Raw genomic sequence first — 55,670 nt, forward strand, 5'->3', positions numbered from 1 at the left:
ATCACCAACCGGACGGACGTCATCGTCATTCAGAGCAGAGGCCACAGTCGCCAGCAGCTCCGGCGGCGCTTCGCCTTCCCCTTCCAACCCCAGCACCGTGACAGTGACGTAACAGGGCTTCGGGCTTTCGGCCGTGGCATCTGCCACCAACCCCGAGGCATTGCGTGCATGCAGGATGTAGCTGTTACGCGGGCCGGCCGTGGTCAAGCCCTCATAGGCCAACTGGATGCGCTCGCGAAACGGGTCGTCGTCTTCCATGACCTTGGGCACTGGTGGCACTGCCAGCAGATCCTCGGGCTGAATGACCAGGCGCTTCAGATTGACGTTGGCTCCCAAGTGATCGAGGTCACCGCGAATGGCGTGCGCCAGTAAAAGCGCCTTGCCTGCGTCATTGACTCGGGCGCGGTTACCGACCTTGTTGTAAGCCCCGACCTCAAGCACTTTGACCACTGGGTCGCTTTCCAGCGCGGCCGTCCAGTTGCCGCCCATGTACCCGCGAAACACGCTCAGCCCGTCCTGATAAACCTCTTCGAAGTCCAGAGGCTCCAGCACGGTCGGGGCTGGCAGCGATGACAGATCTACGGTACTCATGCGGCCACCTCCAACGTGACGCTGTCGCCCAGGTACTTCCCGACGATTTGCAAATTGATTTGCCCGCCAATGACGGAAATGACCCGCACCTGATCCAATTTCAAACGCGGCTCCCAGCGCCCCAAAGCGCGGGCAACCTCAGCCTGTACGGCGCTTTTCCAGCCTTCGTTGATGGGCAAATCGATAAACCGCCGCAGCTTGCTGCCGTACTCCATACGGTGCCGGCGACTGCCCAGCGGCGTGCTCAAGATGTCGGCGATGGATTGGCGAAGGTGCTCGATGCCGGATATGGGTAGGCCGGTGTGGCGATCCATTCCGATCATCGATGTCACTCCTTGAACGGCTCGTATTCGTCGCTGGCTTTCAGGAACTTGACCGCTTCGATGTCCGAGGCCGGCACCACGACCGTCGCCTTGTCGACCGGATAGGAACGGTCAGTGCCGGGGACGATCAACAATCGCGACGTGTAGAGCTTGTCGCGGAATTTCAAGAACTCGGGCGATGAGTACGGTGAGGATGCAATTGCCGATTCCGAGGACGCTTGCACCTCGGTAACGGTGGTATCGATCTTGGCCATGTGTTTCTCCAGGCATGAAAAAGCCCGCACTGGGCGGGCTGTCGTGAATGAATTAATGCGTGTGGTGATTGCTGTTGCCAGTGGCGTCAATGATCGCACCCGCGCTGGTGATGCCCTTGGTAACGTGTAGCGCACCGTCGATCATCACCGCCGCTTTCAGATTGATGTTGCCGGTGGTCACGCTCACAGCGGCATCAGTTACGACAGCTTCGGTGCTGGCCACTTTTATGGTGACCGTACCGCTCGGCAGATTGATGCTGTAGCTCTTGGCCTGCCAGTCGTAGATCAGCGAGCCGCCATCATCGAAGCGCCAGACCTCGACATGGTCGCGATTATCCGGCGGAGGTCCCGCGTTGCCATACAGGCCAGGGACAAACGTGCCTTGCGACACGTCGCCGCTGGGACTGATCAAACTGCCCTGCTCGCCCAAAGACGGCGCCCGCCAGTGCCGGGCCTTACCCGCTGCAATGCTGTGCCACCGCACCCAAGCGCTGACCCATTCACTGCCATCCGACACGCGACATAGCGGCGGCGAAGCGGACAGATCCACCGCGACCACGTAGCAAGCCTTTACCGCCCCCGCGATCATGCGGTCATGCTGGGCGCTTACGTAACTCACGGCAGATGCTCGGGCCTGAATGGGCCGTCACCAGGTTCAACATCAAACACCAACGTTCCCGGTGGTTCGTCCGGCCACGGCCATTCTTCAAGGCCGAGATAAATCTGCTGAGTCCACTCCACCAGCCACACCGTGTATCCATCCAGGTGTGGCTGGGTCCAGTCCTGCAGCGATTGCACAAACTCGGCAGGCTCAACTGCTAGCCCCCAGGCTTGCGCACGCAGCAGCACCGCCAACTGAGTCGCTAACTGCACGGCCTGTTGATGATGGTGCTGCTTGATGGGGTCGACGATGATGCGAGCCTCAAACTTGAAGATCAGCGAAGTTTCGCCGGTGCCGATATCGGTACCCGGCTCGATCTCAGCCACCTCAAGGAACACCGCTGGCAGCAATACGCGATCTGCAACGTTCGGCCAGGCCGTGACTGTTTGCACTCCAGGAAGGTGAGCGCGCAGATGCTGCTCAACCGCCCGATAAAGCTGGTCCAGGCTGAAGGGTTCGTCAGACATTACCGATCCTCTTGAGGTATTTCTGCAGCTCAAAGTTGAGTTCCTGCTTGAGGATCTCTAGCAGGCGCTCATCCGCTTTTTTACCCAGCTTTCAAAGTGCGGTCGGGCTTGCTCCAGCGATACCTTGGCCTTGGCCAGCGGGAAACGACTGCCGTTTTCGGCGACCCAACCCGAACTCGGCCCGCGACCAGGTGACACCGTGCTGTCGGGGTAGTCGTCCGCGTTGAAATGCTTGCTGGCCGTACGGATCCATATGTCGGGCTTGTTGCCGTAGACCTTCTTGAGGAAAGCCCCTTGGTAACGCCGACCCGCTACTGACACGCCGCTGCCGCTTTGCCGCGCCCGGCCGATCCGGCTGGACTCGATGGCATTCAAACCGAACCACAGTTTGCCGCTCGCAGCCCCGCCGGAAACCGGATAGCTGCGCAACCGCTGACGCACCGCCGCAACAGCGATGCGCTCTGACCGGCTGACGGCTCGGGCTATGTGCGTGCGCAACCAACCCAGCGTCTTGTTGATCGCGCGCCGATGCGCCGCAGCAGCAGCTTTCGGTACCACCTTCAAAGTCCTGAAACGCCTGAAAGTCAGCGGCCGAGGACTGAATGGAGATCATCCCGCCCCCGGCCGAGGGTTTGAAATAGCTGCCGACGCTCATGGCCGCAACCTCAGAATCAGGGCGACCAGTCCGTCGCCGCTCGGTTCGAGCTGTATCAAGTCGTAGTCGCCGCCGCCATCCAACGCAGGCAAGTCAACGCTGACCAGCATGCCCTGTTCCAGACCTTGCGAATCGCTGACGCGGATCTCGAAGCGCGGCTCGCGCAACCCGGTGTTGAGCTTGCCGAACTTGGGTTGCAGCCAAGGCGCGGCGAACATGCCGAACACTGGCTCTTCGCGCCCCTCGATCCGCGCCGTATCGCCCAGCGTTTCGAACACCACCGCGTCGACCTCGGCGACCAGGTCGCGAAAGCCCACGGTCAGAGTTCCAGCAGGATCTGGGCGCGCGGTCGAGTGCACAGGTGCAGCGGGTTGGACTGTGCTTCGCCAGCCATACCTTTGTTAAAGGGCAACGGCTCGATCATGCTGTAGTACGGGATGCCCTGAGTGTTGACCGTTTCCATGTAGTCAGCCGGGGCAAACACCGATATGTACAGATCCGGCACGCCTTCAGGGATCAGAAGCGCCTTGTCGTCATGCACGAACGACACGCCGGCGACCTTGCCACGGTAGCGTTCCCAGATGATGCCGCCGAACTCGAAGCTTTCACGAGCATCACCGCGCAGAGCCGCTGCCTGCTGACTATTGAGGTAGGTCTCTTTGACCGACTTGTGAACGATCAGCTTGTTCCAGAAGTTCTTGCCGCAGAAGGCGCGAGAACCGGTGCTGGTCACGCTGCCGAGCGCGTCTTCCTGCATATCCAGCGCTTCACCGCACTTGACCCGAAGCTCCGTGCCCGCATCCGCCAATCCCATGGACAACTTTTGGCGATCCACACCAAAGCGGTCATAGAGATCCAGCAGTACGGTTTTGCCATCGGCGTCGAGGATCTGGCCATTCAGTGCGCCCATACGCTGGAATTCGTGCGTGGCGTCCAACTGGCGCCGCGCCTTGGCCAGACGCGCATTCACCACGTCCTGTACCGCCTGCAGTTCGGTACGAGTGCCGAAGGCACGGATGCCTTGGATTTCATCCGCCTTGATGGTGAAGCGCTCGGGCAGGTGCACGGTGTTGAAAGGGATCAGGTTGCGCTTGCTCGCCGCAACCACCAGGCCAGAACCACCACGTTCACCAGCAGGCACCAGGGCCAGGGTGTCACCGTCCTTTTCAATCTGCACGGTCAGGGTGGTGATGCCTTCCTCGCGGAACAGCCCCAAGGCGCTGATGCGCCCTGGCAGGTACGGTTGATCATTGAGTGCAGCGGTCAGCGAAGTAACGGTGAACGCTTCGTCGTCAAAAATGGCGATATCGGCCATGGGTACTCTCCAGAAACGAAAAATCCCGCACGCGGCGGGATGCAAAATAAAGAGGGAAATGCTTTAGCGGACGATCAGCGAATGTGCGGCCAAGGCTTTCTCAGCGGCCAGATCGAGGCCGGTCAAGTGCGCTTCGCTGACCTCGGCCAGCCGCACCACGGCGCGACCGCGACGCACCACGTCGGATTCGCCGAGCGGGCCGTACAAAATGGCGACAGCGTTTTCAGTGCCGTCCTCAGCAGTCGGTTCGTACGGTGCGAATTCGCCGGTGGCGGTCACCAGCCCCAGAATTTGTCCCGGCCACAATGCTGGACCCGCCGCGACATTGATCGCTTCGCGCGAGATCGTGCCGGCGCCCTCGGACAGCAGGAATTCACCCGCGTGCATCGGTTCCTGTTTGATGGTCATGCTCGTGCTCCTTTCGCGCCGCGCGCGGTTCCAGTTTGAGCCGCTTGGCGAGCAGCCCAAATCGAGTTGGGGTCAGGTTGTTTGGCCAGCACCTTGGGTGCCGGGTCGTCCGCCAGCGGCAGACTGTTATCGATTTCAAAGCCCTTGCCGCTGGTGACAATCTTGTCGAACAGACGCGCACGCACCGCCGCAGCGTCCAGCCCTGCCGCGACATACTCGGCGCTGAATTCCGGCAGACGCGCGGCCACGCAGAGGTCGTTCACCGCCTTGGCGCGTGCCAGGCCGGTGAGCACGATTTCCTCGCTTTCGAGCTGGGTGGAATTGAGCAGCGGCTCGATCAGGTTGCTGATGCCCGCCGCCGTGCAGCGCTGAGTAATCATCAATGCCAACTTGGCCGAGTCCACTACAGGCGGCACCTGCGGCGGATCGACAGGTTCGAGTTCGGGATCCGATTCAGGTGGCTCATCGAGCTGGGCCAGCAATTCAGGCGGCGCGTTCTGAAATCGTTGCAGTACCGCGCCTTGACCGAGACAGGCTTTGACCTTCACCCCGTCACCCACTTCATCAGCCAGACCCAAAGCCACCGCTTCGTTGGCGGTCAGCCAGGTTTCAGCCGCCACCAAACGCCGCAGCTCCACCTCATCAATGTCGGGCGCCTTGGCCTTGTACGCGGCGATGATCGCTTCCATGGTCTGGTCGAGGACGTCGGCGACCTTGCGGAAGTCTTCCGCATCACCGGCGGCGTAGGTCCACGGGTTGTGAATCATCAACATCGCGTTGGAAGCGATCACCACCCGGTGCGCACCGCACACGGCGACACTGGCGGCACTGGCGGCGAGCGCATCGATACGTCCGGTGCAACGCTCGCCCAGACGCGACAGCGCGTTGTGCATGGCGAGACCGTCAAACAGGTCACCGCCGATACTGTTGAATGCGGCGATCACGGGCGAAACACCATCATCCATGGCGCGCAGATCCTGCACGAACTGATTGGCAGTGATGCCCCACGCGCCGATCTCGCCATAGACGAAAACCTCGATCACTCGCTCGATGGCTTCTCCGCTGGCCTGCAGGGCGTACCAGGTCTTGTCCTGAACTTCGATACGCTTGCCTGCGCGGTTGTAAATGCGCGGTCGCGCTTTCTTGCTCATGGTTGCTCCTTGTCGTCGGTGTCATCGACGGCATCAAGGGTGTTGTAGTTGAGGCCCAGTTTTGTGGCCCGTGCCAGATCGGCGGCGTTTTCAAGATCGACCGTTTCGGCGTCGTAGCCGGTGCGCAGCACCATCTCACTGCGAGAGGAAAAGCCGGCCTGTACTTCCATCCGGCGTGCCTGCACGTCCTGTACTGGCTGGATGTAGGCCCAGCCTTGAGGCACCCAGCGAGTGCGCAGGTACTGGCGGCGTTTCTGTGCGTAATCGTCCAGCACCAGGACGCCCGAAAGAACAGCCATATCCATCCACGCTGCTCGTACTGGGCGGCAGAGTTGATGGACATACACGCTGAACTGCAGTTGTTCGAGGCGGCGCCGAAACTCGTTGAGTACCACCCGAAGTGCTCGGTCGTTGATTCCGCGCATGTCCCCGGTGAGGATCTCGTAAGGCGTACCCGACCCCGCTGCAGCAGCCATCAGTTGTTGCCGCATGAAGTCCGGGTAATTGTTGCCAGCGTCTGGCGGTTTGGAGAACTCAACCTCCTCTCCCGCGCCCAGTTCCTGCATGGTGCCGGGTTCGAGCGCGACCATCGGCGTGAAGCCGTCTCGATCCAGATCGAGCGGCTGACCGGTCACCGGATCTCTGGGAAGGGGTCCCGAGTCCGGCGCTGGACGCTTGATGAAACCGGCAAACAGGTTGGCCACCTCTTGGCGGAACAACACCGCGTCGTCGTAATTGTCGAGGCTGCGCAGGCGCTTGAGCACCGGCGACAATCGCGGCACGCCGCGCAACTGGCCTGGCTCCACCGGTTCGAAGATGTGCAGCACCTGGGTCGCCGGCACGCGGACCAACTGGTTGTAACCGGCGTTCAGCGAGGCAGCATCGCGCGGATGCGACAGGTACATCCAGTACGCCACCCTCTTCCCGCCGGGGGTGAACTCGATGCCAGCGCGGATGACGTTGCCGTTTTTGGTAGTCTCGAACTTATCGTGGGGCACGAATTCCGGTGCGAGGATCTGCAGCTGCAGCGGAACGGCCAAGCCTTCATCAAGCCCGCGCGGACGCAACCGTACGAAGCACTCGCCAGAGGTTTCCACCGTGCGCGCCACCAGCGCCTGCTGGCCGTAGAAGTCGGTGCGATCATCCGCGTCCGACTCATCGACCCAATCTCCCCACAGCTCCTGCAGCAGTTTGCGCAAAGCATCATCGTCGGTTGTCGGCCGAGGGGTGATGCCGGTGCCGATCAGGTTGCTGACGCGCTTGTCGATCACGTTGAAGGCATACGGATCATTGCGAACCGCCGCCCGCGAGCGCGACCGCAGATTGCGCAGGGCGGGAGTGTTGATGCTGTTGATCCCGTTATCGGGAGCGTCCCAGCCAGTGGAGCGTCGCCCTTCTCCAGCGCCTTCGTAACTGGCCTTGATGTTGGACGGCAGGACAAATCCGTTACGGGTCAGAGTTGGGAAGTGTCGGGCCATCAGACCCCCTTCCCTGCGTGGTACAGCCGGACCACGCGCGAACGCGGCCCGGCTGCGCTGGCAAGCGACGAGCGTATTTCCTCGCGCGCCTTGAGCAGTTCATCGACCGTTCGATATTCCACGGTACGGTCGGTGTAGCGCACAGTTTTCTCACCGCGAGCAATGGCAGCCTCAACCGCGTCGAGGTGCTTTTTTGTAAAGGACATATCAGCGTCTCTTCAGATAGCCGCTGGCAGAGCTGCGGCGTTGAGGGGGTGCTGCCGGTCGCGATTGTGTAACCGGTGCAGCGGGTGGTGGTGCGGGTTGGGCTTGGCGTACAGCAGCGGGCGCCGGTGTTAGCTCAGCATCAAGTCGCTCGCCTTGAACAGGCTTGATGCCGAGGACATCGTCGAACAGACCTGACTGGGCCAGCGCCTGACGCACCCGGTCCCAATCGTGTTCCTGGTAGCGGTTGATGCCGAGGTAATGCGCCATCGCGAGGCAGTACACCATCAGGTCGAGCGCTTCGTTGCGCTCGGCCTTGCCCTTCACCCACTCGATGCGCTTGTGGCCGCGCACGTAGCGCACGACTTTGCGTTCGGCGACGCACTGGGCGAAGAATTCGTCCGGCAGATCGTTGGCAAAGTGCAGCGATCCCGGACCGTCCGGGAATGGATAACGGTTGTAGATCCAGTCTTTGGCGGTGTCGGTGCCGACGAACCACAGCTCGGCGCCGTTGCGTTCGGTCTGGCCTTTCCACGTCACGTCGACCATGGACGGGCGCTGTGCGATCACTGGCCTGCCAGGTTTGCTTGCGCCCTTGATGGCGAAGGTGTTGCGCCAGCGTCGAACGCGGCAGAACTGGTAGACCTCATCGGTGTGATGACCGCCGGAGTCGACGCCCACGGCGAGAATCGCCAGACCCACACCGCAGGGATGCCGGTAACGTGCCTTGAGTTTCTCGTCCAGCACCGCCCAAGTGCGTTCGTCTGCCGGGTCGCCCCAGATGATTTGGTGGTCAACAACCCAGCGCTCCATGCCGACGCCGAAGCCCATCACCATCAACTCCAGACGGTTGGCTTGGACGTCGACGGCACCGGTCAGCATCAGCACACCGACCGGCATCGAACCGAGGGTGTAGTTTTCCAGCCGCGCCCGAGCGATCAGCACTTCCGCCTTGGTCTGTTCGAGTGCGCTGTCCCAGACCTTAGCCAGACGGGTGTTGTAGAACACCTGCATCAGACTCGTGTCGCCTTGGGCCTGAGCTTTCTTGGCGTCTTCAAACTCCTCGGCAAGGCCGGCCCAATCCATCCAGCCGGTCGGCGAATACAGCGCGTTGAGATGAAAGCCAACGGTTTTTCCGTCGCCACCCGCATGGGCGCGCCACTCGCCTCGGGCGAGCATGTCGCTCTTGTGGTGTTCCTCGATCAGCACGTCGCATTCAGGTGCTGCGCACTCGTAATGCACAGTGCTGAGGTCCTTGCTGTAGTGCAGCCGCTCCCATTCCAGCACCTGCATATGGCCGCAGGTGGGGCACGGCACGTAGTAGTGTCGCTGGTCGCTGGACTCGAACAGATCCGCAATTCGCGATGCGCCCTTGATCGTTGGCGAGCTGGAAAAATAGATCTTGGCGTTACGGCCGAAGTTGGTCGCCCGCGTCTCGGCCAGCCGGATGGGATCACCCTCCTGGCCGACGTCATTCTCCCAACGGTCGACTTCGTCGCCGTAGATATAACGCGCCGACAGCTCCGAAAGGTTGGCCGCAGAACCAGCCGTGGTGACGTACAGCGAGCCGCCCTCGAATTCCTTGGTGTCCATCGTGTTGCGTGCGTCCCGCGAGCGGGTGGCCGCGACCCGTTCGCGCAGAACGGGCGTGGCCTTGATGGTCTTGCTGATCCGCCCAGACACTCGCTTGGACAGCCCAAGGCTGGGGAGCAGCGCCAGGATGTTCGACGGTGCCATGTGGATCAGGCCGCCCATCCAGTTCAGGGCGATCTGCGTTTTCATCAGCTGCGAGGCCACCATGGTGATCACGCGTCTGCAAGGGTGAGCGGGCGACAGGCAGCGCATTGGCTCGCGGGCATAAGGTGTTCGAGAGGTGCGGTACTGGCCGGGTTCAGGGGCGCCGGTGTCACGCGGAATTCGCATGTACTCGTCGGCCCATTCGTCGATCCAGAGATCTGGGTCGGGGCGCAGTCCACGGAAATATGCCTCACGGTACACCTCTGCACCGTCAGGAAATTCCGTGTGCATGGGTTCAGTCCGTTGTCATGGCGTGGTCAAGGTCTGCTGAAGAGAGGCGCTCGGCTTCCTCCAGCGTTCGACGGAAGGTGGCGGTCAGGTGCTTTTCGATCAGCCAGGGATCGGTCATGGCTGCAAGGTCGTGGGACAGTTGCGGCAAAGGGCCGAACAGTTGATCGCGCAGCAAGCGGCCTGCGTTGTAGGCGCCGGTTTCTACCGCTTCTTTGGAGACCAGCGAACCTTGAGCTTTGCCCAGTTCGATCTCCGCCAGCTTGGCCATGTTGTGCTCACGCAGGGCGCGGGACTTCTGGTAGTCAGGGTGTTTGCCGTCGACTGGCATCAGGTGCGGCGGCGCAGCCGTGGAAGTCGGCTCGGTCAGAGGAGACAGTTGGCTGTAAACGTCGCGCTGAATCCGGTCCTGCTGGTGTCGCTCGGCTACGGCAGCCTTGCTGGGATCGCTGGTTTTATCGAGCAGCGCCTCGGTGGCCTCAAGGTCGATTTTGCCGTTCTCGGTAAGCACCAGCCGATCCTGACTGGCCAATTTTGAAACATAGGATTTGGCCCAACCGCGGCGGGCCGCAAACTCCGTTTTGCTGATGATTGTCATGCTTAATTCTCCAGTTCACCCCGCGAGTTCACCTGTTCACCTCAGTTCACTTAGCTGGTGAACCTTCCGCTAACACAGTCCCGCGGGTTTCCGACCCCGTACCCTCCGAATAACCCTAGGGTCCCCGGCGGTTTCAGGCTGGTCCGCCGCCATTCGGCGGGACATCGCACACGCCAAGCCGCTTGGCAGCCCAGCGTTCGTACAAGCCGATGGCAACATCTGCACCGGCCATTGCCGTGAGACAACCCAAGGCGCCCGCCGTCCAGAGCGACATGCCCGCCGCGATCATCAGCATCATTGCCGAGACTCCGCAGACAATGCAGGCACCGGATCGAAGCGCAAGCCGACGCATCAGCGCCCAGCCACGGGCACCATCCTTGTCTGCTCGCCACATCTCACCGGATACGCCGCCGACCAGAGCCAGGACGATCACCAACCAGATCGGCATTTCTGCCAGCGCTTGCTGCTCATTTGTCATGTTGTGCCTCAAGTGAAGGAGCATGCCGAACACAAAAAGAAAACCCCGCCGGAGGGCAGGGTTTTCAATGTCGCGGCATACGCCAGGACGAAGTGCACAGCACGTGCTCGGGGAAGCGCCAAGGCGCAGAATCCATATCGTGGGGACTTTTTACCCCCTGAGTACGGAACCGAAAAGGGGGCATTTTCGGTTATCCAACTTGACGCAACTTTGACGCAACTTTGAGGAGACTTTGAGGTAAAGCGCCCCGACCAACGGTAAGCCACTTACGTGCGTCCTTGCGCTCGGCCAGCACCTCAAACAGTCGGACATGAAGACGATGCACAAGATCGTAGTAGGTTTGCTTCGCCTTTGAGACGTAGCCCAGTTCGTGCATCTGCGCTGCCCATGTCGGTGCAGGATCAAAGCCGTAACGCATAACTGCCAACTGTTGCAGCCTTTCACCCCGACCATCTTGCCGGGCAATCTCGGAAAGGGCGGCACCAATTTCCTGCGCAATTGCATCTGGACCCGCACCACCGCCGAGAAGGATCCGAGAACCGGGTGTGCCCCGCGGCGCACAACCGCCCCACTCCATGATCGTCGCCATCGGGCTACCCATGCCTCCGGCTTCACCGGCGTGTCGGCATTGCTCGCCCCAATGTTTCAGCAACAACTCCATCGCCTCAATCATTGCCCTGCCCCCGTAAAACCCAACCCAACACAGAAAAACCGCAACCCGACACAAACCCAACACAGATAAATCCCTTTAAATTCAATGCTTCAATCAAACTTGAGTTGAGTGTGTTGGGTTTGTTGGGTTTATCAGTCTTCGCATAAGAAAAAATTCGTTCCGTTGAATTCGTTGCAAATAACGTCGTGCATGCGCGTGCGCGACACAAAACCCAACACACCCCACACAATACCCGCGAAGGCATGTAATTCGGGCACTCAAATTGTGTGGGGTATTCAAAATCAACCCGACACACACTCGACACACCCAACACACTTTTGAAAATAGTCATGCTGCAAGCGCCTTGATGTGATCCCAGCTGTCCACGTGCCAGCCCGCCAGCTTGGCCTTCGCCCGCCAGTTCTCTACCTGCTTGCCCAGCTCTGCCGCCTTGAGTGATGGGGGCGGGGAAGCATCCAGATCCACAGGAAAGAAAAACGCGCCGAAGCGACGGTTATTGCCGTCAGTCCAGGGTATCGCCCGCGTTTTATCCACCTCGGAACTGATAAATAGAGAGAACTTGGTCTGACTCATAACGTGCTCTTTGTTGCGCTGGCACCATTCGAGAAACAACGAATAGAGGTCGGTCGATAGACACGGTCCCCAAAGCCCATGCCCCAGCTCGCTGTACTTCCACAGATGCAAGAATGTTTGCCAGCCGGCCCGACTCAAGGCGACCAAACGCTCACGCGCCTCTGTCGATGGCGGCCGCGTGCGCTGGTTGAAGTCCCCTAGATCGACCGACAGTAACCAACCGTAGAGCGCCGCCACCCCACCCTGCTCTAGTTCACGACCAATCGCCTTTTGCCGTGCGACTGGCAGAGTCTCCATAGGCCACATGACTAGCATTCGACGATCACTGTCGCTGATTGGCCAGGGAAGAATCTCGTTGCTGAGAAACACCGCATTCATATGGTTGGCTTCTTCCCAGCCATTAATGAATTTCGACTCCATCCGCACCGTTTTACCAGTGATCAAGTGCTTGATCTTGCCCACCTGGTTGTAACGTTGATCGCGACTGACGACCTCTTCAAAGACCGACCACAATTTGCGGCTTTGCCACGCGTTGAAACTGCTTTCCAACTGCGTCTGACCAACAGTCGCCGCGTATTGGCCATAAAGCATGCCGAGCGCGTCAGCGAACAACAGGCTCTTGCCCGAACCTTCCATGATCGAATGCATCAACACAGCGGTGTCCATCTTGGCGCCCAAGTGCTGCAGCGGATACGCCAGCCAGCGAGTTAGCCAATCGGTTGCAGCTTCATCATGGTTACAAAGAAATGAGATCAACCAACGCAGGTTGGCACACGCTGCATCATCTCTGACTGGCTCAAGCGGCAACCCGTCAAAGGTATTGATGTACACCGCAGGATCCTTCGTCATTGTCGGATCAAACACGATGTGTTCAACATCGACGGTGCGGCGCTCGCTGCTGTTCAGCCACAGCGGGTAAGTGTCACCCAGCGCCATCTTCACCGCGCCCTCGGCTATGCGCCGCTTCTTTTCGCGATCCCAAACGTCTTTGGTGCCATCGATGTAAACGTAGCGATCGGTTGGAGACATCCCGAATGCACCGCCTTTCTTCCCAGCCATGCGGCGCGCCTGCTCGATCTCGCGAACATGATCGTCAGAAATCAGCCTCTTTCCGGTGTCGTCCAACCAGGCTTTGGCCAGTGGCTTGCCCACACGAGCTTCGAAGGCGGACTTCTTCATTACCTTCGATTGGTCGCAATCCCACACATGAGTGGTGCCCTCAACCAGCGCAAAACGACGAAGTATGTGATCCAGCGTTATGACCTCCCCCGCCCCCCATCAGGAGCAGGAGCGGCCTCGCTGGGCGAGCATGTGTCGTCGGAGATCGGCCCGCTCAATTCACCGGATGGGGTCGGGGGAAGATCATTCGCATCTGAACGGGCGGCGTATTGCATGCCCAACATTCGCGCAGCATCCTTCACAGCCTTCGACTGGTCGCCACCGTGCTCGAGTAAGCAGAACACTTCAAAGGCGTCATTCTGATGCCCGTTCGCGAGAGGGTCAGCACCGTGGTGCGAATAAACCTTGTCCTCGCTGATCGTCACTCCTGGCAGACCGGTGCTGCTTTGAGGGTACAGCCACTTATTGCCTCGCTTGATGTATCCATGGACACGAAGAAGCTCCGCGACATCGTGACAGCGGTTGAATTCATCAATTACCGAGGGCCGTTTGCCGCCACCGAGTGCAGGACGCTTTTGGGCTTTGACCGGTGGCTTCGGTGGCGCAACCGCCCATGGACACGCAGCTTCAGCATCTCGCTTAAAGAACTCCCAATTCTGCCAAATGGTAAGCAGTTCGTTGGTCAGCGTCGGCAACCCGTCAGTAGCACTTGGAGCAGTTTTCCAGATGTAAGGTTTGCCGGTACCGGGATGAATTGATGGTGGAAATACGTCTTGCACCAATCCCGCACGTAGTTCAAAGACCGTGAAGCGTTTGAACGGTTCTGCTTCGGTTCGTGCAGCAGCTGCTGCGGCAAGATCACCCTGCTCTTTCGCGCACTTGGCCTTGTCCATCAACCCTTTGAAAATCGAACCGTCCGGGTCTTTTTCATTCGGCCATGAAAGTGAATGACGCGTGAGTTCAATGCCTTCCGGCAACTTGAAAACCACCCGGAATCGCAGCGGATTCCCGACGATAGTCGGGAACACCACTGCCATTGCATCAAGGTCAAGGCCCAACAGTTCATACAGAACATGACGGGTCCATTGAACGTCATCAACATCCAATGAACAAACGCGGCTCGGCCCCAGCACGACGCCAAGGTTGTGATTTGGGTTTCGTTGCCAGAACGCCTCGGCCGTGTCGGCGTCGGTGATATAGCCTCCGGGCTTATTCCACCCTAGGCCTTTCGGAGCCTTTTCACCTGGATCAATCGATACGAGTGCCAAGTCAAAAGTACTGATGTAACGCTTTGCCCATGTAGCGATGGCTGTTCCTTTGCCCGACTCACTCATCGCCGGGCCTCCCGCAACTCCTGACAAGAGACGCAGGTCTCGCAACCTTCAACCTTCTGCTGTCGAAGCAACGGGATTGGTTCGTCGCAGTCGTCACAGAACTGCGCGCTAACGCGGCTCGATGGCACGCGGCGACTACGATGAATAGCAACATCAAGCAGGTATTGCGCCTGCTCGTTTGCGCGGTCGATATCATCAGCCATTGATGCGATCCTCCATCGCCTGACGAGCGCCCGCCATGATTCCAAGGACTTCGCGGATCACATCCATTCCGTGCTTTTCGAGATCCACGACTTCATGAAGCTCCCAGACGTTGTCCGCCGCGCCGTCGTGCATCTTGGCCACGAATTCACCGGTTTCCCCGAGTAGCTTACCAACCGCTTTCAAGGCATCACGGGTTGCCGGTACGGCCACGGGCCGGTACCAAACCGCACCTGCTGGACGCATCAATGCGTCCAGCAAGCGTGGATCAGCGGTTAGCCTGATCACTTCCTCAAGCTCATCTGGATTCAGCCAGCGGCGTTCTTCATCGAGCTTGAGTTTTTTCTGGAGGGTGTCGTTGTCCAACACCATTTCAAAGGCAAGGGCGGTAATTCCGCCCTTGTAGTCACGACCGGCGCGATAGATCGCTTGGCGTAGTGGCAGGACCGGACCAGCGTCCGGCAAAAGATCTGTTCGACTCATAACCGTAAATCCCCTATTTACGGTGTAGCCATAGTCCAGGGTAAACCCTATCCTACGACCACGACCGATGTGCATGTGCTGTGTATCGTCGTAGTCGGGCTGGGGGATTCTTTGGTGAGAGGCCCCAGCTCGACACCTTTTAAGCGGCCCTGACCTTGCGGCGCGATCCGATTGGACGAATCTCTACCGCTGTACAGGCCCCCTTCTCATCAACCCGAACTCGAATATCCCGAGCTGAGTTGAGCATTTGAGAGACAGCGCTTTGCGATACCCCGATCAGTAAAGCCAGCTCTGGTTGAGTCTTACCCTCGGCGAAATCTCCCAAGGGAATTCCTATTTCGTTTGCCATCCACGTTTCCTCGAATGGGCGTTGCGGCACGGATATTAGTGTTACTTCTTTTAAACATCAAGAAAAAAGACGTATTGCTGTTTTGAAAAAATAAGTCTTCCTTATAAATTGGGATGCATGATTACCTCGATACCCTTTTCTGCCGACGACGAGACCCGAAAAGCCGAAGCCATGCGCTTGAAGGCTATTTATCAGGATCGCAAACGGCATGATCCCTCCCTTACCCAGGACAAAATCGCCGATCTGTGCGAATGGGCTGGGCAAAGCGTTGTCAGCCAATACTTAAATGGCCGAATCCCTCTCAACATCGGAGCGCTGATCAAATTTTCGAATGTCTTGGGCTTTTCGCTTGAAGAGGTAAGTCCACGTCTCGCTGCTCTCGCCGAAATGCCCCGCCTGCGGCATTCGCAGGGCGGCAATGAACGCTCAAGCCCCCCGACTGGGAAATGCATCAGATTGAAGTGTGGGATGACGAGACCCCGCTCGGGCCTGATGAAGTAGAGCTGCCATTCTTTAAGGAAGTGGAATTGTCTGCGGGTAATGGATCTCAGGTTAGGCTTGAAACAAATGGACGTAAGCTTCGCTTCGGGAAACGTACTCTCAAAAGAAAAAGCATCGATCCTGCTTCTGCTGGTTGCGCTCCAGTAACTGGGAACAGCATGGAGCCAGTGCTTCCGGATGGCAGTACCGTGGGTGTAGACACCGCGAATACAGTCGTTCAGGACGGCAAGATGTACGCCATTGATCATGACGGACAGTTGCGCGTGAAGCTTCTCTATCGATTACCAGGCTCAGGTTTGCGCTTACGGAGCTACAACACCGAGGAACACCCGGACGAACGCTACGATGGCGACTACGTCCAACAGCACATTCGTATCATCGGGAAGGTTTTCTGGTATTCGGTGATGCTTTAAGAGATCCCTCCCCCAAAGGCCCGTAAGGGTCTTTTTTTCGTCTACTAATTTTATTTACCATGTTTTATAAGTGATACTGTTGACATATTAAATCAGTAACACTAATTTTGCATCGGAATCTACCTCTCATCAAAGAGATCAAACCATGCAAATCACACAGCAAAGCAACACCCGCTGCCCTGTTTACCTGCACCCCTCCGCATGCAGCAGTCGCGCCGCAGTTGAAGACCTACAGCTTCGCACGGGACTTCTCGTCGTCAGCAACCCCAAGGGCCGTCCCGCCGCTATCAGGCCAGTCATTATCGCTAACACATCCGAAGCCACTGCAGGGCCACTCGGAGACGACGCGGCATGAATAACTACCTCATCCCCCTCACTAAACAAGACCTGCTGCATCACATGCTCCAGGTTGGTGGAGGTGCCGTTTGCCGTCTTCAACGACCAGAGCAAACCATCTATGCAAGGTTTGATGTGGAGCTCACTCAAAACAGCGCAGTCGTCAGCGTTGAATTGGGAGGTCGCACCGGCGAACTGACCCTCAAGCGGTCGGACCGAGCCAATCACCTTCACCTGCGGGATTTCATCCAGGACATTGCGAACGGCCGAATTGAATCAGCTCAACCCGCGCCACCCGAGCAGTCCGGCCGACTGGCGCAAATTGATCGAGCACTTGCGGACTCGGAAGCATTGCTTGCCCGCGTTCGCAAACTGATCGCTGCCTGAGGACTGCGCCATGAATCGCACCCTGGACGAAACAGCCGCATTGCTCGGACTCAAGCCCCGCGCCTTCCGCACCAGGTTGCGCGAGCTGAGCATTCTCAACAGCAGTGGCGATCTAGCCAGCCAGCACCGTGATCGCGGCTATCTGTATTCGGATCCGCGCAGCACCGTGATTCCGTCCCTCAACAAATGCCGTCATTACTCCGTGGTGATGGTGAAGGAAGAAGGGATCGAATGGTTGGCCAAGAAGCTAGGAATCATCATTAACAAAAAGGACGCCGCTGCATGAAAACCAACAACCTTAATGCCTACACGCAAGCCCTCGGCGCCCTGAAGCTGATCCCGATCTACTTGAACTGCCCGGGGGTAGTCAGCCGCGCAACGCTTGTTGGAGCCTCGACGGAAGCCATCCAATTAATGGAAAGCATGCCAGTACTAAGCACCGAGCTGGCCGAAGTATTCCGCTGCGTCAACAACGTGATCCTTGACGGGCAAGTCGCCTACGTTACGCCGACCAACTCGCCTGAGTACCCATTCGGCGCCGTAGTGGCTGACGCCAAGGGCAACATTTGTGCGGCTGCAATGGGCAAAAGTAAGGAAGGCCTGGCCGAGCTGATTCGCCTCAAGTTGCTGCCCCCATCGGAGGGGTACGGGGAGAACGCAGCATGAACAACACACTAGAACAATTGCGACGTCAATTCGCTACTCCATGCCCGACCCTGGCGGCAGTTCGGGAACAGTACTTCGCTCACATTCGCACCGACCGCTACCTACTTGCCGAGATAAAGGCAGGTCGTATCGCGCTGGTCGTGAAGCGTCTGCACGGGTCGGCTCGCGCCCAAAGAGTGGTGTACCTGCACGACCTGGCCGAGTTCCTCGACGCCCAAGCGGCTAAGCAAGCAGCTTGATTTGAACTTGGGTTACCACTTACACCCCCGCCGGCCTCTCACCAAGCATCCCGGCGGAGGATTTCACAGAGGCTCACAGCACATGACCACGATCCAAATTTGCGCGCTAATCATGCTAATCGCTTTTACCGGCCTCCTCGTATGGGCCGGCTACAAAATGGGACGTAGCGATGGAAAGCTAGAAGCGGACGATAGTCAGCACGCTGAGTTCGCCAAAACTATCCGTCAGTTGGAGGCTTCCGCCCAGTTCATTCGCACTGATCACCGCAATCTGGCGAGGCAGTGCAGAAAACTCAGAGAAAGCCAAACATTCGGATCAAAAGAGCAGCGAGTTCTGCTCGATATTGCAGAGCACCTCCGGGTTGCTGCTGAAACATTCAGTGCATTTCGCACAGGCAAAAAACTTGAGCGAGACACCCGGTTCCTTCGCGAGCAGGCACTGATCATGGCCGGGCTGCTGCAGGTGGTTGTGCAAGGAGAAGGCGTATGAACACCTCATTCTCCTACTTCGGACCAACTCACTATCGCATGTCAGATGAAAGCAGCGTGCGCTTACATGTTAGTGACCAAGTTCCGACTGGCAACAACCATTTACCCGCGCTACATGCTGAGAAAAACAAGCGTTGCGATGACACTGCGGAACCACCGCTGCCCTCCTACCACCTGGACAAAATTCCAGAAGACAAGATGGCCGAGTTGGTCGGCACCACACGCCGAGCGCTGCAAGGCAAGCGAGCGAGGGGCGTCATTCCCAAAGGTGTCTGGAACACCATCGATAGCCGCATTTACTACAGCCTGAGGAGATACGAAGCATGGCTCGAGAGCCAATGGGATTGCCCACCGGAGTTGAATTTGCTGGACAGTCCGTCCGCATTCGCTTCACCTGGAACGGGCAACGCCGCTGCGAAACCCTCCCCTATCCCCAAACGCCGAAGGGGATTAAGGCTGCCGCCGACTTACGCGCTAACGTAACCAGTCTGATTAAGCATGGCGTGCTCGATGATCAGCGCTACGCCGAGCTGTTCCCCAATTCCACTTATACCACCTACTCAGCGACTCCTCGTTTCGGGGAGTACGCCCAGGAATGGCTCAACAGTCGCGAGATCGTGGCCGGGACTCGAAAGAACTACCTTGGCTCGCTCAATCTGTACTGGATGCCCTATCTGGCGATGCTACCCATGGACAGCATCACGTCGGTGATGCTGCGCAAGGTAGTAGCCAATACAGAATGGCCGACGCCGGGTGTAAAGCGCGCGGCGATTCAGCGCCTGACCACGGTGTTCGGTACCGCAGTAAAAGACGGACTGATCAACCGTAACCCGGTGGAGTCCATCGAGCTGCCGGTAAAGGCCAAAAAGCCCATCGATCCGTTCACGGTTGGCGAGGCCAACCAGATCATTGATCACCTATATAAAACGCTGACCCATTCGATGCGGATCTACGCGGCCTACTTCGAGTTCGCCTTCTACACCGGCATGCGCCCCAGCGAGATCGCGGCGCTGCGCTGGGAAGAGGTCGACAAGGAAAAGCGGCTGGTGAACGTGTGTCGGATCGTCGCGGATTACAAGATCGAGGAGCGAACCAAAACCCGCAATGAACGGCAAGTGATGCTCAATAGCCGGGCGATGCACGCCATCGAGGTCGCCGAGCAAATTGCCGAACAACGTGCGAAACAGAGCCGTAGGAAGCAGCCGAAATCGCCCTATGTGTTCCCACCCACGAAGAATTGCGAGTTCATCCAGCAGTCCAGCGTCACCGACAAACACTTCCAGGCGGCACTGACCGAATTGGAGATTCGCGCCCGTCGGCAATACAACTGCCGACACACATACGCCACGATGTGCCTCATGGCGGGTATGAACCCTGCATTTATTGCGAGTCAGCTAGGTCACAACGTCCAGATGTTGCTTTCGACATATGCCAGGTGGGTTAACTCCGACACCGACTGGAGCGAAATCGGGAAACTTGAAAGGAGCATAATTCACTCGCTATGAGCCCAGGCCAGGCCAGGTCAGCTCCTAAGGAAACCCATAAACAACCGATATAAATTAGTCTTAAATACCAATAAGTTGATATTATTTATCGTTATTTTACTAGCGTTTCGCTGAGTTGATCCGACACATTCTCATCCATGGTCCACCCCTGGGCACCTCCCAATACGCATGCATTACAGATACACTGTCATCACCTTGCCACCACGCGCCATGCCAAAAAATCGGGGTGAATTTCGTCGAGCAGTCGGACCCGATACAAAATATCAATCAATGCAGTGTCTCTTTTAAGGTACATTTGTGATGTACGAAGTGGAACACGTACTGTCTGCCAATGGAGTGGATATTTACCAAGCTTGGCTCGACACCGTGCGAGACATGCGATGCAAAGCAAGAATCACCACCAGAGTCGACCGAGCCTCCCTTGGTCACTTTGGCGACACCGAGCCGGTAGGTGATGGGGTCTACGAAATGAAGTTGAATTTTGGTCCTGGATTCCGCGTCTATTACGCAATCCAAGATCGAAAGGTTGTTTTCCTTTTGGGCGGAGGCTCAAAGGATAGACAGCAAAACGACATCGAACAGGCCAAGGCTCTTTGGAACTCTTTTAAGGTGAAAAGAAAATGACAACTCGCACTCGTTCTCATGAAGATAGCGTTCTAGAAATGCTTAGAGACGACGAAGCATTTGCCATCGAATATCTTTCCGTAGCGCTTGAAGAAATCGACGAAATCGGTGGAGAGGATGCATTCCTTGTAGCCATTCGCCGACTCGTAGAGGCCAGGGGTGGCATGGGAACCCTCTCGCAGAGTACTGGCCTAGCCCGAGGCAATCTGTACAGATCCATAGCAGTAGGTGGAGACCCAAGACTTTCTACCCTTCTCAAAGTGCTTCAGGCACTAGGTATAGGAATGTCTAAAGTAGTCTCGCATCGAGCGGAAGAAGCTTGCGCCTGAGATAGTCGATACAGCAAAAAAATGCCTCAGCTATCCTGGGGCATTTTTTTTGCGGCAACGGAAGTAGCGAAATCTGAGGAATCTGAGGAATCACAACGGCTGAAAATCAATCAGCCGACACATGCAAGGGCTAAAGACCGAAGCAAAGCCGTAACCAGAAAAAAACGCTGTCATCACCATCAAACGAAACAGACCACAAAAACGAGAAGGCCGCGGATCAGATCCGCGGCCTTCTTTTTAACGCTTGCTATCAGGAGTCGTATGGGTTGGAACCCACGTGCTCCCCGGCTTGCTGGTTGGAGGTAACGGCTTACCATCAGGCACAGCCGCGAAATTATCTTTCAAGCCACCACGTGGGCCTTGCTCTTGAAAGATGCCGCCTTCTTTTCCGGTGCTTTGACCGGGTTTTTTACCTTCTGCCATGGAGATTCTCCCAATTGGCAATGATGCCTCGAAGGAGCTACAAACGCTGATACACATCACTACGTTGCGTAAAAACGCACGCGCATATAGAATCAATAAGCTTGTAGCTACTTGTTGGCTATGGTTTCTGATTTGGGAAGGTCTGCAAAATCGTCCCCAATTCAGCCTGGAAGTCCCGCGTGCGAAAGCACTCGGGACTTTTTTCATGGCGCCAAAAAAACGCCGTCAATTGCCGACCCCTACATCTAGAACCGACGAAGAGATAATAACCATCTCTTTTAAGAGAAATCAACTTATTTTTTATGCACATTGCCCTGTTGATAAGTCTGTGGATAAGTCAAAAGAGCTTGATGCTTGGATCAACCCGTTAGGCAATGAACAAAGGGGCTAGCTAGTATGCACGGCATGCAAAAAGCGATATCAAAATGCCACCATACTTATACACATGTATCTTGTGTATTTTAACTGGATCCAAATGAAACAACACTACATGTAGTGTTTCACCCTTCTAAAACAGAAAGCTAAATGATAGGAGTCAAATTTTCGGCTCCAGCGCATACCACTTAAGGAACTGTCAATCGAGGTGGTAATGCTGCGGCGATTATCAACCGCCCCCTTGAATAAATGACGGCACTGAGAATAGTGATTCGCGCCCGCCGGCAATACAACTGCCGACACACATACGCTACCATGTGCCTCATGGCGGGAATGAACCCTGCATTTATTGCCACTCAGCTGGGTCACAGCGTTCGGATGTTGCTCTCGACCTACGCCCGATGGATCAACCAGCACCGACTGGGCGAACTCGGGAAACTCGAAAACAGCTCGATTGGTACAAAATTGGTACAGACAGAACAAGTACCCTCCTGAAACCCTTATGGAATCAGCCTCTGTGACACTGGAACAGAATTACACCGCGATTCTCGGCCAACTGGGCGAGGACGTGTCCCGCGAGGGCCTGCTCGACACGCCAAAGCGTGCCGCCAAAGCCATGCAGTACCTCTGCCGCGGTTATGCACAGACGCTCGAAGAGGTCACCAATGGTGCCCTGTTCAGCTCCGACAACAGCGAAATGGTGCTGGTCAAGGACATCGAGCTGTATTCGTTGTGCGAACACCACTTGCTGCCGTTCATCGGCAAGGCGCATGTCGCCTATATCCCGAGCGGCAAAGTGCTGGGCCTGTCCAAGGTTGCGCGGATCGTCGATATGTACGCGCGCCGCCTGCAGATTCAGGAAAACCTCAGCCGCCAGATCGCCGATGCGGTGCAGCAAGTCACCGGCGCGCTGGGCGTGGCCGTGGTGATCGAAGCCAAGCACATGTGCATGATGATGCGCGGCGTCGAAAAGCAGAATTCGTCGATGATCACTTCGGTGATGCTCGGTGAATTCCGTGAAAACGCGGCAACCCGTAGCGAATTCCTCAGCCTCATCAAGTAATTCGCAACAGAAAAGAGCCGGCGTTGATCGCCGGTTTTTTTCGCCCGTGAAAAATCGGGTAAGCTGCGCGCCTTTCTTCATTTGCACCGTGAGGCTTTCAACGTGTTCGTCAAAGCGCTTCGTGTCGGCCTCGGCCAACTGGTTATCTTCGTCGATTTCATCACCCGCCCGGGGAAGAAAAAACGCCCCGCTGCTGCTCAGGCACAAGTCGACGCTGCCGCGAAAGATCTGACCCTGTACCAATTTCACGCCTGCCCGTTCTGCGTGAAAACCCGCCGCGCCCTGCATCGCCTGAATGTGCCGGTGGCGCTGAAAGACGCGAAGAACAACGAGCAGGATCGCCAGACCCTGCTGGAACAGGGTGGCCGAATCAAAGTGCCTTGCCTGCGAATTGATGAGAATGGGCAGACAACCTGGATGTATGAATCCAAGGTGATTATTGATTATCTGGATAAGCGGTTTGCTGCAGTCTGACATTGATGTGCTGTGGCTGATGGCGCCATCGCTGGCAAGCCAGCTCCCACATTGATCTCAGGTTGTAGACAAGAATTGTGGGAGCTGGCTTGCCAGCGATGAGGCCCGTCAAATCATCACAAAACTCAGACAATGATAAACCGGCCCTCCAGCCGGTTTATTGCTTATCAGGCCGCCCTCTCCATCTGCGCCCGCCGCACCACCGCCGCCAACCGCTTCAACCCCTCATCCAGCCGCGACGGATCAATGTGGCTGAAGTTCAAGCGCAAATGCCCATGATGCTTGTCCGGCTCGGGAAAGAACGGCTCACCGGGCATGAATGCCACATCATTGGCCAACGCCTCATTGAGCAAAGTGCGCGTATCCAGCGGTTGCTTCAGCGTCAGCCAGAAGAACAGTCCGCCTTGGGGCATGTCCCAGTCAGCCAGATCTGCAAAATGGCTTTTCAGCCCTAATTGAAACGCATCTCGCCGTAGCCGGTAGAAATCCCGCAACTCACTTAAATGCTGTTGATACTTTTCCGAGCCGATCCATTGCAGCGCCTGCCACTGACCGATGCGATTGGTGTGTAGATCCGCCGATTGCTTGAGCTTGAGCAGGTGCGGGAACAGATCCGCACTGGCAATCAGGTAACCGACACGTAAACCCGGAAGCAGGGTTTTCGAGACGGTGCCGGTGTAGATCCAGCTGGCTTTGTTCAGGCGCGCCGCAATCGGTTTTGCGCTGCCACCATCGAAAGTCAGTTCGCGGTATGGCTCGTCTTCGATGAGAGTGACGCCGAATTCATCGAGCAATGCCGCGACCGCTGCGCGCTTGGCCTCGCTGTAGCGCACGGCGGAGGGATTCTGAAACGTCGGGATCAGGTAGATAAACGCCGGGCGATGCTGTTCTAAACGATTACGCAATTGCGCGAGGTTGGGGCCGTCGGCTTCCTGCGGCACGGTCAGGCAATCGGCGCCGAACAGCTGGAAAATTTGCAGCGCGGCCAGATAAGTCGGCGCCTCCAGCAAAATTTCCGTGCCCTTGTCGATATACAGTTTTGCCGCCAGATCCAGAGTTTGCTGGGAACCACTGACCACCAGCACCTGACTCGCATCGCACTCGAGGCCCAGCGCCCTCGCCTCTGCCGCCAAAGCTTCGCGCAAGGCCGGCTCGCCTTCGCTCATGCCGTACTGACCCAGCGATAACGGCATCTCGTCCCACTCCACCTCCGGCAACATCGCCTCAGCGGGCAAACCGCCGGCGAACGACATGACCTCCGGACGCTGGGCCGCCGCGAGGATTTCTCGGATCAAAGAACTTTTAAGGCGCGAGACACGTTCGGAAAAAGCCATGGAGGTCACCGTAGCAAGGCATGCAGGAAATGAGTCAAACTGGTTGACTGAAATTACGACAGCTTGAGCGAGTACGTCAACATGCTTGACCTTAAAAACCCCTCCACTCAGCAACAGGCCATGGAAGCGTTTTTCTTCGGCTATCAGGCATTCACTGCCAAGGCTGATGAAATGCTCGAGCGTCGCGGCCTCTCGCGGGTGCATCAGCGCATCGTGTTTTTCATCGCGCGCTATCCGAACCTCAGCGTAAAAGAGTTGCTGGCCCTGCTGGGCGTGAGCAAACAAGCGTTGAACATGCCCCTGCGCCAGTTGCAGGAAATGCACCTGGTCGACAGCGTCGCTTCGCAGACGGACAAGCGTAAGCGCCTGCTTGAGCTGACGGCGGAAGGCGCGAAGTTCGAGCAAGCGCTGCGCCGTGAGCAGGTGAAATTGCTCGAGCGGGTATTTGCCGAGGCTGGGGAAGCGGCGGTGAATGGGTGGTTGGCGGTGAATCTGGCGCTTGGGGGGAATCAGCTGCAACTCGATTGACAGGACCGCCCTCTTCGCGAGCAGGCTCGCTCCCACATTGGAACGCATTCTCCTGTGTGAGCGAGCCTGCTCGCGTAGCCATCCTGATAGCCATATATCCCTATCGGCAAAAAAATCGCCGACAAAACAAAAAACAATATTTGCTTTATTTGTACACAAAAGCATAATCCACTGCGTGCGAGTTCCTGACTATACGGTCAACAAATTCGCGTATGCCTCAAAGGGCCGCTGCCACCCTCATGGGTCCGGCCCTGGAAATAACAATAAAACTCTTGAGGAGTACTCGCTGTGGAAAGCCGCAAATCCGAAGCACCGCCGCTCGAGCTCACGCCGCCATTACGCAATGGCCTGCTGGAGCGTCTGTTCAAACTCAGCTTGCATGGCACCACGGTGAAGACCGAGCTGATTGCCGGTCTGACAACCTTCATCACCATGGCTTACATCATTTTCGTCAACCCGAACATCATGGCCGACGCAGGCATCGATCACGGTGCGGCCTTCGTCGCCACCTGCATCGCCGCTGCGCTCGGTTGCCTGTTGATGGGGCTCTATGCCAATTGGCCGGTCGGCCTGGCGCCGGGCATGGGCCTCAATGCTTTCTTCACCTACACCGTGGTCGGCACCATGGGCTACAACTGGGAAACCGCCCTCGGCGCGGTGTTCGTCTCGGGCGTGCTGTTCATGTTCCTGACCTTTTCGCGGATCCGCGAGTGGCTGCTCAACAGTATCCCGGTCAGCCTGCGGTTCGCGATGGGCGCCGGTGTCGGTCTGTTTCTGGGCCTGATCGGTCTGAAGACGGCCGGTATCGTCGTCGACAGCCCGGCGACGCTGATCAAGCTGGGTTCGCTGCGTGAACCTGGCCCGCTGCTCGCTGCGATCTGCTTCCTGATGATCGCGATCCTCAGTTACCACCGCGTGTTCGGTGCGATCCTGATCAGCATCATCACCGTCACCCTCGCCGGCTGGGGCCTGGGTCTGGTGCACTACGAGGGCATCATGTCCGCGCCGCCGAGCCTGGCACCGACCTGGATGGCAATGAACGTCGCCGGCGTGTTCAACGTCAGCATGATCAGCGTGGTGCTCGCGTTCCTCTTCGTGCACATGTTCGACACCGCCGGTACGCTGATGGGCGTGGCCCAGCGCGCCAACCTTGTCGCCGCTGACGGTCGCATCGAGAATCTTTCCCGAGCCATGAAGGCTGACAGCGCATCCAGCGTATTTGGCGCCGTGGTGGGGGTTCCACCCGTGACAAGTTACGTGGAAAGTGCCGCTGGCGTGGCCGCTGGTGGTCGGACTGGTCTTACCGCCGTCACCGTGGGTGTGCTATTTATAGCGGCCATGTTTTTCGCACCGCTGGCTGGCATGATTCCCGCTTATGCCACGGCAGGTGCACTGATCTACGTGGCGATGTTGATGATGGGCGGTATGGCCCACATCGAATGGGACGAAGCGACCGACGCCATTCCGGCGATCGTCACCGCGATCATGATGCCGCTGACCTTTTCGGTCGCCGACGGCATCGCGCTGGGCTTCATCACTTACGTCGCGTTGAAGGCTGGCACCGGCAAGTACAAGGAAATTTCCGTCAGCCTGTGGGTGCTCTGCGCGATCTTCATCGCCAAGTTCATCTTCCTGTAAACGCTGCGCGGTTCAGGCTTCAAACCAGCCTCACCCTCACCGGTGGGGCTTTTGCACATCCCGATAACAACAAAGGAGCAATACGATGAGTCTGGAAACCTGGCTGCTGTTCAGTGGCGCTGCGCTGGTGGTGATCCTGATCCCGGGACCGCTGTCATTGCTGATGATCAGCAACAGTCTGAATTACGGTTTGCGCCGGTCGTACCCCGCGTTCCTGGGTGGCGTGATCGCCTCGATCTGCCTGCTCAGCGCGTCGGCACTTGGCCTCGGCGCATTGCTAATGGCTTCGGAGCAGTTGTTCAGCGCACTGAAAATAGTCGGTGCGCTGTACCTGTTCTACCTCGCCTGGCAGAGCTGGCAGCAGTCGCGGCAGCCATCGACGGGCGCCGAAGTACCTGAGGCTGCACCGGTGCCGCGCTTTCGCACATTGTTCGGACGCGCCTTTGTACTGGGTGCGAGCAATCCGAAGGACATCCTGTTTTTCGCCGCGTTTCTGCCGCAGTTCCTCCGCGCTGAGCAACCTTTTCTGCCGCAATTGCTGATCATGATCGCGACCTGGGTAGTGCTCGATCTGTGCTGCAAGCTGGCCTATGGCCTGGGCGCCCATGGCGCCGCACGTTATCTGCGCAGCGGCAAGGGCCAGAGTTGGTTCAATCGGGTCAGTGCCGGACTATTTGGTGGTGCTGGCGCCGCGTCGTTGCTTGGCAGCCACTGAAAAGCGCCACTATTGATCATCCTGCCGGAACGGACCTCGGGCGGGATGATGTGTTGTTTTGAATCAATTCAACTCGAACAACATTCAATCTTTGATATGCAATAGATAGCAACAACCCCCGATATACAGCTCTGGAAAAGCCAACGTAATATTCTTCGCCTTAACGACAATTGCCGGAACAAGGAAGTTCTAATGGCCACACTGATAAGCGAAGCAACAGCACAAACCGACCCTTCAATACATGCGGACCTGCAACCTGTTTCCGATACCGTAATAATCATGGATCTGGGCTATGAAGCCAACGAATACAAGCCCTCAACCATCGATCAGAGCCGAACTAACGAAAAATCGAGTCAGTTGCAAATGGTGGACGAAGTTTTCGGCCCTTTCGAAATTGGCGACATTTCGATTACCCGTACTGCACTCGACGGATTAGGCGCGACCATTGATGGTCATCCGTTGAATGGCGAGAACAGTTTCTTTCGCCGCCCCAAACGCTCTTTTATCAATAGCCTGCAGTTCGACGCCAATAAAGTTGAACACTACCTGAAAACTTCAACGGGCAGCGATAGCTACTTGTTGCCCACGCTCCTGTTTGAAATGGCCAGCCAGCGCCCGCTCACCGCTCCCCGGCTCTTGAGGGAGAGTGCTGCAGATACTGTATCCGGCAATTACCGCGACAAACTTGTCAAACTTCTGAGTGCCGCACAGTCGCTTGATCTGCAACACGTGCACGTCCCCAAACATCATCCCCGCTGGGCCGCATTGACCAAAAGTTACGCGACGCTGGGCTCCAGCGTGGGCATCCAGGGCTTCGGCATCTTTATGGGAATTCGCGGCGTTGTCGATGCGATCAAAGCCGAAAACACTGCTGAAATAGCGATAAACAGCGCAGGCATTGTATCGGAGCTGGGCTCCATCGCGGCCGATGTCGCGGTGAGCAAGATAGCCACGCAGATGCTCACAGCCGGGCAAAGTGCTTATCGGGACTTCGCCAAAACCCGCTTTGCACTCAGATTGGGTCGATCGGGAGGGTTGGTCGGCGGCATGCTGACGCTGCCCTTCGACATCTTTACCGCCGTGAGGTCGATGAACGCCGCTCAGAATGCCACCGGCAAAGAAGCGATGGATCATTACGTCAGCGCTGGCCTGAGCATTACCAGTGCAGCCATGACTGTCATCCTCGGGTCCGCCGCGATGGCCGGGTTCTCGTTTGCCGGCCCTGTCGGACTTGCAGCCGGCGCGATCCTCGCCATCGGCTCACAGGTCTACGGTGCGGTGCGTATCGTTGACGATATAGATGACTACATTGAATTGACTGTCGATGAACGGTGGCGTAGCGGTTGGTTTTCGTTCTGCATGATGGAGGTCGATCAAAGCGTTCAAAACCGCTATATCAAGGCAAAGACGCTGTTGCAGCACTCTCTGCAACTGAAAAAGTCCGCCAGAACGCTGCTCGATGGCCCCTTGAAAGAGACCACCGAAGCCATCGTCAACGGCAAGTTCGATGTGCGCCTGAAACCAACTCGGGCCTGGAAACGAAACTGGTGGACCAAACAGGATGCGTGGGAATCGGTCAATGTCCCTGAAGTGGTAGGCACTGATGACATCATTGATGCACGCGCAGGGGTTACAAAAGATACACCCGGCGCGGAGTTGGGGGTCGCCGCAGAGGGCAAGAACGTTCTCTGGTTCATCAGCGAGGGCAACGACTCGATCAAAGGGGTAGAAAAAAACCCAACACCTTCCATTACAAGTCAGGAAAAAAACAACTTTCGGGCGGCGAAGAAAATGACCAGTTCCTGTTTGAGAACGCAGCGGACTTCCTTGAAAGGGGTCGCCATGTCGCAGATCATTCGACGCTGAGCGGCGGCGCAGGAAATGACACACTGGTACTCGGCGGCAGCTACTCCTCCCGTAATACCAACAGAACTGGCTATGACGTAGATCTGCTGGCTGGAACATTGCAGATCATCACGAGCGATGTCGATGCCGACAATAACCGGATATTTATCCTGCACAGTTTGCTGGACAGCATCGAAAACGTTGAGACAGTCCATCGCGCGGCAAGCGTGGTAACGGGCTCCGCGCAAAACAACATCATCAAATCCCGGGGCAGCGACAGCATTGAAGCTGGCGCTGGGGACGACCAGATATTTCTCTCTCACGAAAGAGCAAAAGCGTCGGGAGGCGCCGGCACCGATCAATATTACATTGCGCATGTGGCTGGCCGTTTTTCCATTGTCGATGATGGTGAACAGACCAGCTACATCGTCATGAACTGGCGCAAGGAGTTGATTGAATCCTTTGATATCGAGGGTAACGACCTGGTCATCCGCTCAGGTTTCGAAACGTCTGACCACCTCAAAAACGTGTTGACCATTCATGACGTTTATACGAACACCGAACACACTAGAAAGCTGAGCAACAAAAACCTGGTTTTCGTAACCAGCGATGATTTCCATTTCAGACTTGATCTGCCAGACACAATCCCGGACGGCCACACCGTAGAAATAACCGAAATTTTCCTCAAACGAGGAAAACCGGTAAACCCGATCATTATTTATGCAGCGGAATGCTGGATCCGCCACCGCAAACCCGCTGCCTATTACGTCCCGAGAACCGGCAAGACAACCACTTTTTACGCAGTTTTACGTTCTGATGTAATCACCCGGATATATCTGGATTTCCGCAGCGACGAGCTGACAAAAGCGGAGGCGCATTTTTTCTCGGACAAACCCAAGTCATATCACCTGACTGTTGGTTGCCATCTCGTCTATCACTTCGGCGCGAAAAGCATCAAGCTCAATTATTACTCCGCTGCGCGTAACGAAGACGATCACGACAATATTACGAAGATCCTGCGCACCATGGCTGTTCGTCCGTTCAGCCGTTACGTATTGATTTTCAAGGACGGTGTCGTTGCAGATGCCGAGCTTACAGCGCAAACCGAAATCGCACCTGCCTTTACGGATTTCACGGTATCGCGGGATTGGGTGACCCAGATGAAACTGCCGCTCGAGGTTCGCTCTCAGCGTTACTTTCACAATCTGGCTGAAAAAGCAGCTGAACCGATGGGCCGTACAAGAGTTTGCGCAACGCCGATTCGACTGGCCGTGCAAACCGACATGGACAACTACGAAGGAGAAGGTTCGAGTTATCTCATCCACGTACTCCCGGACATGACCATCAAACTCTCGACTCCCGGCGCACTTGCCGATGCCAAAGTTCGCCTGCCCTATTCATCCACTTGGGAACTTGATGCAACGCAGCTCGGCAAGGTCGAAATAAGGCTGGAAGAAAACCGACTCTCCATCGGCACAACCACTTTTTATCTGCCGGTCTATGGAAGCGAAGATCTGATAGATCAAATCCGCGTTATTACCACCGGTGGAGTTGTGCACACGGTCGATCTGGTCTTTGATCGCATTTATCTGGATGGGCTTGATGCACGTTTTTTCGAAGAGCCCGACGCCTCAAAAGCGCTCCCGCCATATCTTGCCGCATTGGCCAACGACGAAGTCAAAGTCTGGAACGTTATCTGCGTCAACGACGAAACCGCGCGCGTGGGCTACAACCTGGCCGCCCATGGCTGGGTATTGCGTGCCGACAAATCCCGCATCGAAAAGTCTGCTTTAAGAGTAGTGAATCGCTGCAGTCACCAGACCAACATTTTCCGCCCTGTTTCGCTGATGAAAGTGCCTCCCGCGTAATTCGCGGTAACCCGTCAACAAACACCCTTTTTTATTAGCGTACTGTCTACGCGGCACCCGCACGCGTCTGCGCGCTCTTTTTCCGAGTATTTCCCATGGCCAAATCACCCAAAAAATCCCGACCATAAAATCGCCCGATTCGCCCGATGCCACACATCCCGGATCACCGCCCCTCGTCAAAAATGTGGGCCTGGACATGCCTGACGCCCTGCTCCTGGGCATCGATTCGCCGGCGATCAGCCAAGCGCCAGCCACCTCTGCCGCAGCCAACGCAGTGCCCACGGTCAGCCTTCATGCCTTGCCAGATGCAGCGCATGATTTCAGCGCCACTCGGACCGCAATCGCCTGGCCGCAAGAGCGCTTCCACGAATTGGTGCCGGTGACGCAGAACGATGGCTTGTTCACTGGACCGGATCAGCGCACCTACGCTCAAATCGCCAATGAAGGCCAGTTTGTCGTCGAGCAGGACGGGCAAGGCAACTACCATGTGCCACTGACCTTCGCGCCCGGCGTGCCCGGCCTGCCTCTGACGCGAACCGAGGGTCAGGCGATCTGGCAAATCCAGCGGCCCGCGAGGCCCTCCAACCGGCCTGCGTCCTCTACGCCACACTTGCCCTCATACATCTCGCCGGCCGACGCCATGACGTTGACCAAGCCGGAAATGGCGACAGAAGGCCTTCGTTACAACAGACTCAGGCAGACCTTCGTAACCACGGTAGACGGCACCGTCATGGTGCGCAAAAACCAGGACGGTGAATATCAACAAGCGTTTGCCTCAACGACCAATGCACCCGACGTTTTCTTCGAGCAAATCCCCGGCACCGTTTTCTGGCGGCGAAAAACACCCGCGGCGAAGGCATCTGGTACCAAACCCGAAGCCAGCCAATCCGACAACGCAGTACCCGGCCCGAGCAAGCGTCCACGACTTGTCGAGGACACAGAAACGCTAACCGCGTCGAAAGCCACGACTCCGCCTGAGGAGCTGACCCCGTATTTCTGGCTGCCCTGGGGGCACCTGAACAAACCTGTGCACATCGAATCGGTACAGCTTGGCTGGCTGCATTATCCAATCGTCCCTGTCGGCTCGAACACGACACCCAAAGTGTATTTCGTATGTCATCCCGAGTTTGTCCCGACAGATTTCAATACTTTCGAAAGCATGCTGATAAACATGCCCGAGCGACAGCCGGTAGCGACTTTTCGCATCGGCAGTGATCCGGGTGAGGTCCATCCGGGCAAACGCTTTTTTGAAGAGCCGATATCAACGTCCGTCGCTCGCGCGTTCCCCGATTTCTCTGAAGCAACAGCAAGGGCCGTCGCCCGCAGGTTGTTCGAACTCGCCGATCACTCCGAGACGATTACCGGCACCGGATTGATCAGTGTCCAGGCCGTTCTGCATCAGTGGAAACAACTGCCGTTTTCCACAGCTCCAGATTTTGCCGACCCGCTGAACATGCTGGCCGTTGCACCGGACATCGACCTGGGAAGCAAACGGCTTATTCCGATGCCTTCCCAGACCGACAGCGAATTGCAACGCCTGAGCTTCGATCCGCAGCATTTCCCCTCTGCCTGGAATCATTACAAGACCTATCCCTCGGATCTGAATCTGCGGCGATTGCTCGGCGCGTTGCTGGTCGGCTGTGGTTACGAGCTGTTTCCACTGACTTATGAGCACAGAATGCCGACGCTGGTCTTCAAACGAGCCGGTCACGATCAGATCTTCTTTTTGAAACTGGGAGCGATCAGTCAGGCCGGCCTGACTCATGTGCCTGGCAACGAACTGGCGGAACCGGGCTTGCCCGCCAGAATCGGTCAGGACGCCTTCAAGGCACTGACCGATGCAGCCGCGCAGAACAAAGTGGTATGGCTGATCGGGGGCGTATTGAAGGTCGCGTCCACGCCAGATTCGGTATTCATTATCCGCGAGCGCTGAGCCGCTACCCGCCTGCACCGGCAGATGAGCTGTAAACAGGCATAAAAAAAGCCCGCAGTGTGAGCGGGCGAAAGACCAAAGAAGCTATATGCGCAGTCGCTTCCCGGTGGGGGCAGCTGCTTGGGGGTCAGCTGCCCCGATACGTGGAATAGCTGTAAGGCGAAATCAGCAGGGGCACGTGATAGTGCTCCTGCTCGGCGGAGATGCCGAAACGCAGCACCACCACGTCCAGGAAGGCCGGCTCGGGCAGTTGCACACCCCGGGCGCGGTAGTAATCGCCGGCATTGAACTGCACCTGATAAACCCCGGTGCGGTAATCATCGCCTTGCAGCAACGGCGCATCGACCCGGCCATCGCTGTTGGTTGTCGCACTGGCGACCAATTCCAGGTGCGACCCTTCAACGCGGTACAGCTCGACCTTGATCGAGCTGCCCGGGCAACCGTGTGCAGCGTCCAAAACGTGTGTTGTCAAACGTCCCATTGATTCTGCGCGCCCGGCCGCAACAAGCGGTCAGACTTCGCGCCTCCCGAAGTCAGTTGAAAAGGAGACCGCACCGTTTCGGAGCACGAAACGCTGCGGCGAGCGACTGATTAAGACACTTTTCAAAAAAATTGTACACAATAAAAACGACATTTTTCGCTTCACCCCCGCCATGCGGGTCTTTATCACCAATTCGCAGGCAAAGCGCCTGATCATTGAACCTTCTATTCATTAGCTGACTGGTCAGGCAGGTTTCTTGCAGGCTGGAACCATTAACAGCAAAAGATGACAGCCGGTGAAAAATGCGAAAATTCAGGCTTACAAAATGTAAATAAAGTTGTATACAATCAGCCCATCGCTGTGACGCCAGCCTGCCAGGCCGCCACACCAATCTGTCAACGTACAAGAAGGAAGACTGCAGTGAGCGCTGACTACCCACGCGACCTGATCGGTTACGGCAGTAACCCTCCTCACCCACACTGGCCGGGCAATGCCCGGATCGCCCTGTCCTTCGTACTCAATTACGAAGAGGGTGGCGAGCGCAATGTTCTGCACGGCGACAAGGAATCCGAAGCCTTCCTGTCGGAAATGGTCGCTGCCCAGCCGCTGCAGGGCGCGCGCAACATGAGCATGGAATCGCTTTACGAGTATGGCAGCCGTGCCGGCGTCTGGCGCATTTTGAAGCTGTTCAAGGAATTCGATATTCCGCTGACCATCTTCGCCGTGGCCATGGCCGCCCAGCGTCACCCGGACGTGATCCGTGCGATGGTCGAGGCCGGCCACGAAATCTGCAGCCACGGCTACCGCTGGATCGACTACCAGTACATGGACGAAGCGCAGGAACGCGAGCACATGCTCGAAGCGATCCGCATCCTCACCGAACTGACTGGCGAGCGTCCGCTGGGCTGGTACACCGGCCGTACCGGGCCGAATACCCGTCGCCTGGTCATGGAAGAAGGCGGTTTCCTCTACGACTGCGATACCTACGACGATGACCTGCCCTACTGGGAACCGAACAACCCGACCGGCAAGCCGCATCTGGTGATCCCCTACACCCTCGACACCAACGACATGCGCTTCACGCAAGTGCAGGGTTTCAACAAGGGTGACGATTTCTTCGAATACCTCAAAGACGCGTTCGACGTGCTCTACGCCGAAGGTGCCGAGGCGCCGAAAATGCTTTCGATCGGTCTGCACTGCCGCCTGATCGGCCGTCCTGGTCGCCTCGCTTCGCTCAAGCGCTTTATCGAATACGCCAAAAGTCATGAACAGGTGTGGTTCAGCCGTCGCGTCGACATCGCGCGTCACTGGCAAGAAACCCACCCGTACCAAGGGACTGCAAAATGAGCCGCTTTCAAACCCTGCAACCGTCGACCCTGAGCCGCGACGCTTTCGTCAAAGCCTTCGCCGACATCTACGAACATTCGCCATGGGTGGCCGAAAAGGCCTACGACCTCGGTGCGGACGCTTCGATCGACGAGATCGAAACCCTCCACCAGCGCATGAGCGATATCCTGTTGAGCGCCGATCATGCCAGCCAGCTGGCCCTGATCAACGCTCACCCGGACCTGGCCGGCAAAGCTGCCGTCCAGGGCCAACTGACCGAAGCCAGCACCAATGAACAGGCTGGCGCCGGTATTCACCAATGCACGGCCGAAGAGTTCCAGCGCTTCACCGAGCTGAACGACGCCTACAAAGCCAAGTTCAAGTTTCCCTTCATCATGGCGGTAAAAGGCAGCAACCGGCATCAGATCCTCGCGGCGTTCGAAACGCGCATCAACAATTCGGTGGAAGCCGAGTTCAAATGCGCGCTGGCGGAGATCAACAAGATTGCCCTGTTCCGTTTACTGACTCTTTAGCAAGCCTGGCCCGAGCGTGAATGAACGCGCAAACGCCCAGGGCCCTGCGAGCATCCCCAGCCAACTTATCAAAGGCAGACAAGAAGAATGAAAGCTTACGCCGTACCTTTCGAAAAATACGTCAACCTGGCCGACGCCCGTCTGGGCACCAAAATCATCTCGGTCACCGATGACTGGTTCGCAGACGCCAATCGTCTGTTCCAACCGACCCCGGCCGTATGGAAGGAGGGCGTGTTCGATGACAACGGCAAGTGGATGGACGGCTGGGAGTCGCGCCGCAAGCGCTTCGAAGGTTTTGACAGCGCGGTGATCCGTCTGGGCGTACCGGGCTCGATCAAAGGCGTGGACATCGACACTTCATTCTTCACCGGCAACTACCCGCCATCGGCCTCGCTGGAAGCGTGCTTCCTGGCCTCGGGCGAGCCGGATGAAAACACCCAGTGGACCGAAGTGCTGTCGGCCGTCGAGTTGCAGGGCAACAGCCACCACTACCACGAAATCAGCAACGACAAAGCGTTCAGCCATCTGCGCTTCAACATCTACCCGGACGGCGGTGTTGCCCGTCTGCGCGTATACGGCATTCCGTTCCGCGACTGGTCTGCTGTCGGCGACAACGAACAAGTGGACTTGGCAGCAGCCCTCAACGGTGGCCGCGCCCTCGCCTGCTCCGACGAACACTTCGGCCGCATGAGCAACATCCTCAACCCGGGCCGTGGCATCAACATGGGCGACGGCTGGGAAACCGCGCGTCGTCGTACGCCGGGCAATGACTGGGTGATCGTCGCCCTGGGTCATCCGGGCGAGATCGAAAAAATCGTCGTCGACACCCTGCACTTCAAAGGCAACTACCCGGACAGTTGCTCGATCCAGGGCGCGTTCGTGAAAGGCGGGACTGACAGCCAGATCGAAACCCAGTCGCTGTTCTGGCGCGAACTGCTGCCAAGCCAGAAGCTGGAAATGCACGCCGAACACACCTTCGTCGAGCAGATCAAGGCACTCGGCCCGATCACCCACATCCGCCTGAACGTGTTCCCGGATGGTGGCGTGAGTCGCCTGCGTGTATTGGGCAAGGTCGCTAAACAAGGTTGAACCCAATCGCTGGCAAGCCAGCTCCCACAGGTTTTGTGAACGCCACAGTCCACTGTGGGAGCGGGCTTGCCCGCGATGGCGATAGATCTAACAACACAGAATCCGGATAAGAAGAACAGCATGCGCACACTGACGATTGAACCGCTGACCAAAGAAGCCTTCGCCCCTTTCGGTGACGTGATCGAAACCGACGGCAGCGATCACTTCATGATCAACAACGGTTCGACCATGCGCTTCCACAAACTGGCGACGGTCGAAACCGCTACGCCTGAGGACAACGCGATCATCAGCATTTTCCGCGCCGACGCGCAGGACATGCCGCTGACCGTTTGCATGCTGGAACGCCATCCGCTGGGCAGCCAGGCTTTCATACCGCTGCTCGGCAACCCCTTTCTGATCGTGGTCGCGCCAGTTGGCGATGAACCTGTATCAGGCTTGGTCCGCGCCTTCGTCACCAACGGCAGGCAGGGCATCAATTACCATCGCGGCGTTTGGCACCACCCGGTGCTGACGATCGAAAAGCGGGATGACTTCCTGGTGGTTGATCGCAGTGGCACAGGCAATAACTGCGATGAGCATTTTTTCAAAGAGGATGAGCGGTTGATCCTCGCCCCCCACCAATAAGAGAAGGTCTGATCACTCGACAACAAGAGTGACAGGCGAGAGGTAAAGACTGTGGAAGCACATCTGTTGGAATGGCTGAACCTGAGCGTGCGCTGGGTTCACATGATCACTGGCGTGGCCTGGATCGGCGCGTCGTTCTACTTCGTCTGGCTGGAGAACAACCTCAACCGCGTCAACCCGAAAACCGGTCTGGCCGGTGATCTGTGGGCGATCCACGGCGGCGGCATCTACCACCTGGAAAAATACAAACTGGCCCCACCGTCCATGCCGGACAACCTGCACTGGTTCAAGTGGGAAGCCTACTTCACCTGGATGTCGGGGATCGCGCTGCTGTGCGTGGTGTTCTACTCCAATCCGGTGCTCTACCTCGTGGCACCGGGCAGTGGCCTCAGCGGTCCTGAAGGCGTGGCCATCGGTATCGGCTCGCTGATCGTCGGCTGGTTTGTCTACGACTTCCTCTGCGATTCGGCCCTGGGCAAGAAACCCGCCCTGCTCGGCTTCATCCTGTTCGTGCTGATCATTGCCGCCGCCTATGGCTTCAGCAAAGTGTTCAGTGGTCGGGGTGCGTACCTGCACGTCGGCGCGATCATCGGCACCATCATGGTCGGTAACGTGTTCCGCATCATCATGCCGGCGCAACGGGCACTGGTCGCGGCGATTGCCGAGAACCGCACGCCGGATCCGGCCCTGCCGGCCAAGGGTCTGCTGCGTTCGCGACACAACAACTACTTCACCCTGCCAGTGCTGTTCATCATGATCAGCAACCACTTCCCGAGCACTTACGGCAGCCAGTACAACTGGTTGATCCTCGCCGGGATCGCGGTGTTGGCGGTGTTGGTGCGTCACTACTTCAACACCCGTCACGACAGCCACAAGTTTGCCTGGACCCTGCCGGTGGCAGCGGTGGGCATGATCTGCCTGGCCTACGTCACTGGCCCGGCGCCGATGTCGAGCGCACCTGAAGTGGCCAAGGCACCGGCGAAAATCGAGTACCAACCGCTGCCGGAAACGGCACTGGGCGGTGGCGCGAAACCGGCCGAAGCGGCGCAACCTGCGGCACCCGCAGCCCCTGCGGCGGCACCCGCGCAAGCCTCGAATACCGGCCCCGGTTTCGACAAAGTGCACAACGTGATTCAAGAGCGTTGCACGGTGTGCCATTCATCCAAGCCGACCAGCCCGTTGTTCAGCGCAGCCCCGGCCGGTGTGATGTTCGACACCCCCGAGCAGATCCGCCAGAACGCCGCGCGCATTCAGGCGCAAGCCATCACCACGCAGATCATGCCACTGGGCAACATCACCCAGATGACCCAGCAGGAACGTGACCTGATCGGTGCCTGGATTGCCCAGGGAGCGCAAACCAATTAATCGTTAAAAGCATCGCTGGCAAGCCAGCTCCCACAGGGTTTTGCATAGCCTGTGTGGGAGCGGGCTTGCCCGCGAATGGCCGCTCCGCGGTCTGCCTGATGCAAAGAAACAGCTGCAAGCAACCCGGCAGCTGTTAATCACAAGAATAAAAAAGATCCGAGGTGTTGCATGTCCGAGCTGTCCAAAGCGCGCATCCCCGACGCACCCGCCATTCAGCGTTTGCCCCTTTTGCAACTGATCCTGGTCGGTCTGCAACATGTTCTGCTGATGTACGGCGGTGCCATCGCGGTGCCGCTGATCATTGGACAGGCCGCTGGCCTGAGTCGTGAAGAAATCGCCTTCCTGATCAACGCCGACCTGCTGGTCGCCGGCATCGCCACCATCGTGCAGTCGCTCGGCATCGGCCCGATGGGCATTCGCATGCCGGTGATGATGGGCGCCAGTTTCGCTGCGGTCGGCAGCATGGTGGCCATGGCCGGCATGCCCGGCATCGGTCTGCAAGGGATCTTCGGTGCGACGATAGCTGCCGGTTTCTTCGGCATGCTGATCGCGCCGTTCATGTCCAAGGTCGTGCGTTTCTTCCCGCCGCTGGTGACCGGCACGGTCATCACCTCGATCGGTTTATCGCTGTTCCCCGTGGCCGTGAACTGGGCCGGTGGCGGTGTCGACGCCGCGCAATTCGGTTCGCCGATTTATCTGGCCATCGCTGCGCTGGTGCTGGCGACCATTCTGTTGGTTCATCGCTTCATGCGCGGATTCTGGGTCAATATTTCGGTGCTGATCGGCATGTGCCTGGGCTACGTACTGTGCGGCGTGATCGGCATGGTCGACCTCAGCGGCATGGCCAGCGCACCGTGGATTCAGTTCGTCACCCCGCTGCATTTCGGCATGCCGAAATTCGAGCTGGCACCGATTCTGTCGATGTGCCTGGTGGTGGTGATCATCTTCGTCGAGTCCACCGGGATGTTCCTCGCGCTGGGCAAAATCACCGGCCAGGAAGTCTGCCCGCGCATGCTCCGTCGTGGTTTGTTGTGTGATGCCGGCGCGTCGTTTTTCGCCGGTTTCTTCAACACCTTCACTCACTCCTCGTTCGCGCAGAATATCGGCCTGGTGCAGATGACCGGCGTGCGCTGCCGTTCGGTGACCATCGTTGCCGGCGGCCTGCTGATCGTCCTCAGCCTGTTGCCGAAAGCGGCGTTTCTGGTGGCATCGATTCCACCGGCAGTGCTGGGCGGCGCGGCGATTGCGATGTTCGGCATGGTCGCGGCCACTGGCATCAAGATCCTCCAAGAGGCCGACATCGGTGACCGCCGCAATCAGTTGCTGGTCGCGGTAAGCATCGGCATGGGCCTGATCCCGGTGGTACGTCCGGAATTCTTCGCCCACTTGCCCATGTGGATGAGCCCGATCACCCACAGCGGCATCGCCATGGCCACCCTCAGCGCGCTGACGCTGAACCTGCTGTTCAACATCCTCGGCGGCGAGGAGCGTGCGGCGATCAACGATTGCCATGCGCACTGATTGAAACCACCACGCCACCTGTGGGAGCGAGCCTGCTCGCGAAAGCGCTGTGTCATTCAACATTGATGGCGACTGACACAACCGCTTCGCGAGCAGGCTCGCTCCCACAGGGACTACGCAACTGCTTGTGCCTCAAACAATAAAAACAACAGGGAGCAACAGATGATCCGCACGCAAAGCAACGTTCTGTTGAGTGGCGGCCTGCTGGCCGCGAGTCAGGCCATGGCCGGCGATCTGCTGCTGTGGCAGAGCAACAGCCTCAGCTATCTGTACGGCAAGAATTTCGCGATCAACCCCTCGTATCAGCAGACGGTCACCTTCGAGCACGCCGACAAGTGGAAGTACGGCGACAACTTTCTGTTCGTCGACAAGATCTTCTACAACGGCAAGGAAGACCCGAACAAAGGGCCGCATACTTTCTACGGCGAGTTCACCCCGCGTCTGTCCTTCGGCAAGATCCTCGACCGCAAGATCGAGTTCGGCCCGATCAAGGATGTGCTGTTGGCGATGACCTACGAGTACGGCGAAGGCGAAACGGAGGCCTATCTGATCGGCCCCGGCTTCGACCTGAAAGTGCCCGGCTTCAACTACGTCACCCTGAACATTTTCCGTCGCCAGACCGAAGGCCCGCGGCCCGGCGATGGTGTCTGGCAGATCACCCCCGCGTGGTCCTACAGCTTTGCGCTGGGCAATTCCGATGTGCTGATCGACGGCTACCTCGACTGGGTCGTCGACAATGACGAAAACTCGCGCGGTACCTACCACGCCAACCTGCACATCAATCCGCAGATCAAATACGACCTCGGCAAAGCCATGGGCTGGAGCCAGAAACAGCTGTACGTCGGCACCGAGTACAGCTACTGGAAGAACAAATACGGCATCGAAAACAGCCACGCGTTCGATACCAACCAGAACACCGCCAGCCTGCTGCTGAAGGTGCACTTCTGAGATGGCCCGCAACCGTGCGCCATGCCTGCCGTCGGTGCTCTGTTGCGGGGCACTTGAGCGTTGGCCGAGGAGCCAGTATTCTCCGCGGCCTTCCGAATTCGCTCTAAAAAAAGCCTGAATTCAATTTCTGACCGAAAAGCCAACTTATCCCGGCTGCGGTCAGTCCTGAGGCATCCCGAAAACACGCTCGTCGACTGTTTTTCAGCAGCCGAACGGGCGTTTTTTGGTTTTTCAAAAGCCTTGGCGCAGCTTTTGCTACCAGCATTCAAAGCTGACCGATCGGATGAAATTTGCGGTACGAAAAAAGGCGCCATATCAGAGCGCCGATCTTAAAAAATAACGTGGAACACCTACTTTGGGAGCAACCGAATGAAACGTATGTGCACCAGCCTGATGCTGGCCGGATCGATGTTCGCCGGCGGCCAGGCGATGGCCGAAGGCCTGCTGCATTGGCAGAACAACAGCCTGACCTACCTGTATGGCAAGGACTTCCAGGTCAACCCGCGCATTCAGCAGACCGTGACCTTCGAGCACGCCGATGCCTGGAAGTATGGGGACAACTTCCTGTTCATCGACAAGATCTTCTACAACGGCAAGGATGATGGCGGCGTCGGCTCCAACACCTACTACGGCGAGCTCAGCCCGCGCCTGTCATTCGGCAAGATCTTCGATCAGAAACTGGCCTTTGGTCCGGTGACTGACGTGCTGCTGGCCATGACCTACGAGTTCGGTGAAGGCGATACCGAGTCGTACCTGATCGGTCCGGGCTTCGACCTGGCGATTCCGGGCTTCGACTACTTCCAGCTGAACTTCTACCAGCGTCACACCCAGGGCGCACGCGCCGGTGACAATGTCTGGCAGATCACCCCGGTGTGGTCCTACACCATCCCGGTGGGTAAATCGAACATCCTCATCGACGGTTTCATGGACTGGGTGGTCGACAACGACTCCAATTCCAAGGGCGACTACCACGCCAACCTGCACTTCAACCCGCAGGTCAAATACGACCTGGGCAAGGCGCTGAATTTCGGCGAGAAGCAGTTGTATGTCGGTGTCGAGTACGACTACTGGTCGGACAAGTACGGGATCAAGGACAGCCAGTACTTCAAGACCGATCAGAGCACCACGAGCTTCCTGGTCAAGTTCCACTTCTGACCCTAAAGCTTCGCGAGCAGGCTCGCTCCCACATTCAGACCGAGTTCCAATGTGGGAGCGAGCCTGCTCGCGAAGGCCTCACCGCAGATTTCAGGCGGGAACTACGGCTTCGGAAATCCGCAAAAACCGGCACAGCTCCTCGCGCTTGGCCAACGCATCCCGCCGTCCCAACTCGATCAACTCGCTGCAATACCCCGCCTCGAACAGCAGATAACTGAGCACCCCCGCCCCGCTCGTCTTCGTCGCCCCCGGCCCGCGCAGAAACAGGCGCAACGCCGCTGGCAGCTCCTGGCGATGCCGCGCGGCGATTTCGTCGATCGGCTGACTTGGCGCAATCACCAGCACCTCCACCGGCGCCACACCCAGCGCACGAGTAGGTGTGCCGGCCGGGAGCAAATGACTGAACTGATTCAGACGCTGCAGCAACTCGATATCGCTCTCCAGACTGTCGATGAACGTGCTGTTGAGCATGTGCCCGCCAATCTGCGCCAGCGTCGGTTGCTGGCCGCTGTAGGCGCGCTCCAGCGGCTGCTGCGGATCGACGCCGCGCGGGTTGCCGCTGACGCCCACCACCAGCACGCGACTGGCCCCCAAATGCAGCGCCGGGCTGATCGGCGCCGACTGGCGCACGGCGCCGTCACCGAAATACTCCTCGCCGATTTTCACCGGCGCGAACAACAGCGGAATCGCCGAACTGGCCAACAGATGATCAACCGACAATTGCGTCGGCACGCCAATGCGGCGGTGCCGCAGCCAGGCGTCGATGGTGCCGCCGCCCTGATAGAACGTCACCGCTTGCCCCGATTCGTAGCCAAACGCGGTCACCGCTACCGCGTGCAATTGCTTGCGCGCGATGGATTCGGCGATGCCGGGCAGGTGCAGTTTTTCCTCGAGCAGCTCGCGCAGCGGCGAACTGTTGAGCAACGCCACCGGCATCTGCCGACCGAGGCCGAGCAGGCTGTGGCTGACAAAACGGCTGGCCTGATGGATCACGCCCGGCCAGTCGCTGCGCAACACGCGGTGGCTGCGAAAGCCCTGCCAGAACTGGGTCAGGCGTTCGATGGCTGCGCGAAAATCCATGGCACCACTGGCCAGGCTGACCGCATTGATAGCCCCGGCCGAGGTGCCGACGATCACCGGAAACGGATTGTCCGCGCCGACCGGCAGCAACTCGGCAATCGCCGCCAGCACCCCGACCTGGTAAGCCGCCCGGGCCCCGCCGCCGGAAAGAATCAAACCTGTGACCGGTTCAGCAGGACTCATCGCAACACTCCACAGTGCTTGTCAGTACGGGTGAATCAACGACGCTTGGGATAAAGCTTCGGCTCGCCCGGTGGGCGACTCTTGAAGCGCCGATGCGCCCACAGATACTGCTCGGGGCAGGCACGCAAAGCACTCTCGACCCACTGATTGATGCGGATGCAATCGGCCTCTTCGCTCTCGCCGGGGAAATCTTCCAGCGGCGGATGAATCACCAGACGATAACCACTGCCGTCGGCCAGACGTTCCTGAGTGAACGGCACCACCAGCGCTTTGCCCAGCCGTGCAAACTTGGTCGTCGCAGTGACGGTGGCGGCCTGAATGCCGAACAGCGGCACGAAGATGCTCTGCTTGGCGCCGTAATCCTGATCCGGCGCATACCAGATCGCCCGTCCCGAGCGCAGCAGTTTGAGCATGCCGCGCACGTCATCGCGCTCCACCGCCAGCGAATCGAGATTGTGCCGCTCGCGGCCACGGCGCTGGACGAAGTCGAACAAGGGGTTTTTGTGTTCGCGGTACATTCCGTCGATGGTGTGCTGCTGGCCGAGCAGCGCCGCACCGATTTCCAGGGTGGTGAAATGCGCGGCCATGAGAATCACGCCTTTGCCTTCGCGCTGGGCCTTCTGCAGATGTTCAAGGCCTTCGACGTGGGCCAGTTTCGCCAGACGCTCGCGCGACCACCACCAGCTCATCGCCATCTCGAAGAAGGCGATGCCGGTGGAGGCGAAGTTTTCCTTGAGCAGGCGTTTGCGCTCAGCGGCGGATTTTTCCGGGAAGCACAATTCAAGATTGCGCCGGGCGATGGTTCGCCGGTCGCTGGCGACGCGATACATCAACGCGCCCAAAACTCGACCGATGGTCAGCAACGCCGGATACGGCAACTGCACGATCAGCCACAAAAGCCCCAGGCCGCACCAGAGCGGCCAGAAGCGCGGAGCAAGATATGCTTTTCGAAAACGCGGGCGATCCATTAAAGCTTCCGTAAATACAGTGGCCGCGCATTCTACATCGTTCGACCCGGCTTGCGGCTCGCGGGCGTTCTCGTTATAAGTCTCGGCACTTTTAGTGACAAGCCGTTGTATGCCGACATGAGCCAAACCGACCCGTTAGACCAAGATCCCGTATTCCAGCTCAAGGGCAGCATGCTGGCCATCACTGTGCTGGAACTGGCCCGTAACGACCTCGAAAGCCTCGATCGGCAATTGGCCGCCAAAGTCGCCCAGGCGCCGAATTTTTTCAGCAATGCACCGCTGGTTCTGGCGCTGGACAAACTGCCGCCGAATCAGGGCGCGGTTGACCTGCCGGGGCTGATGCGCGTCTGCCGTCAGCACGGTCTGCGTACCCTGGCCATTCGCGCCAGCCGCATCGAAGACATCGCCGCCGCCATCGCCATCGACATCCCCGTGCTACCGCCCTCCGGCGCCCGCGAGCGTCCGCTGGAGACGCCGGAAGCCGAAGTCAAAAAGAAGCCGGAAAAGCCGCCTGAGCCGACCGTCAAACCGACCCGCGTAATCACCACGCCAGTACGTGGTGGCCAGCAGATATATGCCCAGGGTGGCGATCTGGTCGTGGTCTCATCGGTCAGTCCGGGGGCGGAACTTCTCGCCGATGGCAACATCCATGTATACGGCCCGATGCGCGGCCGTGCGCTGGCCGGCGTCAAAGGTGACACCAAGGCACGGATTTTCTGTCAGCAATTGAGCGCTGAACTGATCTCCATCGCCGGTCATTACAAGGTCTCCGAGGATTTGCGTCGTGATCCGATGTGGGGCTCGGGCGTCCAGGTCAGCCTGTCAGGCGACGTGTTGAACATCATTCGGCTTTAACGGATACTGCCGCATTTTCCAAGCATCTCTAAAACGTAGCGAAAACGGCTCAAACGAAGTAGGAAAAAGGCTCAAAGCCAAATTCCAGCCAAGGCTGTCCGACTGCAGTAGTTTTCAAGAGATGTTTTTCAGGGGCTGAACAGTCCTTCTTCCTTAGGGGTGAAACACCTTGGCCAAGATTCTCGTGGTTACATCCGGCAAGGGTGGTGTGGGTAAGACCACCACCAGCGCCGCTATCGGTACCGGTCTCGCTCTGCGCGGCCACAAAACAGTGATCGTCGACTTCGACGTGGGCTTGCGTAACCTCGACCTGATCATGGGTTGCGAGCGCCGCGTGGTGTATGACTTCGTCAACGTGGTAAACGGCGAAGCCAACCTGCAACAGGCACTGATCAAAGACAAGCGCCTGGAAAACCTCTACGTACTGGCGGCCAGCCAGACCCGCGACAAAGACGCGCTGACCGTCGAAGGCGTGGAAAAAGTCCTGATGGAGCTCAAGGAACAATTCGAGTTCGTCGTCTGCGACTCCCCGGCGGGCATCGAGAAAGGTGCGCACCTGGCCATGTATTTCGCCGATGAAGCGATCGTCGTGACCAACCCGGAAGTCTCCTCGGTACGTGACTCGGACCGCATGCTCGGCCTGCTGGCGAGCAAATCGCGCCGCGCCGAACGTGGCGAAGAGCCGATCAAGGAACACCTGCTGATCACCCGCTACCACCCGGAGCGTGTCGAGAAGGGCGAGATGCTTGGCGTTGAAGACGTCAAGGAGATCCTCTCGGTGACCCTGCTCGGCGTCATCCCGGAATCCCAGGCGGTACTCAAGGCTTCCAACCAGGGCGTGCCAGTGATTCTCGACGACCAGAGCGATGCCGGTCAGGCTTACAGCGATACCGTCGACCGCCTGCTGGGCAAAGAAAAAGCCCACCGATTCCTCGATGTCGAGAAGAAGGGATTCTTCGAGCGCCTGTTTGGAGGTAGGTAATGAACCTTTTTGACTTCTTTCGTGCCAACAAAAAGCCAAGTACCGCCTCGGTAGCGAAAGAGCGTCTACAGATCATCGTGGCGCATGAGCGCGGCCAGCGCAGCACGCCGGATTACCTGCCAGCCTTGCAGAAGGAACTGGTCGACGTGATCCGCAAGTACGTCAACATCGGCAACGACGACGTACATGTTGCACTGGAAAGCCAGGGCAGTTGCTCGATTCTGGAACTCAACATCACCCTGCCCGATCGCTGAGTCGATTTGGCAGTCGCTACGGCGGCTCGGGCTGTTGATGCTCGTGTAGGAGCTGCCGAAGGCTGCGATCTTTTGATCTTCAAAGTCAAAAGATCGCAGCCTTCGGCAGCTCCTACAGAGTTATCAGCAGTCCCGAGCCGCCGTTGGCATTTGTTACGAGGCTGTTTTAATGCCGCTGTCCAACATCCGCATCATCCACGAGGACGCCGCCGTACTGGTGGTCGACAAACCGACCCTGCTGCTCTCGGTGCCCGGTCGCGCTGACGACAACAAGGATTGTCTGATCACCCGCCTGCAGGATAACGGCTACCCGGAAGCGCGCATCGTTCATCGCCTGGACTGGGAAACCTCCGGGATCATCCTGCTGGCCCGTGACGCCGACACTCATCGCGAACTGTCGCGGCAGTTTCACGATCGCGAAACCGAAAAGGCCTACACCGCTTTGGCCTGGGGTCAGCCGGAGCTGGACAGCGGCAGCATCGATCTGCCCCTGCGCTACGACCCACCGACCAAGCCACGGCATGTCGTCGATCACGAATTCGGCAAACACGCGCTGACCTTCTGGAAGGTGCTGGAACGTTGCGGCGACTGGTGCCGTGTCGAACTGACACCGATTACCGGCCGCTCCCATCAACTGCGCGTGCACATGTTGTCGATCGGCCATCCGCTGCTCGGTGACGGACTCTACGCCCACGAGCAAGCGCTGGCGGCCTGGCCGCGTCTGTGCCTGCACGCGAGCATGCTCAGCTTCACTCATCCGCAGACCGGCGAGCGCCTGCGCTTCGAGTGCCCGGCTCCGTTCTGAACTGCGTGAATACTTTAAAAGCCCTTCGCAATGAAGGGCTTTTTTCTCCTGCCAGAATTCCACCGGCAATAGATTGACGTAAAGAATTGTCATAAAATTGTAATCAAATATAAAATCATGGCACTTCGATATCAGGCAGGAGGCCTTTCCCGTGTTCTGCAGCAAAACACTTCAATCCGAATACCCGATCATCTACGCATTCGGTAACACGACCCTGCACTTGAGCGAAGCACCCAGCATCCAGGCACGCCAGGCCCTGGAGCAGCTCATTAAAAAACGCCGCGCGCACAAACTGACCCGGGCCAGCGCACCGTTATCGTCCTGTGAAACACCACTATTTGCCAAGGTCCAGCCATTGGACACGTTCAAGGCAAAGGTGCGGGTGAGCCTGAACAAACCGCAACGCAACGGGCGCTTCGACTGGCCTCTCGAAGAGCTGATGAATTCCCTCGAAGCTCAGCGCCGGGGCGTGGAGATGCCTCCACTGAAGGGCTATGGCTATACCCGCAGCAGACTCGGCCTGACCGAGGAGTTCTTCCTGCTGACTCACCTGCTCGAAGGCCATATGGATGGGGCCGAGTGCATCAGACGCAATCCCGAAAACATCGAAGCCTTTATCCTCGACGCGTTTCAACTGCTCAGCTCGCTCGCCAGCAAGAACATCACCCACATGGATTTCTGGGTGGGCAACATCATGGTGCCCGAGCAAACGCAAAGGCCACTCAAAGCCATCGACTTTGAAAACTGCTTCGCAGGCCCGACCGCGCACGCAAGTGAAACACTCGGTTTTCAACTCGGCTTCTTCTATCGTCGGGATATCTACAAATTCATCACCGAAGCCGCCTACGATCGCCTGGTAGATCAATACCTCAGTGCACTGCCTGGCTTATCGAGAGACAGGTTCGAGGCTGTCTATCAGTTGAGCAAGCATGAATACGTCGGTCGCAAGCAACGCCGTGAAGTGTTCCTCTCTGGCAGATTGATCACCGGTTGACGCCCTCCCTGGCAACACTTTGAAGCAAGTGCCCGGCCTGCAAATCAGCGGAGCAATACGGTAAACTCGCGCCCCCCGCCGTATGGAGCCGCTTATGCGCGAAGCCTTCCCCCTGGAAAAAGTACCGCATCAGCTGCTCTACCTGATCTATGGCGACAAAGACGTTTATCGGCGCGAGGCGAAATTCAGCATCCTCACCGCCCTGGCACAGCTGCAGCCAGGTGAATCGTTGTGCATCCGAGTGCTGACCGATCGTCCGCAGGACTATGCCGGCTGGCCGGTCGATACCGTCCCTTTGAGCGAGCAGACCCTGATCCAGTGGCAGGGCGAGAACGGCTACCACCACCGCCGCAAAGCGTGCGCCATTGCGCTGGGCCTGACGCTTGCCGAAAAAACCCTGTTTGTCGACACCGACACGCTGTTTCTCGGTTCGCCGCACCGGCTGTTCAGCATGATCAAGCCCGGCCGTTACGTGATGGACCGCTTCGAATATGACTGGAGTTACGTCTGTAACCGGGCGGACTACGAAAAACTCGCGCGCTGCCTGCAAGTCCACGGCATCTCGTCGACGAACAGCTTCAAGCTCTACAACAGCGGCTTGTGCGGCGTCACCGATGGCGATGCAGCGCTGCTGGAGAAATCGGTCCGGCTGATCGATGAGTGGACGCAGGACCCGTTCGACATCCATACGATCGAACAGATTGCACTGTCGTTTGCTATGCGCGACCAGCCGATCCAGGAAGCGAAGAAATTCGTCTATCACTACTTCGCCGACAAAAACTTCTTCCACGCCATGCAGAAACATTTTTTCGCCCGTTACGGCGAGGCCTTCCACCCCGAACTGCCAGAGCTGTGCTCCGAGGTTCCGCGCAGCAAACCCGTTCCCTCAACCTGGGAGCGCCTGCGCATCAAGTGGAAGCTGCGCAAAAAGCGCGGCGGCATGAAGAAAGTCGGCCGGGCGTTGCTGTTCGGCAGTGCTGCACCTGCCCACCCGTATTACGAGATCTGCCGTCACGAATGGTGGGAATCGGCGTCGCGGGAAATCCTGCGTTGGGACAGCGTCACGCAAAAGGCCTTCTTCGGCAGCGGCAAGGGCTGGCCGAAGCACCTGCCGAAACCCGCCAGAAAGGATGATCAACAAGCCATCATTGCCTACCTGCGCAAGCGCATCGATCAGCACTCCTGAGCGTGCTTGCGCAAACCACTTGCCCAATGGCGCTGAGTGATGCGTTAAACTGCCGCCCATTGCTGTCTGGAGTTTCTTATGCGCGCAGAGTTGAACCAGGGCCTGATCGACTTTCTCAAGGCCTCCCCTACCCCGTTCCACGCCACCGCCAGCCTCGTTCAGCGTCTGGAGGCCGCCGGTTATGTGCGCCTCGACGAGCGCGAGCCATGGTCCACCGAGGCCAACGGCCGCTATTACGTTACCCGTAACGACTCCTCGATCGTCGCGATCAAAATGGGCCGCAACTCGCCACTGCACGACGGTATCCGTCTGGTCGGCGCTCACACCGACAGCCCGTGTCTGCGGGTCAAGCCGCAACCGGAACTGCAACGTCAGGGCTTCTGGCAACTGGGCGTCGAAGTCTACGGCGGCGCGCTGCTGGCGCCGTGGTTCGACCGCGATCTGTCGCTGGCCGGCCGCGTGACCTTCCGCCGTGACGGCAAGGTCGAGAGTCAGTTGATCGACTTCAAGGCACCCATCGCGATCATTCCCAACCTGGCCATTCACCTCAACCGTGAAGCCAACCAGGGCTGGGCGATCAACGCGCAGACCGAACTACCGCCGATCCTGGCGCAATTCGCCGGTGACGAGCGCGTCGATTTCCGCGCCGTGCTCACCGACCAACTGGCCCGCGAACACGGTTTGAACGCCGACGTGGTCCTGGATTACGAGCTGAGTTTCTACGACACGCAAAGCGCTGCGGTGATCGGCCTGAACGGCGATTTCATTGCCGGTGCGCGTCTGGACAACCTGCTGTCGTGCTACGCCGGCCTGCAAGCGTTGCTCACCGCCGAAACCGACGAGACCTGCGTGCTGGTCTGTAACGACCACGAAGAAGTCGGCTCGTGCTCGGCGTGCGGTGCCGACGGCCCGATGCTCGAACAGACTCTGCGCCGCCTGCTGCCAGAAGGCGACGAGTTCGTCCGCACCATTCAGAAATCCCTGCTGGTCTCCGCCGACAACGCCCACGGCGTGCATCCCAACTATGCAGACAAGCACGACGCCAATCACGGCCCGAAACTCAACGCCGGCCCGGTGATCAAGGTCAACAGCAACCAGCGCTACGCCACCAATAGCGAAACCGCCGGTTTCTTCCGCCATCTGTGCATGGCCGAAGAAGTCCCGGTGCAAAGCTTCGTGGTGCGCAGCGACATGGGCTGCGGCTCGACGATTGGCCCGATCACCGCCAGCCATCTGGGCGTGCGCACCGTCGACATCGGCCTGCCGACCTTCGCCATGCATTCGATTCGCGAACTGTGCGGCAGCCATGACCTGGCGCATCTGGTCAAAGTGCTCAGTGCGTTCTATGCCAGCCGTGAATTGCCGTAACGGCTGACAAGCTTCGCGAGCAGGCTCGCTCCCACAATGGAATGCCATTCACCTGTGGGAGCGAGCCTGCTCGCGAAATCGCCTGTGCAGACAGCAGAATCCTCCCGGCCTGATGCATTCCTGAGCCACATCACACCCCGCCTCGAAAACCCGCCTAGACTGCAAACATCCCCCACAGACAAGGCAGTCTTCATGATCTCGATGTCCTCCTTCCACGCCATGCTCATTCCCATCCTCAGCGGAATGATCCTGCTGGCCATCGGCTTCAACTTCCGCGACAAGAACGCCGGGGTGTTCGCCATGTGGATCGGCATGCTGATGATCCTCGCCACGGTGGTCTACAAGATCCTCGCCAAACTCAACGAATGACCGCGCCCGGCTCGCATTGAGCCAAAGGGCCTCGTACACTCCAGCGCATCCGCCTATCGCGAGGTTGTCTTCTGGTGTTCGCTCGTCTTTTTGCTTTGCCCGGTCTGCTGCTTGTCTGCCTGATGACGCTGCTGCCGCTGGCGCCCGCCCAAGCGGTCGGTCTGCCCGGCCTGCTCAACACTTCCAAACCGCAGCCTGAAGCCGTAGAACCTCTTGGCCAGTCACTGGACGAAGTGATCAAGTCGCTGGAAAACGACAAGCAACGCGCGCAGTTGCTCAGCGATCTGAAGAAGCTGCGCGACGCTACGAAGAAAGCTCAAGCCACCCCGGAAGAAGGCGTGCTGGGCCTGATCGGCGGCACCCTCGCCAGCTTCGAAAAACAGTTTTCCGGCGCCGACAGCCCGCTCACCCGCTGGTCCAACGAATTCGATCTGGCCAAGGACGAACTGACCAGCAAGCTGCTGCCGGCCAATGAATGGCTGCCGATCATCTTCGGTTTCGCAGTGATCCTGATGGTCTGGAGCCTGCTCGCCGCCGCGCTGATCTGGCTCAGCCACCGCGTGCGTCTGCGCTTCGGCCTCACCGAAGAACTGCCGCAACACCCCAAGGCCCTCGACATGCTGCGCTTTGCCCTGCGCAAGCTCGGGCCGTGGCTGATCGCGTTGGTAATGACGGTGTACATGAGCTACGTGCTGCCGTCTTCCCTGGGCAAAAGCCTGGCGATGGTGCTGGCCTATGCCTTGGTGGTCGGCACCTGTTTCTCGGCGATCTGCGTGATCGCCTTCTCCCTGCTCGACGGCCCGCACCGCCATCGCGCGCTGTACATCCTGCGTCATCAGGCGTTTCGGCCGCTGTGGCTGATCGGCAGCTTCGCCGCGTTTGGTGAAGCGCTGAGCGATCCGCGTCTGGTCGAGAGCCTGGGCGTACATCTGGCGCACACCGCCGCGACCACCGCCAATGTCCTCGCTGCGCTGTCGACCGGCCTGTTCATCCTGCGATTCCGCCGACCGATCGCGCACCTGATCCGCAACCAACCGCTGTCACGCCGCCTGACCCGCCGCGCCCTCAGCGACACCATCGAGATCCTCGGCACCTTCTGGTACGTGCCGGCACTGGTGCTGGTCGGCATCTCGCTGTTCGCCACGTTTGTCTCCGCCGGCGACACCAGCACCGCGCTGCGCCAGTCGCTGATCTGCACGGTGCTGCTGGTGTTGTGCATGGTGATCAACGGCCTCGTGCGCCGCCATTCGCTGAAACCGCAACGCGGGCCGAAACGCCATGCGCTGTATTCGGAGCGACTGAAAAACTTCTTCTACACCCTGACGCATTTGCTGGTGTGGCTGATCTTCATCGAACTGGGCCTGCGCGTCTGGGGCCATTCGCTGATCGCGTTCGCCGAAGGCGATGGCCATGACATCAGCGTCAAACTGTTCAGCCTGATCGGCACGCTGATTTTCTCCTGGCTGATCTGGATCCTCGCCGACACCGCCGTGCACCACGCCCTCACCCGCTCGCGCAAAGGCCTGGCGAATGCACGGGCGCAGACGATGATGCCGCTGATCCGCAACGTGCTGTTCGTGGCGATTTTCATCATCGCGCTGATCGTCGCGTTGGCGAACATGGGCATGAACGTCACACCGCTGCTGGCCGGTGCCGGCGTGATCGGTCTGGCCATCGGCTTCGGTGCGCAGTCGCTCGTCGCTGACCTGATCACCGGCCTGTTCATCATCATCGAAGACTCGCTGGCCATCGACGACTACGTCGACGTTGGCGGCCACCTCGGCACCGTCGAAGGCCTGACCATCCGCACCGTACGCCTGCGCGATATCGACGGCATCGTCCACACCATCCCGTTCAGCGAAATCAAAAGCATCAAGAACTACTCGCGGGAATTCGGCTACGCGATCTTCCGCGTCGCCGTGCCATACAACATGGAAATCGACGACGCGATCAAACTGATGCGCGACGTCGGCCAGAAGATGCGCAGCGATCCGTTGCAGCGCCGCAATATTTGGTCGCCGCTGGAGATTCAGGGTGTGGAAAGTTTCGAGTCCGGCAGCGCGATTTTGCGCGCACGGTTCAAGACTGCGCCGATCAAGCAGTGGGAAGTTTCCCGGGCGTTCAATTTGTCGCTGAAAAGGCAACTGGATGAGGCGGGGCTGGATCTGGCGACGCCAAGGATGAGTGTGCAGGTGATTACGCCTGGGGTGGAAATCAAAAAGGAAAGCTGAACAGAGATGGCCCCCTATTGGCAGGTAATACCAATAGGGGGTTGCTTTTATTTATCTTTGAAACCGGGTTTACCATTAGCGGAACGCCAGTTTTTTACCTCCAAGACAACATTTTCAGGCCCATCCTTACCTTCCTCCGGGTAGTAAATCAAATCGTAACCAGATGGATGTTCAACTAGCCGAGAGAACTCAAGAATGGCAGCAATTTGTTGCTTCTCTGTTGTAAACCCGGAATCATATATTTTCCTGACAAACTCAAGAAAATCTTCCTCTCTCATATTCTGTATCGACCTCATATCAAAGCCCTTTATGAATTTCAACATACGCTTTCGGGGTAACGATATTTATGTTGTCAGCATTATATAAATCCCCTCCCTCGGCCAAGCCGACCTTATGATGCAGTTCGTATTTCACTCTTGCTCCCGCTGAGTCGTTCATTCTAACTATCGGGGCTTTGCCCTTTTTCATTTCGTTCAAACTTGTTTCATTAAATAAGCCAGCCAGTTTTTCGTCATTGAAAACAACTTTCCAGAATGTTTCTCTGAATGCTCTGAAACTGTTGAACTGACGACCCCGTAACTGATCAGCAATGTGCGATGGGATTGGCGCCCCATCACCCTGCGCAGCAGCCCCTAGCCATCCACCCGCAACCGGCGCTCCATGACCACTCGCCACCCCTGGATCATTGCGTCGATCCCGGAACATGACGTACTGCGGTGGCAGGCCCGATTCCGACGGGAAGACCAGAATGAAGTCGTCGAAACGAATGCTGCCCCGCCCTGGGTGAGCGTCGATCCGTCCTTCAATCGGCACGAGGTTGCCGCCGATATATCGAGGTGGGGACGGATTCTCGATGGGGAATAGCGTTGAACTGTCTGCCGGCGTTACTGCGGGAGTCCAGACCGCGGTTGTCGGCGGGATGTCAGTGAGGGTCGCGCTGTAAGTGTTGTTCCCTGCGTTGAAATCAGCTGCAACCACGCGAACGCCGGAAGGCCGTTTTGTCCCCGCTACCGGAACGACAAGCAGTTCGGCGAGAGAGCCCGTCAGCGGCCGGGCGCTCAAACGTACCGGCAGATTCAGTCGTGCTCTTTCGCTTGCCAGCCTGTCCAGATCAGGCAGTTGACCGGGCAGCAGATCTGCCAGTGGGAGGCTGAGCAGAAAGCGTTCAGGCAATTCCCCATTGCCCAACACCGGGGAGTAGACAAACGCACTTACCCCCACCATCAGCCCGGACGCCGCGCCGGCAGCCACCTCCGATAAACCGGCCATCGCCGCGCGGATCGAAGCGGCAAAACCCGCCATCAGGTTGTCGGCAATCGCGACCGCACCAGCGGACGTCGCAAATACCAGTTGGGCGTGGCTGGTATTGCCCTGAAAGCGCAACAGGCTACTGTGCCCACCGGAGGTGTCCTGCCGGCGCTTTTCCTCAGCAACCCTGCGTGCTTCGGCCTCAACCTCAAGCGCTGCCTGTTCCTCGGCACGCGTGCGCTCTAGTGCCTCAGCCGCCAAACGGGCCTGTTCCTCTTCGAGCCGCCTGATTTCATCGGCCGCGGCCTGCCGCGCCAGCTCCTCCGCCTGCCGCCGCGCCTGCTCCTGAGCGACGCGGGCCTGTTCCTGTGCAACCTGCCTGGCGTATTCCGCCGCCAACCGCGCCTGCTCCTGAGCGATCCGCTCGGCTTCCTGCGCTTGCACCACGGCAATCATGCCCTTGACCGTGGCCGACTGGCTGTTCAACACGCCAATGCCTTCAACCAGTAACTTGGCGTTGAACAGAGCGCTATAAGCCTGCCGTACGCTGACGCTGGCGCTTCGCCGATTGACTTGCGGTAAGCGGCCTCCGTTGAAAAAGGTTTCAACCTGGGCGTGGCCGAAACGTTCGATGGCCACGTCCTTGGCCACCAAAAGCGCACCAAACTTCCTGGCGATCAGGGAATCCCTGAATTGCATCTCCCGCGCCAGCGCATCCAAAGGCGGCAAGACACTTTGATCACCTGCTGCCCGCGCTTCTGCCAGTTCATTTTCAATGACCTGAGCAATATTCCTGGAAGTATCTTTATAGATACTTTCCATATCGAGTATTTCACCCAACGGCGCAAAGTTAATGCCTGGTCCCGAGCCGTCCCCTGCACCTAAATAATGTAAATATTCATCTTGTTTATCCGGACGCACAACAATCGGCGGAAGCGTTATTCCATTACGCTGCATTTATAAATCCTCCATGGACAATAGTTTTGCCGCACTGACCCGTTACCCTCAAACAGCCAATAACGTGACCGGCACCTGGAGAAATTTATGGAAATAGATGTTGTGCGGTGCGGTACATGGTTA

59 protein-coding genes and 4 pseudogenes (1 of these 63 running past the window's edge) are annotated in these 55,670 nt (G+C 58.0%); 35 read left to right on the forward strand and 28 right to left on the reverse strand.

Translation table 11 applies throughout. The features are described from left to right. The 21 genes and pseudogenes from ACZZ0K_RS15230 to ACZZ0K_RS15330 form a co-directional block, all read right to left on the reverse strand. Window positions 1-591 carry the 5' portion of a baseplate assembly protein gene (locus ACZZ0K_RS15230; RefSeq protein WP_463559177.1) on the reverse strand. It extends 291 nt beyond the left edge of the window, so 591 of the gene's 882 nt are visible here — the first part of the coding sequence; its start codon is at window positions 589-591; the stop codon falls past the left edge of the window. Continuing rightward, window positions 588-914: a GPW/gp25 family protein gene (locus ACZZ0K_RS15235; protein ID WP_186633565.1), complete on the reverse strand. Its 327-nt coding sequence runs from the start codon at window positions 912-914 to the stop codon at window positions 588-590. The genes ACZZ0K_RS15230 and ACZZ0K_RS15235 overlap by 4 nt, the downstream gene beginning before the upstream one ends. A 5-nt stretch (window positions 915-919) precedes the next feature. Beyond that, a complete protein-coding gene (locus ACZZ0K_RS15240) occupies window positions 920-1,168 on the reverse strand; it encodes a hypothetical protein (RefSeq protein ID WP_240996692.1) in 249 nt (82 codons plus the stop codon). Between the two features lie 52 nt (window positions 1,169-1,220). Continuing rightward, on the reverse strand, window positions 1,221-1,787 hold the full coding sequence (locus tag ACZZ0K_RS15245) for a phage baseplate assembly protein V (RefSeq protein ID WP_463559178.1): 567 nt from the start codon (window positions 1,785-1,787) through the stop codon (window positions 1,221-1,223). Further along, window positions 1,784-2,296 (reverse strand): hypothetical protein, encoded by a 513-nt coding sequence (locus tag ACZZ0K_RS15250; protein WP_463559179.1) that lies wholly within the window; start codon window positions 2,294-2,296, stop codon window positions 1,784-1,786. Before ACZZ0K_RS15250 ends, ACZZ0K_RS15245 begins: the two co-directional genes overlap by 4 nt. Beyond that, window positions 2,289-2,951 (reverse strand): annotated as a pseudogene (locus tag ACZZ0K_RS15255) (hypothetical protein). Before ACZZ0K_RS15255 ends, ACZZ0K_RS15250 begins: the two are co-directional and overlap by 8 nt. After that, window positions 2,948-3,268, reverse strand: coding sequence for a head-tail joining protein (locus ACZZ0K_RS15260; protein WP_323161826.1), 321 nt, complete (start codon window positions 3,266-3,268; stop codon window positions 2,948-2,950). The pseudogene ACZZ0K_RS15255 and the gene ACZZ0K_RS15260 overlap by 4 nt, the downstream one beginning before the upstream one ends. 2 nt (window positions 3,269-3,270) lie before the next feature. Continuing rightward, window positions 3,271-4,266, reverse strand: coding sequence for a major capsid protein (locus ACZZ0K_RS15265; RefSeq protein ID WP_463559180.1), 996 nt, complete (start codon window positions 4,264-4,266; stop codon window positions 3,271-3,273). Window positions 4,267-4,329: 63 nt separating this feature from the next. Continuing rightward, window positions 4,330-4,674 (reverse strand): head decoration protein, encoded by a 345-nt coding sequence (locus ACZZ0K_RS15270; RefSeq protein WP_137215300.1) that lies wholly within the window; start codon window positions 4,672-4,674, stop codon window positions 4,330-4,332. Continuing rightward, window positions 4,671-5,825, reverse strand: a complete 1,155-nt coding sequence (locus ACZZ0K_RS15275) for a head maturation protease, ClpP-related (RefSeq protein WP_463559181.1) — start codon at window positions 5,823-5,825, stop codon at window positions 4,671-4,673. Before ACZZ0K_RS15275 ends, ACZZ0K_RS15270 begins: the two co-directional genes overlap by 4 nt. Beyond that, window positions 5,822-7,303: a phage portal protein gene (locus tag ACZZ0K_RS15280; RefSeq protein ID WP_463559182.1), complete on the reverse strand. Its 1,482-nt coding sequence runs from the start codon at window positions 7,301-7,303 to the stop codon at window positions 5,822-5,824. Before ACZZ0K_RS15280 ends, ACZZ0K_RS15275 begins: the two co-directional genes overlap by 4 nt. Continuing rightward, complete coding sequence (locus ACZZ0K_RS15285) at window positions 7,303-7,509, reverse strand: phage head-tail joining protein (RefSeq protein ID WP_008087653.1); 207 nt, start codon at window positions 7,507-7,509, stop codon at window positions 7,303-7,305. The genes ACZZ0K_RS15280 and ACZZ0K_RS15285 overlap by 1 nt, the downstream gene beginning before the upstream one ends. A 1-nt stretch (window position 7,510) precedes the next feature. Next, a complete protein-coding gene (locus ACZZ0K_RS15290; RefSeq protein ID WP_463559183.1) occupies window positions 7,511-9,535 on the reverse strand; it encodes a phage terminase large subunit family protein in 2,025 nt (674 codons plus the stop codon). A gap of 4 nt (window positions 9,536-9,539) precedes the next feature. Beyond that, entirely contained in the window at window positions 9,540-10,130 is a 591-nt protein-coding gene (locus ACZZ0K_RS15295; protein ID WP_463559184.1) for a terminase small subunit, read from the reverse strand. A gap of 133 nt (window positions 10,131-10,263) precedes the next feature. Next, window positions 10,264-10,608, reverse strand: coding sequence for a phage holin family protein (locus tag ACZZ0K_RS15300; RefSeq protein WP_034156347.1), 345 nt, complete (start codon window positions 10,606-10,608; stop codon window positions 10,264-10,266). Window positions 10,609-10,798: 190 nt separating this feature from the next. After that, entirely contained in the window at window positions 10,799-11,281 is a 483-nt protein-coding gene (locus ACZZ0K_RS15305; protein WP_227234940.1) for a hypothetical protein, read from the reverse strand. After that, a complete protein-coding gene (locus tag ACZZ0K_RS15310; protein WP_463559185.1) occupies window positions 11,274-11,612 on the reverse strand; it encodes a hypothetical protein in 339 nt (112 codons plus the stop codon). The genes ACZZ0K_RS15305 and ACZZ0K_RS15310 overlap by 8 nt, the downstream gene beginning before the upstream one ends. After that, window positions 11,609-14,307, reverse strand: a pseudogene (locus ACZZ0K_RS15315) (DUF5906 domain-containing protein). The gene ACZZ0K_RS15310 and the pseudogene ACZZ0K_RS15315 overlap by 4 nt, the downstream one beginning before the upstream one ends. Next, complete coding sequence (locus ACZZ0K_RS15320) at window positions 14,304-14,510, reverse strand: TraR/DksA C4-type zinc finger protein (RefSeq protein ID WP_101158491.1); 207 nt, start codon at window positions 14,508-14,510, stop codon at window positions 14,304-14,306. The pseudogene ACZZ0K_RS15315 and the gene ACZZ0K_RS15320 overlap by 4 nt, the downstream one beginning before the upstream one ends. Next, entirely contained in the window at window positions 14,503-14,991 is a 489-nt protein-coding gene (locus tag ACZZ0K_RS15325) for a phage regulatory CII family protein (protein WP_034156300.1), read from the reverse strand. The genes ACZZ0K_RS15320 and ACZZ0K_RS15325 overlap by 8 nt, the downstream gene beginning before the upstream one ends. 139 nt (window positions 14,992-15,130) lie before the next feature. Beyond that, window positions 15,131-15,340 carry a Cro/CI family transcriptional regulator gene (locus ACZZ0K_RS15330; RefSeq protein WP_073473042.1) on the reverse strand — a complete coding sequence of 70 codons (210 nt, stop codon included), beginning with the start codon at window positions 15,338-15,340 and terminating at the stop codon, window positions 15,131-15,133. A gap of 113 nt (window positions 15,341-15,453) precedes the next feature. Between ACZZ0K_RS15330 and ACZZ0K_RS15335 the strand changes: the two are divergent. The 9 genes and pseudogenes from ACZZ0K_RS15335 to ACZZ0K_RS15375 all read left to right on the forward strand — a co-directional run. Then, window positions 15,454-16,254, forward strand: a pseudogene (locus ACZZ0K_RS15335) (LexA family transcriptional regulator); the annotation flags it as partial. A gap of 351 nt (window positions 16,255-16,605) precedes the next feature. Continuing rightward, window positions 16,606-16,977: a hypothetical protein gene (locus ACZZ0K_RS15340; RefSeq protein ID WP_415763242.1), complete on the forward strand. Its 372-nt coding sequence runs from the start codon at window positions 16,606-16,608 to the stop codon at window positions 16,975-16,977. A 10-nt stretch (window positions 16,978-16,987) separates the two neighbouring features. Then, a complete protein-coding gene (locus tag ACZZ0K_RS15345; protein WP_201192734.1) occupies window positions 16,988-17,263 on the forward strand; it encodes a hypothetical protein in 276 nt (91 codons plus the stop codon). Further along, complete coding sequence (locus tag ACZZ0K_RS15350) at window positions 17,260-17,643, forward strand: hypothetical protein (RefSeq protein WP_415763243.1); 384 nt, start codon at window positions 17,260-17,262, stop codon at window positions 17,641-17,643. Before ACZZ0K_RS15345 ends, ACZZ0K_RS15350 begins: the two co-directional genes overlap by 4 nt. Further along, the gene (locus tag ACZZ0K_RS15355; protein ID WP_415763244.1) at window positions 17,640-17,882 is read left to right on the forward strand and encodes a pyocin activator PrtN family protein; all 243 of its coding nucleotides are present in this window, start codon (window positions 17,640-17,642) and stop codon (window positions 17,880-17,882) included. Before ACZZ0K_RS15350 ends, ACZZ0K_RS15355 begins: the two co-directional genes overlap by 4 nt. An 82-nt stretch (window positions 17,883-17,964) precedes the next feature. After that, complete coding sequence (locus ACZZ0K_RS15360) at window positions 17,965-18,372, forward strand: hypothetical protein (protein ID WP_463559186.1); 408 nt, start codon at window positions 17,965-17,967, stop codon at window positions 18,370-18,372. Window positions 18,373-18,694: 322 nt separating this feature from the next. Next, window positions 18,695-19,876, forward strand: a complete 1,182-nt coding sequence (locus ACZZ0K_RS15365; RefSeq protein WP_463559187.1) for a tyrosine-type recombinase/integrase — start codon at window positions 18,695-18,697, stop codon at window positions 19,874-19,876. Between the two features lie 300 nt (window positions 19,877-20,176). Continuing rightward, window positions 20,177-20,500 (forward strand): type II toxin-antitoxin system RelE/ParE family toxin, encoded by a 324-nt coding sequence (locus ACZZ0K_RS15370; protein ID WP_415763247.1) that lies wholly within the window; start codon window positions 20,177-20,179, stop codon window positions 20,498-20,500. Beyond that, window positions 20,497-20,829 carry a helix-turn-helix domain-containing transcriptional regulator gene (locus ACZZ0K_RS15375; RefSeq protein WP_415763248.1) on the forward strand — a complete coding sequence of 111 codons (333 nt, stop codon included), beginning with the start codon at window positions 20,497-20,499 and terminating at the stop codon, window positions 20,827-20,829. The genes ACZZ0K_RS15370 and ACZZ0K_RS15375 overlap by 4 nt, the downstream gene beginning before the upstream one ends. A gap of 237 nt (window positions 20,830-21,066) precedes the next feature. Here ACZZ0K_RS15375 and ACZZ0K_RS15380 read toward each other — a convergent pair whose 3' ends face one another. Then, the gene (locus tag ACZZ0K_RS15380; RefSeq protein WP_415763249.1) at window positions 21,067-21,252 is read right to left on the reverse strand and encodes a YjzC family protein; all 186 of its coding nucleotides are present in this window, start codon (window positions 21,250-21,252) and stop codon (window positions 21,067-21,069) included. Window positions 21,253-21,876: 624 nt separating this feature from the next. Here ACZZ0K_RS15380 and ACZZ0K_RS15385 point away from each other — a divergent pair. The 3 genes and pseudogenes from ACZZ0K_RS15385 to ACZZ0K_RS15395 all read left to right on the forward strand — a co-directional run. After that, window positions 21,877-22,122 (forward strand): annotated as a pseudogene (locus ACZZ0K_RS15385) (site-specific integrase); the annotation flags it as partial. A 22-nt stretch (window positions 22,123-22,144) separates the two neighbouring features. Further along, window positions 22,145-22,690: a GTP cyclohydrolase I FolE gene (folE, locus tag ACZZ0K_RS15390; RefSeq protein ID WP_205970537.1), complete on the forward strand. Its 546-nt coding sequence runs from the start codon at window positions 22,145-22,147 to the stop codon at window positions 22,688-22,690. 102 nt (window positions 22,691-22,792) lie between these two features. Then, window positions 22,793-23,164, forward strand: coding sequence for a glutathione S-transferase N-terminal domain-containing protein (locus ACZZ0K_RS15395; protein ID WP_463559189.1), 372 nt, complete (start codon window positions 22,793-22,795; stop codon window positions 23,162-23,164). A 167-nt stretch (window positions 23,165-23,331) separates the two neighbouring features. Here ACZZ0K_RS15395 and ACZZ0K_RS15400 read toward each other — a convergent pair whose 3' ends face one another. After that, window positions 23,332-24,498, reverse strand: a complete 1,167-nt coding sequence (locus ACZZ0K_RS15400; protein ID WP_463559190.1) for an aminotransferase-like domain-containing protein — start codon at window positions 24,496-24,498, stop codon at window positions 23,332-23,334. A gap of 81 nt (window positions 24,499-24,579) precedes the next feature. Between ACZZ0K_RS15400 and ACZZ0K_RS15405 the strand changes: the two genes are divergently transcribed. From ACZZ0K_RS15405 to ACZZ0K_RS15430, 6 genes are all read left to right on the forward strand, one after another. Next, window positions 24,580-25,026, forward strand: coding sequence for a MarR family winged helix-turn-helix transcriptional regulator (locus ACZZ0K_RS15405; RefSeq protein WP_056786765.1), 447 nt, complete (start codon window positions 24,580-24,582; stop codon window positions 25,024-25,026). A 288-nt stretch (window positions 25,027-25,314) separates the two neighbouring features. Continuing rightward, window positions 25,315-26,664, forward strand: coding sequence for an NCS2 family permease (locus ACZZ0K_RS15410; protein ID WP_024012217.1), 1,350 nt, complete (start codon window positions 25,315-25,317; stop codon window positions 26,662-26,664). A gap of 85 nt (window positions 26,665-26,749) precedes the next feature. Continuing rightward, complete coding sequence (locus tag ACZZ0K_RS15415; RefSeq protein WP_041479336.1) at window positions 26,750-27,379, forward strand: LysE family translocator; 630 nt, start codon at window positions 26,750-26,752, stop codon at window positions 27,377-27,379. 192 nt (window positions 27,380-27,571) lie between these two features. After that, entirely contained in the window at window positions 27,572-29,245 is a 1,674-nt protein-coding gene (locus ACZZ0K_RS15420; protein WP_463559191.1) for a hypothetical protein, read from the forward strand. A gap of 98 nt (window positions 29,246-29,343) precedes the next feature. After that, complete coding sequence (locus ACZZ0K_RS15425; RefSeq protein WP_463559192.1) at window positions 29,344-31,092, forward strand: hypothetical protein; 1,749 nt, start codon at window positions 29,344-29,346, stop codon at window positions 31,090-31,092. Window positions 31,093-31,288: 196 nt separating this feature from the next. After that, window positions 31,289-33,025, forward strand: a complete 1,737-nt coding sequence (locus ACZZ0K_RS15430) for a hypothetical protein (RefSeq protein ID WP_463559193.1) — start codon at window positions 31,289-31,291, stop codon at window positions 33,023-33,025. Window positions 33,026-33,152: 127 nt separating this feature from the next. Here ACZZ0K_RS15430 and uraH read toward each other — a convergent pair whose 3' ends face one another. Beyond that, window positions 33,153-33,506, reverse strand: coding sequence for a hydroxyisourate hydrolase (gene uraH, locus ACZZ0K_RS15435; RefSeq protein WP_252879701.1), 354 nt, complete (start codon window positions 33,504-33,506; stop codon window positions 33,153-33,155). A gap of 420 nt (window positions 33,507-33,926) precedes the next feature. Here uraH and puuE point away from each other — a divergent pair, with 420 nt between their 5' ends. The 8 genes from puuE to ACZZ0K_RS15475 all read left to right on the forward strand — a co-directional run bounded on the left by puuE (window position 33,927) and on the right by ACZZ0K_RS15475 (window position 42,067). Continuing rightward, window positions 33,927-34,853 carry an allantoinase PuuE gene (puuE, locus tag ACZZ0K_RS15440; RefSeq protein ID WP_056784025.1) on the forward strand — a complete coding sequence of 309 codons (927 nt, stop codon included), beginning with the start codon at window positions 33,927-33,929 and terminating at the stop codon, window positions 34,851-34,853. Beyond that, complete coding sequence (gene uraD / locus ACZZ0K_RS15445; protein WP_016773760.1) at window positions 34,850-35,365, forward strand: 2-oxo-4-hydroxy-4-carboxy-5-ureidoimidazoline decarboxylase; 516 nt, start codon at window positions 34,850-34,852, stop codon at window positions 35,363-35,365. The genes puuE and uraD overlap by 4 nt, the downstream gene beginning before the upstream one ends. A gap of 87 nt (window positions 35,366-35,452) precedes the next feature. Next, window positions 35,453-36,454, forward strand: coding sequence for an allantoicase (gene alc / locus ACZZ0K_RS15450; protein WP_258707819.1), 1,002 nt, complete (start codon window positions 35,453-35,455; stop codon window positions 36,452-36,454). A 120-nt stretch (window positions 36,455-36,574) separates the two neighbouring features. Then, on the forward strand, window positions 36,575-37,078 hold the full coding sequence (locus ACZZ0K_RS15455; protein ID WP_016773758.1) for an ureidoglycolate lyase: 504 nt from the start codon (window positions 36,575-36,577) through the stop codon (window positions 37,076-37,078). Window positions 37,079-37,129: 51 nt separating this feature from the next. Next, window positions 37,130-38,443 carry a urate hydroxylase PuuD gene (locus tag ACZZ0K_RS15460; protein ID WP_150741348.1) on the forward strand — a complete coding sequence of 438 codons (1,314 nt, stop codon included), beginning with the start codon at window positions 37,130-37,132 and terminating at the stop codon, window positions 38,441-38,443. A 168-nt stretch (window positions 38,444-38,611) separates the two neighbouring features. Further along, a complete protein-coding gene (locus tag ACZZ0K_RS15465) occupies window positions 38,612-39,964 on the forward strand; it encodes a nucleobase:cation symporter-2 family protein (protein ID WP_252887542.1) in 1,353 nt (450 codons plus the stop codon). A 162-nt stretch (window positions 39,965-40,126) separates the two neighbouring features. After that, window positions 40,127-40,912 carry an outer membrane protein OmpK gene (locus ACZZ0K_RS15470; protein ID WP_252869054.1) on the forward strand — a complete coding sequence of 262 codons (786 nt, stop codon included), beginning with the start codon at window positions 40,127-40,129 and terminating at the stop codon, window positions 40,910-40,912. Between the two features lie 369 nt (window positions 40,913-41,281). After that, window positions 41,282-42,067 (forward strand): outer membrane protein OmpK, encoded by a 786-nt coding sequence (locus ACZZ0K_RS15475; protein WP_258707818.1) that lies wholly within the window; start codon window positions 41,282-41,284, stop codon window positions 42,065-42,067. Window positions 42,068-42,157: 90 nt separating this feature from the next. Here the strand turns inward: ACZZ0K_RS15475 and ACZZ0K_RS15480 are convergent, their stop codons facing one another. Then, the gene (locus tag ACZZ0K_RS15480; RefSeq protein WP_150741345.1) at window positions 42,158-43,330 is read right to left on the reverse strand and encodes a patatin-like phospholipase family protein; all 1,173 of its coding nucleotides are present in this window, start codon (window positions 43,328-43,330) and stop codon (window positions 42,158-42,160) included. Between the two features lie 35 nt (window positions 43,331-43,365). Continuing rightward, window positions 43,366-44,298 (reverse strand): lipid A biosynthesis lauroyl acyltransferase, encoded by a 933-nt coding sequence (locus ACZZ0K_RS15485; RefSeq protein WP_041479319.1) that lies wholly within the window; start codon window positions 44,296-44,298, stop codon window positions 43,366-43,368. A gap of 117 nt (window positions 44,299-44,415) precedes the next feature. Here ACZZ0K_RS15485 and minC point away from each other — a divergent pair, with 117 nt between their 5' ends. The 9 genes from minC to ACZZ0K_RS15530 all read left to right on the forward strand — a co-directional run bounded on the left by minC (window position 44,416) and on the right by ACZZ0K_RS15530 (window position 53,342). After that, a complete protein-coding gene (gene minC / locus ACZZ0K_RS15490) occupies window positions 44,416-45,153 on the forward strand; it encodes a septum site-determining protein MinC (protein WP_041479318.1) in 738 nt (245 codons plus the stop codon). A 169-nt stretch (window positions 45,154-45,322) separates the two neighbouring features. After that, window positions 45,323-46,135, forward strand: a complete 813-nt coding sequence (minD, locus tag ACZZ0K_RS15495; RefSeq protein ID WP_056784017.1) for a septum site-determining protein MinD — start codon at window positions 45,323-45,325, stop codon at window positions 46,133-46,135. Next, window positions 46,135-46,389, forward strand: coding sequence for a cell division topological specificity factor MinE (gene minE / locus ACZZ0K_RS15500; RefSeq protein WP_003223146.1), 255 nt, complete (start codon window positions 46,135-46,137; stop codon window positions 46,387-46,389). Before minD ends, minE begins: the two co-directional genes overlap by 1 nt. A 169-nt stretch (window positions 46,390-46,558) precedes the next feature. After that, the gene (locus ACZZ0K_RS15505; protein ID WP_150741344.1) at window positions 46,559-47,194 is read left to right on the forward strand and encodes an RluA family pseudouridine synthase; all 636 of its coding nucleotides are present in this window, start codon (window positions 46,559-46,561) and stop codon (window positions 47,192-47,194) included. 151 nt (window positions 47,195-47,345) lie between these two features. Further along, complete coding sequence (locus ACZZ0K_RS15510) at window positions 47,346-48,188, forward strand: protein kinase family protein (protein ID WP_056784015.1); 843 nt, start codon at window positions 47,346-47,348, stop codon at window positions 48,186-48,188. A gap of 94 nt (window positions 48,189-48,282) precedes the next feature. Beyond that, window positions 48,283-49,374 carry a hypothetical protein gene (locus ACZZ0K_RS15515; RefSeq protein WP_463559196.1) on the forward strand — a complete coding sequence of 364 codons (1,092 nt, stop codon included), beginning with the start codon at window positions 48,283-48,285 and terminating at the stop codon, window positions 49,372-49,374. Between the two features lie 78 nt (window positions 49,375-49,452). After that, window positions 49,453-50,742, forward strand: a complete 1,290-nt coding sequence (locus ACZZ0K_RS15520) for a M18 family aminopeptidase (RefSeq protein WP_016773748.1) — start codon at window positions 49,453-49,455, stop codon at window positions 50,740-50,742. Between the two features lie 192 nt (window positions 50,743-50,934). Further along, window positions 50,935-51,111, forward strand: coding sequence for a hypothetical protein (locus ACZZ0K_RS15525; protein ID WP_016773747.1), 177 nt, complete (start codon window positions 50,935-50,937; stop codon window positions 51,109-51,111). Between the two features lie 74 nt (window positions 51,112-51,185). Next, window positions 51,186-53,342: a mechanosensitive ion channel family protein gene (locus ACZZ0K_RS15530; RefSeq protein ID WP_041479310.1), complete on the forward strand. Its 2,157-nt coding sequence runs from the start codon at window positions 51,186-51,188 to the stop codon at window positions 53,340-53,342. Between the two features lie 47 nt (window positions 53,343-53,389). Here ACZZ0K_RS15530 and ACZZ0K_RS15535 read toward each other — a convergent pair whose 3' ends face one another. Further along, complete coding sequence (locus ACZZ0K_RS15535) at window positions 53,390-53,620, reverse strand: bacteriocin immunity protein (RefSeq protein WP_309475376.1); 231 nt, start codon at window positions 53,618-53,620, stop codon at window positions 53,390-53,392. Between the two features lie 19 nt (window positions 53,621-53,639). Next, window positions 53,640-55,547, reverse strand: a complete 1,908-nt coding sequence (locus ACZZ0K_RS15540; RefSeq protein WP_258707816.1) for an S-type pyocin domain-containing protein — start codon at window positions 55,545-55,547, stop codon at window positions 53,640-53,642. Window positions 55,548-55,670 lie beyond the last annotated feature (123 nt).

The sequence above is a fragment of the Pseudomonas sp. AC255 genome (genome assembly GCF_979258175.1).

What these genes read in the sequence shown, in the direction of transcription:
- ACZZ0K_RS15290 (WP_463559183.1), bottom strand. Translation starts at nt 9,535, where the DNA reads ATGCACACGGAATTTCCTGACGGTGCAGAGGTGTACCGTGAGGCATAT.
- ACZZ0K_RS15535 (WP_309475376.1), bottom strand. Translation starts at nt 53,620, where the DNA reads ATGAGAGAGGAAGATTTTCTTGAGTTTGTCAGGAAAATATATGATTCC.
- ACZZ0K_RS15330 (WP_073473042.1), bottom strand. Translation starts at nt 15,340, where the DNA reads ATGGCAAACGAAATAGGAATTCCCTTGGGAGATTTCGCCGAGGGTAAG.
- ACZZ0K_RS15400 (WP_463559190.1), bottom strand. Translation starts at nt 24,498, where the DNA reads ATGGCTTTTTCCGAACGTGTCTCGCGCCTTAAAAGTTCTTTGATCCGA.
- ACZZ0K_RS15380 (WP_415763249.1), bottom strand. Translation starts at nt 21,252, where the DNA reads ATGGCAGAAGGTAAAAAACCCGGTCAAAGCACCGGAAAAGAAGGCGGC.
- ACZZ0K_RS15240 (WP_240996692.1), bottom strand. Translation starts at nt 1,168, where the DNA reads ATGGCCAAGATCGATACCACCGTTACCGAGGTGCAAGCGTCCTCGGAA.
- ACZZ0K_RS15360 (WP_463559186.1), top strand. Translation starts at nt 17,965, where the DNA reads ATGACCACGATCCAAATTTGCGCGCTAATCATGCTAATCGCTTTTACC.
- ACZZ0K_RS15415 (WP_041479336.1), top strand. Translation starts at nt 26,750, where the DNA reads ATGAGTCTGGAAACCTGGCTGCTGTTCAGTGGCGCTGCGCTGGTGGTG.
- ACZZ0K_RS15375 (WP_415763248.1), top strand. Translation starts at nt 20,497, where the DNA reads ATGACAACTCGCACTCGTTCTCATGAAGATAGCGTTCTAGAAATGCTT.
- minC (WP_041479318.1), top strand. Translation starts at nt 44,416, where the DNA reads ATGAGCCAAACCGACCCGTTAGACCAAGATCCCGTATTCCAGCTCAAG.
- ACZZ0K_RS15515 (WP_463559196.1), top strand. Translation starts at nt 48,283, where the DNA reads ATGCGCGAAGCCTTCCCCCTGGAAAAAGTACCGCATCAGCTGCTCTAC.
- ACZZ0K_RS15275 (WP_463559181.1), bottom strand. Translation starts at nt 5,825, where the DNA reads ATGAGCAAGAAAGCGCGACCGCGCATTTACAACCGCGCAGGCAAGCGT.
- ACZZ0K_RS15405 (WP_056786765.1), top strand. Translation starts at nt 24,580, where the DNA reads ATGCTTGACCTTAAAAACCCCTCCACTCAGCAACAGGCCATGGAAGCG.
- ACZZ0K_RS15350 (WP_415763243.1), top strand. Translation starts at nt 17,260, where the DNA reads ATGAAAACCAACAACCTTAATGCCTACACGCAAGCCCTCGGCGCCCTG.
- ACZZ0K_RS15265 (WP_463559180.1), bottom strand. Translation starts at nt 4,266, where the DNA reads ATGGCCGATATCGCCATTTTTGACGACGAAGCGTTCACCGTTACTTCG.
- ACZZ0K_RS15235 (WP_186633565.1), bottom strand. Translation starts at nt 914, where the DNA reads ATGATCGGAATGGATCGCCACACCGGCCTACCCATATCCGGCATCGAG.
- ACZZ0K_RS15485 (WP_041479319.1), bottom strand. Translation starts at nt 44,298, where the DNA reads ATGGATCGCCCGCGTTTTCGAAAAGCATATCTTGCTCCGCGCTTCTGG.
- uraD (WP_016773760.1), top strand. Translation starts at nt 34,850, where the DNA reads ATGAGCCGCTTTCAAACCCTGCAACCGTCGACCCTGAGCCGCGACGCT.
- ACZZ0K_RS15310 (WP_463559185.1), bottom strand. Translation starts at nt 11,612, where the DNA reads ATGACTATTTTCAAAAGTGTGTTGGGTGTGTCGAGTGTGTGTCGGGTT.
- ACZZ0K_RS15455 (WP_016773758.1), top strand. Translation starts at nt 36,575, where the DNA reads ATGCGCACACTGACGATTGAACCGCTGACCAAAGAAGCCTTCGCCCCT.
- ACZZ0K_RS15365 (WP_463559187.1), top strand. Translation starts at nt 18,695, where the DNA reads ATGGCTCGAGAGCCAATGGGATTGCCCACCGGAGTTGAATTTGCTGGA.
- uraH (WP_252879701.1), bottom strand. Translation starts at nt 33,506, where the DNA reads ATGGGACGTTTGACAACACACGTTTTGGACGCTGCACACGGTTGCCCG.
- ACZZ0K_RS15420 (WP_463559191.1), top strand. Translation starts at nt 27,572, where the DNA reads ATGGCCACACTGATAAGCGAAGCAACAGCACAAACCGACCCTTCAATA.
- ACZZ0K_RS15325 (WP_034156300.1), bottom strand. Translation starts at nt 14,991, where the DNA reads ATGAGTCGAACAGATCTTTTGCCGGACGCTGGTCCGGTCCTGCCACTA.
- ACZZ0K_RS15505 (WP_150741344.1), top strand. Translation starts at nt 46,559, where the DNA reads ATGCCGCTGTCCAACATCCGCATCATCCACGAGGACGCCGCCGTACTG.
- ACZZ0K_RS15430 (WP_463559193.1), top strand. Translation starts at nt 31,289, where the DNA reads ATGCCTGACGCCCTGCTCCTGGGCATCGATTCGCCGGCGATCAGCCAA.
- ACZZ0K_RS15340 (WP_415763242.1), top strand. Translation starts at nt 16,606, where the DNA reads ATGAATAACTACCTCATCCCCCTCACTAAACAAGACCTGCTGCATCAC.
- ACZZ0K_RS15355 (WP_415763244.1), top strand. Translation starts at nt 17,640, where the DNA reads ATGAACAACACACTAGAACAATTGCGACGTCAATTCGCTACTCCATGC.
- ACZZ0K_RS15520 (WP_016773748.1), top strand. Translation starts at nt 49,453, where the DNA reads ATGCGCGCAGAGTTGAACCAGGGCCTGATCGACTTTCTCAAGGCCTCC.
- ACZZ0K_RS15470 (WP_252869054.1), top strand. Translation starts at nt 40,127, where the DNA reads ATGATCCGCACGCAAAGCAACGTTCTGTTGAGTGGCGGCCTGCTGGCC.
- ACZZ0K_RS15320 (WP_101158491.1), bottom strand. Translation starts at nt 14,510, where the DNA reads ATGGCTGATGATATCGACCGCGCAAACGAGCAGGCGCAATACCTGCTT.
- ACZZ0K_RS15285 (WP_008087653.1), bottom strand. Translation starts at nt 7,509, where the DNA reads ATGTCCTTTACAAAAAAGCACCTCGACGCGGTTGAGGCTGCCATTGCT.
- ACZZ0K_RS15345 (WP_201192734.1), top strand. Translation starts at nt 16,988, where the DNA reads ATGAATCGCACCCTGGACGAAACAGCCGCATTGCTCGGACTCAAGCCC.
- ACZZ0K_RS15280 (WP_463559182.1), bottom strand. Translation starts at nt 7,303, where the DNA reads ATGGCCCGACACTTCCCAACTCTGACCCGTAACGGATTTGTCCTGCCG.
- alc (WP_258707819.1), top strand. Translation starts at nt 35,453, where the DNA reads ATGAAAGCTTACGCCGTACCTTTCGAAAAATACGTCAACCTGGCCGAC.
- ACZZ0K_RS15305 (WP_227234940.1), bottom strand. Translation starts at nt 11,281, where the DNA reads ATGATTGAGGCGATGGAGTTGTTGCTGAAACATTGGGGCGAGCAATGC.
- ACZZ0K_RS15300 (WP_034156347.1), bottom strand. Translation starts at nt 10,608, where the DNA reads ATGACAAATGAGCAGCAAGCGCTGGCAGAAATGCCGATCTGGTTGGTG.
- ACZZ0K_RS15540 (WP_258707816.1), bottom strand. Translation starts at nt 55,547, where the DNA reads ATGCAGCGTAATGGAATAACGCTTCCGCCGATTGTTGTGCGTCCGGAT.
- minE (WP_003223146.1), top strand. Translation starts at nt 46,135, where the DNA reads ATGAACCTTTTTGACTTCTTTCGTGCCAACAAAAAGCCAAGTACCGCC.
- ACZZ0K_RS15475 (WP_258707818.1), top strand. Translation starts at nt 41,282, where the DNA reads ATGAAACGTATGTGCACCAGCCTGATGCTGGCCGGATCGATGTTCGCC.
- ACZZ0K_RS15465 (WP_252887542.1), top strand. Translation starts at nt 38,612, where the DNA reads ATGTCCGAGCTGTCCAAAGCGCGCATCCCCGACGCACCCGCCATTCAG.
- ACZZ0K_RS15480 (WP_150741345.1), bottom strand. Translation starts at nt 43,330, where the DNA reads ATGAGTCCTGCTGAACCGGTCACAGGTTTGATTCTTTCCGGCGGCGGG.
- ACZZ0K_RS15270 (WP_137215300.1), bottom strand. Translation starts at nt 4,674, where the DNA reads ATGACCATCAAACAGGAACCGATGCACGCGGGTGAATTCCTGCTGTCC.
- ACZZ0K_RS15525 (WP_016773747.1), top strand. Translation starts at nt 50,935, where the DNA reads ATGATCTCGATGTCCTCCTTCCACGCCATGCTCATTCCCATCCTCAGC.
- ACZZ0K_RS15370 (WP_415763247.1), top strand. Translation starts at nt 20,177, where the DNA reads ATGTACGAAGTGGAACACGTACTGTCTGCCAATGGAGTGGATATTTAC.
- ACZZ0K_RS15250 (WP_463559179.1), bottom strand. Translation starts at nt 2,296, where the DNA reads ATGTCTGACGAACCCTTCAGCCTGGACCAGCTTTATCGGGCGGTTGAG.
- ACZZ0K_RS15295 (WP_463559184.1), bottom strand. Translation starts at nt 10,130, where the DNA reads ATGACAATCATCAGCAAAACGGAGTTTGCGGCCCGCCGCGGTTGGGCC.